This is a genomic window from Arcobacter aquimarinus (assembly GCF_013177635.1).
Classification (GTDB): Bacteria; Campylobacterota; Campylobacteria; order Campylobacterales; family Arcobacteraceae; genus Aliarcobacter; species Aliarcobacter aquimarinus.
Map to the genome: position 1 here is coordinate 691,229 of NZ_CP030944.1, position 57,671 is coordinate 748,899.

Sequence of the window (57,671 nt, forward strand, 5' to 3'; positions counted from 1 at the left end):
CTGTACTAGTTGCAGGTTTGTTATTTACTACTGGTTGTAGTGAAAAAAATGTTGACATGGAAGTTGATAATGGTGCTTCTCAAGCTGAAGTAGCTACTACAACTGATTCAAGTTTAGTTGATGGAAGCTTCTCTGCATTAGAAAAAGCTGGAAATGGTAACTGGTATATGATTAATGGTCAAAAAGTTTTAGTTGAGCACGTATACTTTGGATTTGATAAATATGATTTAACTTCTGATAATAGAGAAAAAGCAACTAATAATGCTTCTAAATTATCAGCTTTAAATTCTGATACAACTGTAAAAGTTTTTGGTAACACTGATGAGTGGGGAACTGATGAGTATAACTATGCATTAGGATTAAAAAGAGCTAATTCTGTAAAAGAAGTTTTAGTTTCTAATGGTGTTACAGCTAACATTTCTTTAGTATCTTTAGGTGAAAGCAATCCTGTTTGTACTGAAAAAACAAAAGATTGTTGGGCGAAAAACAGAAGAGTTGAACACGAATTAAGTAAATAATTCTGATGAATAAGTATCTTCTATCTTTATTAATAGTATCATCATTAACCGTAGCCGAAGAGGTTTCGGTTTATGATGCTGGTAGTTTAAATTCAAATTCTTATGGACTTAGTTCATCAGAAAAGCATATATTAAAAAATCAGTCAAGCATAAGTAATCTATCATCTCAATTAGGTGAAATAGATAGCTTAGTTAAAGCTATTAATAGAAGATTAGAAGGCTTAGAATCTACATATGAAGGCGATTCTGCAAAAATAAATTCAACTTCAAAAAAAGTTGATGAATTGATCCAAAAAATGGACACATCTTCAGATCTAGCTTCTAACAATGCATCGGGAAATTCAGAACAATTAGATTCAGAAATTTCAAATAATTTGAATAGTTTAAAAACAGCCTTAACAAAACTAACTTCTCTTGTAAATAAGATTAATACAGAATACGTATCTTCCACTGAACTTGAAAAAAATATGCAACAATTTATTACAAGAGAGGAATTTGAGGCTTTAAAAAAGTCTATGGGGTTAAAAACAGCACAAGTAACCCCAACAAAAACAAATGAAACTAAATCTTCATCTGCTACTGAAGAGCTTAAAAAGAACTTGACATCAGAGGATAAAGCGAAATTGATGTCAGATGCTAAAAAAGATTATGATGCAAAAAATTTTAATAGTGCTATTCCTAAATATGAAAAATTAGTTGAAGTTAACTATAAGCCAGCAGAAAGTAACTTTTATCTAGGACAGATGTGGTATGTAAGAAAAAAATATGATCTTGCAATAAGTCATTATAAAAAATCTGCTATGTTACATGACAAAGCAGCTTACATGCCAACATTATTATTGCATAGTGCTATTTCGTTTGAGAACACAAAAGATAAAGGTAATGCAAAAAGTTTTTATAGTACTTTAATAGATCTTTATCCAAATTCAAGTGAAGCTAAAGTAGCTAAACAAAATTTATCAAAATTAAAATAATTATTTAAATAAGGAAAATCATGTCAAAAGTAATTGGTATTGAATATACATTAAAAGATGCAAAAACTGGTGAACAATTAGACTCAAATGTTGGACAGGCACCTTTAGAATTCGTTTCTGGAAAAGGACAAATAATTCCAGGTTTAGAATCTAAATTAGTTGAAATGTCAGCAAATGAAGAAGCTGATGTTTTAGTTCAACCTGTTGATGCTTATGGTGAATATAATGAAGAAGCTGTTCAAACATTACCAAAAGAGCAATTTGCAGGTATTGAATTAGTTGAGGGTATGTCTTTATATGGTACAGGTGAACATGGTGAAACAGTTCAAGTTGTAGTTAAATCATTTAATGATGCAGAAGTTACAATAGATTATAATCATCCAATGGCTGGAAGAACTTTAATGTTTACAGTTTCAATTTTATCTTTAAGAGATGCAACTGAAGAAGAGATTCAAACAGGTGTTGTTGGTGGTATGGCTGCTATGGGTGGCGGATGTTGTGGTGGCGGAGGTCACTCTCATGGTGGTTGTGGTACTGAAGATCATGGACACTCACACGGTGGTGGTTCTTGTGGAACTGAAAAAACTCAATCTCATGGTGGATGTGGTTGTCACTAAGACTTTTTTTATTTTAAAAAGTATAAATTTTGCCCAAGTGTATTTTTACATTTGGGCAAAACTATTTTTTAGAGTTATTGTTTTAACTTTAAAAAATAGTTTTAGAGAAATTAATTTATAAATATAAAGAGGTATTTAAAATGAAAAAAGTTGCTTTTATATTCCCTGGTCAAGGTAGTCAAACTATAGGAATGGGTAAGGATTTTTTTGAAAATAGTGATATAGCTAAAGATATGATTTCAAAAGCAAGTGATAGATTAGGTATAGATTTTCAAAAACTATTATTTGAAGAAAATGATAATATAGGAAAAACAGAGTTTACACAGCCTGCAATTTTATTAGTTAGTTCAATTGCAAATGCAATCTTCAAAAATAAATGTAATATTGAGCCAGAATTTGTTTTAGGTCACTCTTTAGGTGAGTTTTCAGCTCTTGTTGCTGCTGGTGCAATTGATTATTTAGATGCTATAGAATTAGTTCATAAAAGAGGTTTGTTTATGACTGAGGCTTGTGCTGGTGGAAATGCTGGTATGATGGCACTAGTTGGAATAGATGATGCAACTGTTGAAAAAGTGTGTGCTGAACAAAGAGAACTTGGTAAAAAAGTATGGCCAGCAAATTACAATATGGATGGACAACTTGTTCTTGCAGGTATTAAAGCAGATTTAGAATCTTTAGTTGATGTATTTAAAGGTGCAGGTGCTAAAAGAGCTATTGTTTTAGATATGTCAGTTGCTTCTCATTGTGAATTATTAAAAAGTGCAGTTGAAAATTTAAAACCATATTTACAAGAATTCTTAAAAGATGAATTTTTACCTGTAATTTCAAATGTTAGTACAGAAGCTTATAGAACAAAAGAGGAAGCTGTTGATTTATTAGCTGCTCAACTCACAAGTCCTGTTAAATATAAACAATCAATTAAGGCTTGTGAAGATAAAGTTGATTTATTTATAGAATTTGGAAATGGAATAGTTTTAAAAGGTTTAAATAAAAAAATCACAGAAAAACCAACTCTGAATGTTTCTGATATGAAAACATTAGAAGCTGTTTTAGGTGAATTAAATGATTAAATTAGCAATTATGGGAGCTATGGAAGAGGAAATCGAACCTCTTTTAGCTCATTTTGAAAATATCAATGTAGTTGAATTTGCAGATAATAAATATTATGAAGTAAAATATAATGGTTTAGAAATTGTAATTGCTTATTCAAAAATCGGAAAAGTATTTGCAAGTTTAACAGCTGCAACAATGATAGAAAAATTTGGTTGTGATACACTTTTATTTTCGGGAGTTGCAGGTGGAATAAATCCTGAACTTAAAATTGGTGATTTAATTATTGCAGATAAATTATGCCAACATGATTTAGATATTACAGCATTTGGTCATCCAAATGGATATGTTCCAGGTGGAAAAGTTTTTGTTGAAACTACAAAAAGCTTAAGAGAAATAGCAATTAAAGTTGCAAATGAAAATAATCTTAAAGTAATTGTTGGAACAATTGCAACTGGTGATCAGTTTGTTCATTCAACTGAAAGAAAAGATTTTATTCAATCTACTTTTAAAGCAGATGCTTTAGAGATGGAAGGTGCAAGTGTTGCTGTTGTTTGTGATGCTTTAAATGTTCCATTTTTTATATTAAGAGCTATCTCTGATACTGCTGATATGGATGCAGGGTTTGATTTTGATGAATTTTTAAAATCAAGCGCTAAAAATTCTGCTGATTATTTAATTAAAATTGTAAAAGAACTTATTAAATAACTTATTGAAAATAAAATTGAAATATATTTCAATTTTATTTTTATTGTATATTTTTTCTCATTAAAAACCCACTTTTATAACTCTTGTAGATGTTAAAGTTTTCATATATATATAAGGAGACAAGATGTTTGCAGAGATTAATACATTTCTAAACGACTTGATTTGGGGAAATATTTTGATTTATTTACTTCCAATTCTTGGAATATTTTTTACAGTTAGTTCTAGATTTGTGCAATTTAGATATTTTTTTAGAATGTTTAATATTTTAAGAGAAAGTGTGCATGATAAACAAGGACATGTTAGTTCATTTCAAGCTTTAATGCTTAGTGTTGCTGGTCGTGTGGGTGGTGGAAATATTGCTGGTGTTGCTGTTGCTATTACACTTGGAGGAGCAGGAGCTGTTTTTTGGATGTGGATAATTGCTCTTGTGGGAATGGCTACAAGTTTTTTTGAGTGTTCATTAGCACAACTTTATAAAGAAAAAGATGGGATTGACTCATGTGTGTATAGAGGTGGACCTGCTTATTATGCTACAAAAGCCTTAAAACAAAAATGGCTTGGTATTGTAATTTCTGTATTACTTTTGATTACTTTTGGATTTGCATTTAATGCAACACAATCTTTTATTATTTCAACTTCTTTTGAAGCTTCATTCAATTTACCAACTTGGATTAGTGGAACTATTATAACAATTGTTTTTGGAATTACTATTTTTGGTGGAATAAAAAGAATTGCTAAAATGTCTGAAGTTATTGTACCTATTATGGCATTGGGATATTTACTTATAGCTTTGGTTGTTATTGTTTTAAATATAGATGAAATTCCAGGTTTGATTATGATGATTATAACTGAAGCATTTAATCCAAGTTCTGCAATTGGTGGTGGAATTGGTGCTGTTATTATTCAAGGTGCAAAAAGGGGAATGTTTTCAAATGAAGCAGGACTTGGAAGTGCACCAAATGTTGCAGCTGTTGCTTATGTAGCACATCCTGTTCAACAAGGAATAGTACAATCTTTTTCAGTATTTATTGATACAATAATTTTATGTTCTTGTACAGCATTTATTATTCTTTTATCAGGAGTTTATACTCCAGGTGTTGAGGGTGTTCAAGGAATTTTATTAACTCAAAATGCCTTAATTGAGCATATTGGTTCATTCGGCGGATATTTTGTTACAGTTGCTTTATTTTTATTTGGCTTTTCTTCAATGATTTATAATTATTATTTAGCTGAAAATAGTTTGAATTTTTTTACTAAAGGAAACGTAACAGCTTTTAATATTTTTAGAATTCTTTGTATTTTACTTGTTATTTGGGGTTCATTCCAAGATTTACGTTCTATTTTTGCATTTGCTGATTTATCTATGGGATTATTAGCAATTATAAATTTAATAGTAATTACAATTTTGTACAAACCAGTATTACAATTAATCAAAGGTTATGAAAGACAACTAAAAGAGGGGAAAACACCTGTTTTAAGATATAACGACTATACAGAATTTAATATTGATAAAGAAACATGGAAAGAGATTGTTGATAATATCAATGATAAAAAAACTAAAGAGTAAGAATTATTCTTACTCTTTAAGCACTATTTTGACATTATATAAGCTTAAGATTATTATAAGAGGTTTATATGTTTAATAAAGAAGGAATTCCATTTTTTACAATTATTATCCCTTTTTTTACTATAATATTTGTCTCTTTTATGGCAACTTCTTATTATTTAAAACTTTCAGAAGAGTCTTTTCAAAAAGATATTATAGAAGCAAAAAAAATTTATCAAGAAGCAAATAAAAATGAAGAACAACTAAATACTTTTATTGAGAAAAAAATAGAAATAAAAACTGAGCAAGATGATTTATTTAAAGATTTTATGTTTGCACTTACTCTTGTTGTGATTGTATTTATGGTACTTTTTACTTTTTTAATGATTTCTATTATAAAAGATGTTATTAAAAAATATAAAAAACAAGTTGAATATAGAGAAAATGAATTAAAAGCTTTAAATGAAAATCTTTTTATAAAAGTAAAACAAGGAATAGAAGAAGCAAAACAAAAAGATAGAAAAATTCTAGAACAAGCAAAACTTGCAAGAATTGGTTCTATGATTAGTATGATTGCACATCAATGGAAACAACCACTTAGTCAATTATCTGGAATTTTAATGGAACTTGAGACTACTACAAGATTTAAAAAAGTTGATGAAAAATATATTTTAAATGCTATTGAAAAAAGTGATAAAATGATAGAATTTATGTCAAATACAATAGATGATTTTAGAAATTTTTATAAACCAGATAAGAAAAAAGAAGATTTTTTAGTTTCAAATGCATGTAAAAAAGCAATAAATATTATAGATGCAACTTTAGAAAACTTAGGAATAGAATTATCTTTGAATATAAAAGAAGATAAAAGTATTTATGGTTATCCAACTGAATTTGCACAAGTTATATTAAATATTATCAGTAACGCAAAAGATGTGTTAGTTGAGAAAAATATTAAAAATCCAAAAATAGGATTAAATATTGAATCAAAAGGCGTATTATCAATAATAACTATAAAAGATAATGCAGGTGGAATAGGGGAAAAAAATTTAGAACTGATTTTTGACCCTTATTATAGTACTAAAGATTCATCAAAAGGAACAGGTCTTGGACTTTATATTTCTAAATTAATAATTGAGCGAAATATGGGAGGAGAATTGAGTGTTTATAATGATGAAGAGGGTGCAGTTTTTAAAATCGTTATAGCAGGATAAAAAATGAAGCTAGAATTAATTGAAGAGTTAAAAAATATCTCTATTTTGTGTGTAGAAGATGAGTTTGGAATTAGACAAACTATTGTTAATACTTTAAAGTATTATTTCAAAGATGTTTATGAAGCAAGTGATGGAATGGAAGGATTTGAGTTATATGAATATTATAAACCTAAAATTATAATAACAGATATTGAAATGAGAAATGGAAATGGTGTTGAATTAGTAAAAAAAATAAGAGAAAATGATTTTGAAACAATGATTATTATGCTTACAGCTTATTCAACAGAAGAGTATTTAATGGATTTAATAAATTTAAATGTCAATCATTATATTTTAAAACCTTTAAATCTAAAAAAATTATCTCAAGCTTTGGAAAAATATCTTTTAAAATCTTCGAAACCAATAGTTTTAGCTGATGAATTATTTTTAGATTTACAAAAAAGAGAATTGATTTATAAAAACAGTGAAATTATACCTTTGAGAAAAAGAGAAAAGGATTTTTTATATTTACTCTATGAAAAGAAAGGTGCCATTTTAAAGTATGAAGAGATAGAATTTGAACTTTGGAATGATAAAGAGATGACAACCCATGCACTAAAATCATTTATAAAAGAATTAAGAAGCAAATTGCCTATTAATGTAATCAAAAACATACCTCAAGAAGGGTATACTTTACAAAAATAATAAAAGACACTTTTTAGATACTTTTATTTATTAACATTTTAAAATTTATTAATCATAAGGATTTCTATGGAAAAGCAATATAGAATTGAAAAAGATTTTTTAGGTGAAAAAGAGATTGAAACAAGTAAGTATTATGGAATTCAAACATTAAGAGCAAAAGAGAATTTTGATATTACAAAAACTAGTTTATCTTTATTTCCAAATTTTATAAAATCCCTTGCAAAAGTTAAAAAAGCTTGTGCTTTAACTAACTATGAATTAGGCGATTTAACTGATATTCAAAAAGATGCAATAATTCAAGCTTGTAATGAAATAATTGATGGAAAATTTAGAGACCAATTTATAGTTGACCCTATTCAAGGGGGAGCTGGAACTTCGACTAATATGAATGCAAATGAAGTAATAGCAAATCGTGCTTTAGAAATTCTTGGAAAACCAAAAAGTTCTTATGACATTATTCATCCAAATAATCATATTAATATGAGTCAATCAACAAATGATGTTTATCCTACAGCTATAAAATTAACTTTACATGAATTGATTTATCGATTAAAAGATAGTTTGAGATTTTTAAGGGATTGTTTTGAAGAAAAAGCTATAGAGTTTAAAGATATTCTAAAAATGGGAAGAACACAGCTTCAAGATGCTGTTCCTATGACTTTAGGACAAGAGTTTAAAACTTTTGCAGTAATGATAGATGAAGATATTTTTAGATTAAGAGATTGTCAAGCACTTTTAAAAGAGGTAAATTTAGGTGCAACTGCAATTGGTACGGGGATTAATACAAAATCAGCATATCAAAGAAAAGTAATCTCAAACTTAAGAGAAGTTACAGGAATTGATTATGTAAGTGCTGGAGATTTAATAGAAGCGACTCAAGATACAGGAGCATTTGTACATATTTCTGGAATTTTAAAACGAGTTGCAATTAAAATCTCAAAAATTTGTAATGATTTAAGATTGTTAAGTTCAGGACCAAGGGCTGGATTTAATGAAATAAATCTTCCAGCACTTCAACCTGGAAGTTCTATAATGCCTGGAAAAGTAAATCCAGTTATTCCAGAAGTTGTAAATCAAGTAGCCTTTGAAGTGATTGGTGCTGATACTACAATTTCAATAGCAAGTGAACATGGACAACTTCAGTTAAATGTATTTGAACCTTTGATTGCTTATAAACTTTTTACTTCAATAAACATCATGAGAAGAGCATTTTACTCTTTGGGTGAAAAGTGCGTAAAAGGAATCACTGCAAATGAAGAGGTTTGTATGAATAATATTTTAAATTCTGTAACACTTGTAACTTGTTTAAATCCAATTTTAGGTTATGAAAAAAGTTCAGCAATTGCAAAAGAAGCATTGAAAACAAATAAAAGAGTTTATGACATCATATTAGAACAAGAGTTATTTACAAAAGAGGAACTTGATGAATTGTTACAACCAAAAAATATGGTTCACAATTATGACAAAGGAATTATTCAGTGAAGATAACAGTTATAAATACAGGTGGGACTTTTAATAAAAGATATAATCCTTTAAAAGGAGAGTTAGAAGTTCCTAAAGATAATATTGCTTTAGATGAGATAATAGAAAGTTGTTTTAATATTGATTTTGAAATTAAAAATATAATTTCAAAAGATAGTTTAGAAATCACAAATGAAGATAGAGAGTTTTTATATGAAACTATAAAAGATAGTTCAAATGAAAATATTATTATAGTTCATGGAACAGATACTGTTGATATAACTTCAAGGTTTTTAGATGATAAAAAATTAAATAAAAAAATAGTATTAACAGGTGCAATGGTGCCTATGAGTATAAAAAAAGTCGAAGCAACTTTGAATTTTGCTCAAGCAATAGGATTTTTGAATGCACAAATAGAAAATGGAGTTTATATCTCTATGCATGGTTGTGTGATAAATCATGAAAAACTTTCAAAAAATAGAGAAATAGGTCAATTTTTAGTTTCAAATTAATTTTTTTATTTAAAAGTAACATAACATCTTTTTAGATAAAATGCCCAAAATTAATATTATTAGGATTTTATATGGCAATTTACACATGTGGTCACACAACTCCTGATTCAGACTCAATCTGTTCAGCGATTTCATTAGCATATTTATTAAATAAAATTGGTCGAGAAGCAATTCCAGCAAGACAAGGTCCTGTAAGCCCAGAGACACAATTTATTTTAGATAGATTTGGTTTTGAAGCACCAGAACTTAAAACAGAATTTGCTGGTTGTGAATTATTTATAACTGATTATTCAGATAGAGGTCAAGCTCCTGCTGATTTAGATAAAGCTACAGTTGTAGGTATTGTTGATCATCATAAATTAGGTGATATTACAACTTCAACTCCTTTAGAGTGTTGGATTAGACCTGTTGGTTGTACAAACACGATTGTAAAAGAAATGTATGATTATCATAAAGTTGAAATTCCTGCGAATATAGCTGGAATTATGTTATGTGCTATTTTATCAGATACTGTAATCTTTAAATCGCCAACTTGTACAGAAGTTGATATTAAAACTGTTAGGGAATTAGCTCAAATTGCTGGTGTAGAAGATTTTGGAGCATTAGGAATGGAAATGTTCAAAGTTAAATCAGCAGTTGAAGGTGTTCCTGTTAGGGATTTAATTTTAAGAGATTATAAGCCATTTGATATGCATGGAACAAAAGTAGGTATTGGACAACTTGAAGTTATTGATTTAGCTATTTTTGATAGTGTAAAAGATGAGTTACAAGCTGACTTAGAAAAACTAAGAATTGAAAATAACTTACATACTACTTGTTTGATTTTAACAGATATTATGAAAGAGGGAAGTGAAGTTTTAGTATCTTCTGTTGATGCATCTATTTTTGAAAAAGCATTTAACTGTAAACTTGTAGATGGAAAAGTTTGGTTAGATGGTTGTTTATCAAGAAAAAAACAAATTATTCCTTTCTTAGAACCTGCATTCGCTTAAATCTTACTGTAAATACAAAGCCTCTTAGGCTTTGTATATTTTTTCAAATATTATTTTTTACTAAGTCAAACAAAATAAAAAAAGTAGTATCCTAGAATTAATGAAATTTTTTTTTAAAAGGATATAAAATGAAACATGAATTAATGACTTTACCTTATTTTATGGACGCATTAGAGCCACTTATGTCAAAAGAGACTTTAGAGTTTCATTATGGAAAACATCACCAAACTTATGTAAATAATTTAAATAATTTAATTGTTGGAACAAAATTTGAGGATTTATCTCTATTTGAAATCATTTTAGAATCAGATGGTGGAATTTTTAATAACTCTGCACAAGTTTATAATCACGACTTTTTTTGGAATGGATTAACTCCAACTCAAGGTGAAATTCCTGCAATTGTTGAAGCATCTTTAACAAAAACTTTTGGTTCGGTTGAGAAATTTAAAGAAGAGTTTACAGCAAAAGCTGTTGGACATTTTGGTTCAGGTTGGGCTTGGTTAGTTCAAGATGAAAATCAGGATTTAAAAATTGTAACAACATCAAATGCACAAACTCCAATAACAGACAATCTAAAACCAATTTTAGTATGTGATGTGTGGGAACATGCTTATTATATAGATGTAAGAAATGCAAGACCTAAGTTTTTAGAAAACTTTTGGAAACTTGTAAATTGGGATTTTGTAGCTAAAAACCTAGGATAAAAAAAGTATGGATTTTCCATACTTTTTTCAGATATCTTTAAAAGTCAAAAACTAAACTTCATAAAATTAGGATATCTAGAAGATATCGAAGATTGTATAAAGATAGATTTACACGAAAAACTTATAATCACTGCAATAAAAAAATAAACATTTATTATTTCTTCGTTACAATTTACGAAAATTTAAAATATTAGAAAAATAATATATAAAAGCAAAGAATTTGATTTTAGGATAGAGTTAAGATTATGATTATAGAAGCAAAAGAAAATGAATATAAAATTCTTACTGAAATCTGGGAAGATTCAGTAAGAGCTACACATACTTTTTTAGAAGAAACAAATATAAACTTCTTTCGACCAAAAATTTTAAATGAATATTTATATGCAGTTAAATTATATGTTTATAAAGATGAGTTTGGAAATATTTTAGGTTTTATTGGAATTGATGAAAATAAGGTCGAGATGCTTTTTATAAAATCAAAATATTTTAAAAAAGGTATTGGGAAAAAACTTTTAGAATATGTTATAAAAAATCATAATATCAATGAATTAGATGTAAATGAACAAAATCCAAATGCAGTAAATTTTTATAAATATTTAGGCTTTGAAGTTATAAATCGAAGTGAAAAAGATGGTTTTGGAAAACCTTTTCCTCTTTTACATATGAAACTAAATATATGAAATCAGATATCTTTAAAAATCCAAAATTAGACTTTATAGAGTTACGATATGTAGAAGATATCGAAGATTGTGTAAAGATGCATTTACACGAAGAACTTACAATCACTGCAATAAAAAAAGGTTCATTAACTCTTATTTTTAATGACACTTCAATAACAGTAAAACCAAATGAAATAGCTATCATAAATAGTCAAATTCCCCATAGTGCAACAACAAATGAAAAATCAAAAGATGGTTATATTTTGTATTTGAAAAAAGATTATTTAAAGAATTTAGATTTTAATTTTTCATCTGCTTTTGAACTAATCAAAAATAAAAATATCTATAAAAGTTTTATAAAACTATGTGATTGTTTACTTGATATTAAAATCTCTTTGATAGAAAAAGAAGAGAATCTTTATCTATTTTGTCTTGCATTTTTCTCTTTTGAACAAACAGAACAAAACTATAAAGAAGAATCAATTTTAGCAATGAATATAAAAAAATATTTAGATGAAAATTATCTTGAAGAGTTTATCTTAGATGAGTTAGCTTTGAAGTTTGATTTAACAGTTGTTCATCTAATAAGAGTATTTAAAAAAGAGTTTGGACTTCCAATTCATTCATATATTTTAAACAAAAAAGTACATCTTGCAAAAGAGTTATTATCTTCAAATATCTCTATTTCACAAATAGCACAAAATAGTGGTTTTTTTGACCAAAGTCACTTAAATAGAAGTTTTAAAAGAATCTTTCAAATTACACCAAAAGAGTATCAAAAAAATATTTTTTCAAAATGTTAATTTTGTACAAGATTTTATTTTTTGTAAAAGTTATAATTTGCAAAATTTAAAAAGGAGTTTATCATGGATGTAAATATTATAAAACAAATTATCTCTTTTTCTCTCCTCTGCCTCAAAACTTTCTAATACTTAAAACATAAAAAAATAAATCAAAAAATAAAAATCATAACGGAGTAAACCATGAGTTTCAAAAAATATCAACAATATCCTATTGTGCAAAATTTTAAAAGAGAGTGGGCAGATAAAACTATAACTCACGCGCCAATTTATTGTAGTGTAGATTTAAGAGATGGAAATCAAGCTTTGATAAATCCTTTAACAGTTGAGCAAAAATTGGAGTATTTTAAAACTTTAGTAAAAATGGGCTTTAAACAAATAGAAGTTAGTTATCCAAGTGCTAGTGATACAGATTTTAACTTTACTAGAAAATTAATCGAAGAGAATTTAGTGCCTGATGATGTGGCTATTCAGATTTTAATTCCTGCAAAAAAAGAGTGGATTAAAAAAAGTGTAGAAGCTATGAAAGATGTAAAAAATGGAATTTTTCATTTATACAATCCAACAAATGAGTTTCAAAGAAGAGTTGTTTTTCAAAAAAGTGATGATGAGATAATTCAAATGGCTATTGAAGCTATGCAATATTTAGTTGAACTAACAAAGGATTTTAAAGGAAAGGTAACTTATCAATATTCACCAGAAAGTTTTTCTCAAACTACTTTAGAGTTTGCTGTAAAAATTTGTAATGAAGTTATAAATGTGGTAAAACCAACAAAAGAAAATAAGATGATAATAAATTTACCAAATACTCTTGAAGCTTGTACAGCGAATGTTTATGCAGATAGAATAGAGTGGATGTGTAAAAATTTACACAATCGAGAAGCTTTGATAATCAGTGTTCATCCACACAATGATAGAGGAACTTCTGTGGCAAGTGCTGAGTTAGCTGTACTTGCAGGGGCAGATAAGGTTGAAGGAACATTGTTTGGAAATGGTGAAAGAGCAGGGAACTTAGACATAATAAATTTTGCTTTTAATATCTATTCACAAGGAATTGACCCAAAACTTGATTTATCAATAATTGATGAGGTAAAAGATATGTATGAAGAAAAAACACAACTTTTTGTACATCCAAGACATCCATTTATTGGTGATATGATATTTACTGCTTTTAGTGGTGGACATCAAGATGCTATCAAAAAAGGAATAGATTTTTATAGACAAACAAATAGCCAAAGTTGGAATGTACCATATTTGCCAATCGACCCAAAAGATATAAAAAGAGGGTATGAAAAAGTAATACGTGTAAACTCTCAATCGGGAAAAGGTGGAACTAGTTTTATAATAAGTGAATTTTTAGGTGTAAATATGAACAAAGATGAAGCTATAAAATTTGGTTTAGTTATAAAAGAAGAATCTGATAAATTAAAAAGAGAGTTAGAAAAAGAAGAAATAATCGAACTATATAAAAAGTTAAATAGTTAAAAGTAAGTTTTAAAACTTACTTTTAATTTTATCTATATTCGATTTTTCCTTGACTTGCAAGTAATGCGCCACATAATTGGTATAAAACACGTGAGCCAACATTTGCATCCCAACCATCAGCACTATCGCCAACTTCACAAAGGTCAAATCCTATGATATTTTTTCCAGCTTTTACAATCATAAAAATAAGATGTTCAAGTTCTCCATATCTCAATCCCCCAGGAACTGGAGTTCCTGTATTTGGACAGTTTAAAGGCTCTAAACCATCAATGTCTATTGATAAATAAACATTTTGTGGAAGTTGATTTATATAAGGAGCAAAAACCTCTTCAAGTGATTTTCCACTAGCAAGTTCTGATTGCATTAAAGTATCATATAAACAGGCACCTTTTGAACCATAGTTAATCATTCTAGTTGCTTCTTCATTACTATAATCTCTAATTCCAATTTGAATTAAGTTTGAAACATTTTGACATTCATTCATCACATTGTAAAAAATTGAAGCGTGAGAGTAAGTAAAACCTTCATAAGCTTCTCTTAAATCGTGGTGAGCATCAACGTGTAAGATTCCAAATGATTCAGTTTGAGTGTCATTTAAAGCTTTGATAAGTCCTAGAGGTGATGAGTGATCTCCTCCAACAACTGCTACAAATTTCCCTTTTTTTATTTGTTCCATTGATTTTTCATAAACTGAAGAGTTTAACGTAGCTGATGCTTCATTTACATATTTTAATGCTTTTTCATTTATGTCACCATTTTCAAGTGCATCAATAACTTTTAAAGCTTTTTTTCTTGCTTTGTTACTAAGCTTATGTAAACTTTTGTCAGTTTCAAGCATAGCAATACCAGCAGTATATGGCTTGATATAATGAAAGTTTTCAACATCTAGTTGATGGCTTGAAGTTCGTATAGCATCAGGAGCATTTGCAGTTCCCTCTCCAAAAGAAACAGTCGCTTCCCAAGGAACAGGAATCAAAACTAAACTAGCTTCTTCTGGGTCTAATCTTCCACCAATAAATCCATCACCTTCTTGTGGAGGTAATCCTAATTCTAATACTTTTATTTCTTCTTCTAAAGTTCTGTAAGACATAATATTTCCTAATATTTTTTTTAATTATAAAATAATTTTGGAAATAGTTAAGTTAATTTGTAGTTTTTACTCTATTTATTATAAGTTTTACTTGTCATGATAGTAATTTTATGAAAATCTTTTTAAGAGACATTATGATAATCTTTATCAAAAAACTTTAGGTAAATAAATGCTTAGATATTATAATGAACTTTTATATTTTGCCCAAAAACAAGTGGGAGATAAAGAAAAAGCAAAAGATATAATCCAAGAAACTTATAGCAAAGTTCTTGAAATTAAAGATAAATATGAGATAAGTAATGAACGAGCCTATCTGTATAAAATAGTAAAAAATATAGTGATAAAAGAAGCTTTAGAAAATCAAAAAATTGAGAGTACAGAATATGAAGAAAATTCTCATATCTCACCAACTTATGAACAACCAGAAGAAGTATTAATAATAGAAGATCAAGAGAAGATTTTTATGCAAATATTAGAAGAACTTTCTCCTAGGGCTAAACAAGCTTTTATTTTATTTACGATTGATGGTTATAGTAGAAAAGAGATAGCTGAGATTTTGAATATAACATCAAATGCAGTTGAAAAGCTCATAAAAAGAGCAACTATAAAAATAGAAGAAGAATTAGCAAAGAGAGGATTTTAAATGAATAGTGAAATTAAAATCAAAGAAGAAGCTATATATTGGATAGCATGTGAAAAAGAGGGATTTGATAAAAATCAAAAAATTGAGTTTGAAAACTGGATAAGAGAAGAACTTCATCAAAAAATATATAATCGTATGAAATTTGTACATCAAATGGCAAAATCATTATCAAAAGAAAATAAAGAAAATCTTAGTGATAATGTGCATTTTGAGATAAGAAAAGAGAGATTTTCAAAAAAAATAAGATATTTTTCAAGTGCAGCAGCTGTTTTATTTGTACTCTGTTTTTCAGCTTTTAAAATCTATGATAATAATTTTAAAGTTCAGTTCTCACAATCTTTGATGACTGATAAAAGAAGTTTAAAAGAGAAGCTTCCTGATGGTTCTACTATTTTTGTTGATGCAAAAACAGCTTTGGATATAGAGTTTTTCAATGGAAAAAGAGAAGTAACTTTGAAAGAAGGAAGAGTTATGTTTGAAGTTGCAAAGGATAAAAATAGAGTATTTATCATAAAAAGTAATGATATAAATATAGAAGTAGTTGGAACAAAATTTGAAGTAATACATAAAAAAGATAATACAACTATAAATGTGGAAGAGGGGATTGTAAAAACATATTTTACAAAATACTTTTTTGATAAACAAAATGAAAAATTGCTTACAAAAGAAAATAGCATAACATATTTAAATGAACAAGGCAATATTACAAACCAAGAAAATATAAATCCAAATAAGATAGCTCTTTGGCGAGAAAATAAAATAGTTTTAGACAAAACAACTCTAAAAGAAGCATTGGAAGAGTTTTCAAAATATAGTGATATAAATATCTCTTTTTTATCAAAAGAGCTTGAAACTTACTATATAACAGGTGAATTTTCTTCAACTCAACTTGATATATTTTTGAAAACAATCACAAAAATATATCCTATCAAAGTAGATAAAAAAGCTGATGAGATAAGTATTTCAAAGAAATTTTAAATTTTCTTTGAAATTTATGTCCGTTTTTTTTATAAAATTTACTCTTATGTAATTAAGAATGATTATTAAAATTGTTTTAGAATACACAAGGAGAAAATTTATATGAATTTATTCAAAAAAAGTTTATTAAGTCCTGCGGTTGCTTTACTTTTATATTCAAGTGCAATGGCAGATGATTTGACTTATTCAATAGAAAAACAATCTTTAAAAGATGCTATTGAAACAATCTCAAAAAAAGCAAATAAACCATATATCGCAAATAGTGCACTTTTTGAAGGAAAAACCTCAAATGCAATAAAAGATATAAAAGGAACAAAAAATGCTTTAGATGAGATACTAAAAAATAGTGGTTTAGAAGCAGTTATCGAAGATGGGGCGATTATTATAAAGAAAAAAGTAGTTGTGGGAAGTGGAACGGTACTTGAAGATATTAATATAAATGAGGTGTATACTTTAGGAAAAAATACTGAAAATACTAATTCCTATACAACAGGAAGTATGAATACAGCAATGAAACTGGATTTATCTATAAAAGAAACTCCACAATCGGTGAGTGTTGTTACTCAACAACAAATAGAAGATATGGGATTATCAAATATAACAGATGTTGTAAATAGTGTTACGGGACTTAGTTCTAATAATTTGGATAGTGAAAGAAATAGTTATTCTGCTAGAGGATTTGGAATAAATAATTATCAAATTGATGGTGTAACAACAACTTATGAAAATGGCTTTATGACAGGTGAAACTTCTCAAGATTTAACTATGTATGATAGAATTGAAGTTGTTAGAGGAGCAACAGGATTATTAACAGGAGCTGGAAATCCAAGTGCTGCTATAAATTTAATAAGAAAACATGCAGATTCAAAAGAATTTAAAGGAGATGTTTCTTTCCAAGGTGGGTCTTGGGACAAATATAAAGGTACTTTAGATGTTCAAACCCCACTTGATGAAAAAGGAAAAGTAAGAGCTAGAATTGCAACAAGCTATGAAGAAAAAAAATCATTTATAGATTATTATGAAAATAAAAAAACAGTTCTATATGGAGTTGTTGATGCAGATATAACAGATAATACAAGAGTTTCTCTTGGTGCAGGTTACCAAAAAAATGATCCAAGAGGAAGTATGTGGGGTGGATTACCTTCAAAATTCAGTGATGGAACGTCTACAAATTGGGATAGATCAAAATCAACTGCTTCTGATTGGACATATTGGTCTTCGGAAAATAAAAACTATTTTACAAATATTGAGCATTATTTTAACAATGATATAAAATTATATGGAGCATATTCATATTCTAATAATAAAGGAGAATCAAAACTTTCTTATATTTCAGGAAAGTTAGATAAAGATACAGGAAGTGGATTGACTGCATCTTCTATTCAAGGTTATGATTCTTCTCAAAAACAATACAATATTGATATGTATGCTTCTATACCTTTTCAAGTAAATAAATTAGATCATGAAATAGTAGCTGGACTTATGTATAGTAAACAAAATTTAGAAGCTTATAATATTCCCCCTATTTCTGGTAGTTTTGATAGAACTATAAGTAATTTTTATACATTTACTGGTATTGTCGAACCCACATGGGGAAGTTCAAATCAAGTTGTTGATTCAAATGTCAAACAAACAGCAGCTTATTTAGTTGGTAGATTTTCTATAACTGATGATTTAAAATTTATTGCTGGAAGTAGAATCACTACTTGGGAGAGAGATTTATATTATTATGGTCAAACTCAAAACTATGATTATAATAATATTTTAACACCTTATGCAGGTTTAGTTTATAACATCAATGATAATTATACTATTTTTACAAGTTACACTGATATTTTTAACCCTCAAAATGCAAGAGATAAAGATGGAAAATATCTAGATGCAATTGAAGGCAAAAACTATGAAACTGGTATAAAAGGATTATTTTTTGAAGATAAATTAAATGCAAGTTTTTCAGTTTTTAGAATTGAACAAGATAATTTAGCCCAAACAGATCCAAGTGGTGCTTTTATTCCAGGTACTACAACACAAGCAAGTATCGCGGCAGAAGGAACAACAAGTAAAGGGTTCGAAATTGATATAAATGGAGAAATTACTGATAATTGGAATTTAAGTGTTGGATATTCTCAATTTGAAGCAAAAGATACTGATGCTAATAACATAAATACTTCATTCCCTAGAAAAACTTTTAATGTTTTTTCAAAATATAATTGGGATAAATTTAGTTTAGGTGCTGGAGCAAATTGGAGAGATAGAACTTATAATAATGGAGTTGAGCAAGAATCATATATTTTAGTAAATGCAATGGCTAAATACAAATTTGATAAAAATTTATCAGTTCAATTAAATGCTAATAATATATTTGATGAAAAATATTATGCAAATATAGGATTTTATAATCAAATCTCTTATGGAGATCCAAGAAATTATACTCTTACTTTAAACTATTCATTTTAAAAATATAAAGGAAGGAATCTTCCTTTATAAACTTAAACTTATAGTGCTGTGGATTAATATTTATGTGTTCGTTTCTTATCCGATAAGAATTATGAAAATTAAACTCTTTCAACTAAAATCCACAGGCTATTATCTAGAATATTTAAAAATTTTTCCTTTATACGGTTCATCTAAATAATCTGTATTTTCAGGTTCAAATGATATACAGTTAAAGCCATATTTTTCCATTTTGCTTGTAAATTTAGCTTGATATCCTCTATTTGGATTTACTAAAATAACCTTACAATTCAAATTTGCATGGGCATTTATAAAACTTGATAATAATTCAGGATGGTTTCTTTCATATAATAAATCACTACCTATGATAAGATCAAATTTTCCTAATTTATCTGAATAGTTATTCTTCCAATCTACTCTTACAAAAGGTATTTCTTCATCTTCATTTAGTTCTGTATTAATATCTAAGAATTTTTCAGCTTCAGGATGATAATCTGTTGCAGTTATGTCAGCGTCGAGATGGTTTAAAATCAGACTTGATAAGCCTATGCCACAACCAACCTCTAAGATTCTTTTATTTTTGAAATCATAGTCATAAATAAAATTAGCTAGAACTTCGCTAGAAGGCCAAAGAACTCCAAAAAGTGACCAAGATGCACTTGAAATACCTAGCTTTTCAGCTATTTTATTTTCATCTTTAAATTGTTGTTTATCTTTCAATGTCCTTAGATGAATATCATCTTCCCCAAACTCAATGGTTTGATATTTAAATCTAATATTTTTCATGACTCTGGTAAAGCTCTAATACTTTTTCTAAATTTAACCATTTCATAGGTTTCATATTTTGTTTTTTCATCGCAATTCCTTAAATTTTTTTGGCTTAATAAAAAGTTTGATTTATATAAAGTAGAGTTTAAATATAGTTATAAATAAAGGTAAACAATATATTTTCAAACCCATATATTGCCTTTGGATTGATTCTATCCAAAAAATTATTTTAAAGCAAATTTATCTAAGTTTTTAATGACAAAAGATGTATTTTCAATAAAAGGAATTTAGAAGAAAATCTTAATACTAATATAATATATGATATTTTTTGATTTTGAATCATAGAATAATTAAGAAAATAATAAAGTTAATTTTAATTATGAAAATAAAATTGTGATAATATTAAAAAATTAAAATAGAAAAAAGTAGAAATATGAGTAAATGTAGTTGTAATGATAGTGATAAATGTATTTTACATTGTGAAAAAGATGATTGGTATGAAATTGATGATAATGGAAATAAAAACTGGGATAAATCAGAAGGAAATATAAACTTATTTTGGAAGATATTCTATGAAAAATATGATTCAATACAAATTTTATTTGTAATAAAAAATGTTGTATTTCCTAAATTTGAATCGCAAGGCTTAGCTAAACAAAGTCCTAGAAAAATAGTATTTGAATATATAAATAATTCTTTAAAATTTGAAAATTGTACTTTTGAAGATGAAATATCTTTATATAAATATATACATAAATTAGAATTTAAAGAATGTAAATTTTTAGCTAATTTTGAATTATCAAAAAATGATATTGAAAAAGGACTTACTTTTATAAATTGTACTTTTAACAAAAACTTAATTTTAAAAAATGTTACATTTAAAATAGGTTCAAAAGTTAGAATTAAAAATTGTTCGATGATTGAAAATGTAAATTTTGAAAATACAACATTTGAAGATTTAGCTGATTTTAATAAAACATGTTTTAATGAGATTAATTTTTATAAGACTACATTTGAAGATATATCAGTTTTTACTGAAACAATATTTAATAAAAAAGTAGATTTTAAACATACTACTTTTGAGAAACTATCTATCTTTAGAAATTCTGAGTTTATAGATTCAATAAATTTAAAAGATGCAATTTTTAAAGAAAAAGCAAATTTTTTAGAAATTAAAACAGATGTTTCAAATCGTGAAACAGCAAGAATAATAAAAGACTCTTTTGAACAACAAAACAATATTATTGAAGCCAATAAATTTTATGCTTTAGAGATGAAATCAAGAGAAAAAGAGTTAGATTTTAAAGAAAATTTTTTTGAATGGTTAGTTTTTAAAATTCATGGTTTAGCTTCAAATCATTCACAAGATTGGATTTTAGCTCTATTTTGGATAATTTCATTTACATTCTCTTTTTTAACAATGGATTTTGTTAATACCCATTATTTAACTCATATTGTAGATTATATTTTAATAGATTTATTGATTTTTATAGGATTTGTTTATGGAAGTTATTTAACTATTGAATATGAAAAAATAAATAAATTTTGCTATATTGGAATATATTATATTTTTTATGCTTTTTTTTCAGGGGATTGGCTTTTAAAATGTTTTAGCAACAAATTAAATCCATTTTCAATAATGACAGGAAATGAAGAATTAACTTTTAGTGGTTTGATTTATAAAATTATCATTGCATATCTAATCTATCAATTAATTATCTCTATTCGTCAAAATACAAGAAGAAAATAGATGATAATAAAATCTTTCAAAATGAAATATATTTTATTTGAAAAACTATTTTACACTATAATAAAATAAATTTTAAAAGGAAAAAAGATGTTCGGAGTAATATTTGAAGTTGAAATAAAAGAAAACAAAAAGAATGAATATTTAAGTATCGCAGCTATTTTAAAAGAACAGTTAGTAAAGGAAGAAGGTTTTATATCAATTGAAAGGTTTCAATCATTGGTAAATGAAAACAAGCTTTTATCTTTATCTTTTTGGGAAGATGAAAAATCAATTTTAAATTGGAAGAAAAATCTTGACCATTTTGCAGCCCAAAAAAAAGGTAGAGAGTCAATTTTTAAAGATTATAGAATACGAGTTGTTGAGGTAAAAAGAGATTACACTTTACAATCAAGTGATTTCCAAGATAGATAGAAAATATGGCAGAACAATTAAAAAATTTATATTCAAAAGAGTTTATTGAAAAACTATCAAATAAACTTTTATCAATTTATTCTGATTTTAAAAAAGAAGATTTTATAAACTCTATTTTTGATAATACTTGGCAAGATTTAGAACTAAAAGCAAGGATGAGATATATCTCTACAACTTTACATAAATTTTTACCTTTTACATATAAAGAGCAACTTGAAATACTAAAAAAAGTAAAAAAGGATTTTGGTGGACTTGAAGCTATGATTTTTCAAGATTTTGTAGAAGTTTTTGGGCTTGATGATTTAGATGAATCACTAAAAGCTTTAGAAATTTTTACTGTAAATTCAAGTAGTGAGTTTGCAATAAGACAGTTTATTTTGAAATATGAAGATAAAACTATGAAGCAAATGAAACTTTGGGCAAAATCACAAAATGAACATATAAGAAGATTAGCTAGTGAAGGGTGTCGTCCAAGACTTCCTTGGGCAGTTGCTTTGCCAAAATTCAAGCAAAATCCTGCAAAAGTTTTAGAAATAATAGAATTCCTAAAAAATGATACTTCAAAATATGTTCAAAAATCTGTAGCAAATAATCTAAATGATATCTCAAAAGATAATCCAGATTTGGTGCGAAAGTTTGTAGAAAAAAATCTAGGTATTTCAAAAGAACTTGATTGGATTTGTAAACATGGTTGTCGTACACTTTTGAAAAAAGGGGATAAAGAAGTATTAGATTTGTTTAATTTTGATAAATCTCATCATATAAATCTCACGAATTTTTGTTATGATAAAACTATATTTTTGAATGAAGATTTTAATTTTTCATTTGAGATAAGTTCAGATGAACTTATTGGAAATATTAGAGTTGAATATGTTATTTATTATTTAAAATCAAATAATAATCATAATAAAAAAGTTTTTATGATTAGTCAAAATCATATAGAATCAACAAAAAAAATATTTCAAAAAAAACAGAGTTTTAAAAATATGACAACGAGAAAACACTATATTGGAACGCATTTCATAGGAATTTTGATAAATGGTGTAGAAGTTTTAAAAAAGGAATTTTTCTTAAATGACCCCCGCAATTAATTTACTTAAAAAAAATAAGTGTGATTTTAAAATTCACAAATATGACCACGACCCTGAGTGTACAAATTTTGGTGATGAAGCTGTAGAAAAATTGGGATTAGATGCTAATCAAGTATATAAAACTTTACTTGTAGAATTAACACCAAAAGAGTTGGTAGTTTGTGTTTTACCTGTTGCAAATCAGCTTTCATTAAAAGAGGTCGCTTCTGTTTTTGATGTTAAAAAAGCTGTGATGGCTGCTAAAGATGAAGCACAAAAAGTAACTGGTTATTTACTTGGAGGAATTTCACCTTTGGGTCAAAAAAAAGTACATCGAACAGTTTTGGATGAAAGTGTAAATACCTTTAAAACGATTTTTATAAGTGGTGGAAAAAGAGGTGTTGATATAGAAGTAAATCCCAATGATTTAAAAAAATTACTAAATGCAAAGATTGGAAAAATAGTTTCTTAAAAATAATAATTATTTAACAAATATTTAAGATTTAAAAGGTAGTATCTATAAAAAACTCTTTTTTAAGGATTTAAATATGGCTACACACGATATTAATGCTATTTGTTCTCAAATTTTAACAACTGAAGATTTAGTTGTTGAAGAAGAACTTTTTCAAGAAGTTATAAACAATAAAATTGTTACAAAAATCTTGGATAATAAAGGCTCAAAATATATAAAAATTTTCTCAAAAGAGCAACTATTTTTATCCCATATAACACCGCTTTTACATAATTTTGGTTTTGAAATAATTGATGAAGTTACATATAATGTTATGGATAAAAAAGATACTATTTTTATTTCGAGATTTAATCTAAGTAATCCAAATCTAGAAAAAATTGAATTAGCAAAAAGTAACATTGAAGATATAATAACTTTTTCTTTAAAAGACACAACAGTAAAACATTCAAAAGCATTTTCATTAGTTTATGAAGAGAATTTTGATTTAAAAAAGATAAATATACTAAGAGCTTTTATAGAGTATATCGGACAAGCTGTACTTACTATAAATACAGCAGCAATATTAAATGCTTTAACTACACATCATGAAATAACAGCTTTATTTATAGAGTATTTCATAACAAAATTTGATCCAAAAATAAAAAATAGAAAAAATCAACTTGAAAATATAGAAGAAAATATAAAAGAAAAAATAAAACTTGTGCCACATATTTTAGATGATAGAATTTTGAATTTGATGTTATCACTTTTAAAATCTCTTTTAAGAACAAACTACTTTTTAAATAGACAAACTATCTCTTTCAAAATTGATACTAAAACATTTGGTAAAGATTTAAAAGGTTTACAGCCAAATTTAGAAAACTTTATTTATCACAGTGATTTTTATGGAGTTCATTTACGAATGACAAAGGTTTCAAGAGGAGGACTAAGATGGTCCGATAGACATGATGATTATAGACAAGAAGTAAAATCATTGATGATTACTCAAGAAGGTAAAAACTCTATTATTATTCCAAATGGAGCTAAAGGTGGGTTTGTAATAAATAAAGATTCAAGTGAAGTTACAAAAGATTATTTTAAAGAGATTTATTCATTTTATATAAATGCAAATCTTGATTTAGTTGATAATATGATTGATGGAGAAGTTGTTAAAAATCCAGATGTTGTTTGTTATGATGAAGATGATGCTTATTTTGTAGTTGCAGCTGATAAGGGAACGGCTTCTATGAGTGATGTTGCAAATGGTATAGCAAAACAGAGAAATTTTTGGTTAGGTGATGCCTTTGCAAGTGGTGGAAGTAATGGTTTTGGACATAAAGAGTTAGGAATAACAGCGCGAGGTGCTATGGTTTCAACTACTAGATTTTTCATAGAAGAGGGAATTGATATTCATAAAGATGAAATTAGTGTTGTTGGAATTGGTTCTATGAGTGGAGATGTTTTTGGAAATGGTATGCTTGAATCTGAAAAATTCAAACTTGTTGGAGCTATTTCTCAAAAAGAGATATTTATTGACCCAAATCCTGATATTAAAAAATCATATCAAGAGAGAAAAAGACTTTTTGAATCACGTGATGGTGGTTGGGCAAATTACGATTTATCATTGATTTCAAAAGGTGGTGGGATTTTTAAAAGAAGTGATAAAGAAATAGAGTTAAGCAGTGAGATTCAAAAGCTTATTAAATGCACAAAAAAGAGTATTTCAGGTGAAGAGTTATGTAGAAAACTTTTAACTTTAGATGTTGATTTATTGTTTAATGGAGGAGTTGGAACTTACGTTAAAGCAAGTGATGAAAATAATCTTGATTTAGGTGATAAACAAAATGAAGCTGTAAGAGTTGATGCCTGTGATTTAAGAGCAAAAATTGTTTGTGAAGGTGGTAATTTAGGATTTACTCAAAAAGCAAGAATGGAGTATGCATTAAATGGCGGAAGAATAAATCAAGATGCAATTGATAATGCAGGTGGAGTTAATACTTCAGACCATGAAGTAAATTTGAAAATTTTACTTAATATCATAAAAAATCAAGGTATTTTAAATGAAAAACAAGCAAATGAAACACTTCATTCATTAAAAGAACAAGTAGTTCAACTTGTTTTAAAAAGCAACTATGACCAAGCTTGTATGATTTCTATTGATGAGCAATTCTCAAGAAAATATCCAAATGATTATATAAAATCAATAGAAGTTTTAGAAAATAATGTAGAAGCTTTTAATAGAAGAGATTTTTATGTTCCTAAAAATGAAAATTTAAGTGATATTATTGATATAAATGGTTCTATCGTTAGACCTGTTTTATCATCTTTATTATCATATAGTAAGATTTTTATGAAGAAAATTTTATTGGATTCTACTTTAGTTGATGAGCCATTTGCATTACAATATTTGTTTAGATATTTCCCTCAATCATTTGTGGGAGCTTATGAACAACAAATTATAAATCATCCATTAAAAAGAGAAATCATTGCTACAATGATGGCTGATATTGTAATAAATCATCAAGGAATAACTTTCTTATCAGATTATGCAAAACTTGGAAATGATAAATTTTTATTGAAAATAAAATCATATCTAGTTGTAAAACTTTTATTTGGTTCAAAAGAAATAAGACAAAAAATATATGACCAAGATACTATTATGAGTGTTGATGTTCAATATAAACTTATAAATAAACTTGAATATATTTTATATGCAAGTACAAAATGGATGGTAAAGTATCTTCAAAAAAATCAATTAGATGCAGCTCATATACTTGACCATAAAACGGAACTTTTTACTTTATTATCAGAAGTTCATAAACAAAAAGTTGAAGTTTTAATAAAAGATGATGATGCTTTCAATAAATTTTATAGTGTTATTGATTATTTAAGATTTGCAATTGCAGCTATTATTATAAAAGAGAATACTCCCCATTCTTTCAAAGATGTAATAGTTTTATTTTATTCATTAATCCATGAATTTAATATTTTAGAAATGATAATGTCATTAAATAAAGTAAAAATAGCAAATTCTGTGGATATGGCACTTAGAAATCAAGTTTTACAATTTATTGAGTATATTGTTGTTCATTACACAAAAAGGGTATTAGATTTTCAAAGGGTAAATGAAGCACCTGATGTTGCTTTTACAAACTTTATAGCAAATGAAAAAGATAAATTTCATAAAATTAGGGAACATTTAGATACATTTATGACAAAAGAGAATAAAGAGTTAAAAGATATTGCTGTAACTGTAAATCAATTGATGGTGTCTTTAATATAAGAAAATTTTATAATTTATATATAAAGTTTTTATTAGATATACTAATGAAAACTTTAAAAAGGAGTTAATTATGAGTAAGTTAAATAATGGTGAACCTAGTTTACATAATATTGATGACTATAATGGAAAAGAGTCAAAAGAGAAAAAGAACACTGTAAGATTAGTAATTATTCTTTGTTTAGTTGTAGCTGCTTTTGTGGTTTACTTCAAATCAACATCAGTTCCAACAGACTATGTGGGAACTCCTGAAAATCCAGGTATAAATACTACTAAAAAATAAAACCCTAATAAGATAAAAGAATTTGAAAATTTTCAAGTTCTTTTATCTAAGGGCACTTCTAATATACTACACATAATTTACAAATATTTTTAAAATAAAAGGAAATTTAAATGAAAAAAACAGATGATAAGTCTTATATTAAATGCAAATGTTAGTTCAATTAAATCAATATCATCAAAATACAAAACACTCTTATTTATCAGTACGAACAAATCCAAATCGTATAGATTGGAATAATCCTCCTAATAGATTTAAAAACTATTCAGAAAGTTTTCAAAGAATCCATTTAGATTCACAAAATTTAAATTACAATTTTTTATATTTAGTTTCAGGAATTACAGCAAAAAAAACTTATCCGGGAATTGAATATTATTTAAGAGTAAATCCTAGTGCAGGAGCTTTATATCCAAATGAAATATATTTTCAAGTAAGAAATGTAGATGGATTTGAAGATGGAATTTATCATCTTGAAGTTTCAACTTCAAGTGCTGTGAAACTTCAAGAAATAGAGAAAGATGAAGGAATAGAAAATATTTTATGTTTTGATTTTTATGTTGAAGGTTTTATATTTTTTATTTCATCTTTATATTTTCGTTCATCATGGAAATATAAAAATAGAGCATTTAGGTATTGTTTATTAGATGCAGGGCATTTAATAGGAAGTATTGAAGCTAGTGCTTATTTATTTGATAAAGAGTTTGAAGTTATTTATGATTTTTCTAAAGAGAATTTAAACAGCTTTTTTTCTTTTGATGAAAAAGAATTTTTTAACTCTATTTGTTTAGTAGGAAAGAAAAAACAAGGGAAGAAAAACTCTTTTAATTTAAATGTTCCTACAATAGATGGAAGCAGTTACGAAGAAGAAAAAATCTCTTTTTTTGTAAAAAATGAGTTGATAGAACAAGCTTATAAAGATAGTTTAAAAGTAAAAGATAAAAGTATAGAGAATAAAAAATCAAATTTTTATTTCCAAAAAGAGAAATTTCAAGATACGATTTTCAAAAGAAGGTCGATTAGAGAGTTCACAAAACAGGCTATTTCTAAACTTGAATTTGAATCAATTTTAAATATTTTAAATGAGCCAATAACAAGTGATTGTGATGAGCAAGTTGATATTTTTTATACTATAAATAGGGTAGAAGGATTACCTTTGGGACTTTATAGAAATGGAAAATTAGTAAAAAATGGAGACTTTATACAAAAAGCAGGATATTTATGTTTAGAGCAAGATTTAGGAAAAGATAGTGCAGTTACATTTTTTCTTACTTCGAAAAGTCAAAATTATCAAGAAGCTTATCAAAAAGCTGGGATTATTGGTCATAGATTATATTTAGCTTCTAATTATTTACAAATATCTTGTAGTGGAATAGGAGCTTATTATGATGATGAAGTTTGTGAACTTTTAGAAGAACAGACGATGGTTTTATATGCTCTTGCAATTGGGAATTAAAAGTTTGTCTATTTAAAACAGACAAACTTTTGAGAAGGTTTTCCTACATGATATCCTTGTGCATAATCAACTTCAAGTTTTTGTAAAACTTTTTCTATTTCTTCATTTTCTACAAATTCAGCAATAGTCTGTACTTCTAATTCTTTTGCTAGAGTAATAATACTGTTTACAAAGGCTTTATCTTTTTCATCTTTATTGATATTTATAATAAAATCTCCATCTATTTTAATATAATCAATAGGGAATTTTTTAATATAGTGAAATGATGAGAACCCAGAACCAAAATCATCAATAGCAAATTTATAACCTTCAGATTTTAAAGTATGAACAAATTTTTCTAGTAATGAGAAGTTTTTAACAGTCTCTCTTTCTGTTATTTCAAATACAATTTTTTCTTTTTCAATTTTGTATTTATCGATAAGTTTATTAACTTTATTTATAAAATCACCCATTATTAAAGATTTTGGAGATAAATTTATAAATAAAATACCTTCATAAGAACTCTCTTGAATTTTTTTGAAGGCTTTTTCAATAACCATTAAATCCATAGTATTTATCAATCCTCTTGCCTCTGCGATTTCTATAAATTCATAGGCTGAAACAACTCTATCATCTTGATGTATTCTCATTAATAGTTCATGAATAACTAATTTATTATTATTTGATAAAGGTTGAATAGGTTGGAAATATGCTTCTATTTGGTCATTTTCAATTGCTTTTATAAGAAGTGAAGACTTCTCTTGTTTTTGTTTTAAAATAGAAGAAACATCCATGTGGTTTGGAATTTTTATAGAATTTTTTCCCTCTTCTTTTACTTGATACATCATAGAATCAGCTATTATAAACATATCTTTTTGAGATAATGAATGAATTGGATATACACAAACTCCAATTGAAATAGTTATTCCTATTTTAGAATCATCAGGAGCGATAAGTTTAGTGCTAGAAATCTTTTTTAGAATTCTATTTGCTACAGCTAAAGTTCCATTTTCATCACATTCAGGAAGAATGATTGTAAATTCATCTCCTCCGTATCTTGCAACAATATCTTCAGGTCTTTTTTCTTCATTTAGAATGTTAGCTATTGTTTGTAAAAATTTATCTCCAAATGCATGACCAAAATTGTCATTAATTAGTTTAAAATTATCACAATCTATAATCATAAGTGCAAATGAGTATTTGTGCTTTTTAGCTCTTTTAATCTCATACGCCATCATGTCATTAAATACTCTTTGATTAAATAAATCAGTAAGTGGATCACGTGCTGCGTAATACTCTAAATCTTGAGTATATTTATGAATAGCTTTAACCGAACCAACTAAATTTGCCATAGTTGTTAAAATAGAATCAATAACAATATATCTAACTGGGTCGTTTGAAAATACAGATTGTAAACCAATACCAACAATTCCTCCAATTTTTGGACTATCTAAAAATAGAGATTTTGTTCTATATTCAAGGGCATTTTCATCCATTTTATTAATACATCTATTTTTGTCTGCAACAATGTGTTTTATTGTAAAATCTGTCATTCCTTCAAAATATTCAGCCTCTTTAACAATTTTTGAAATGTAGTTATTAAACAACTCTTTTTGATTCTCTTTTGGCATTCCTAACCAAAAAATATCTACTTCAAACTGGTCTTCTCCAACTCTAAAAATAGTCATTAAAGTATAAGTTTCCATGATTTTATTTATTTCAATTAATAAATCACAAATATACTCTTTCCAGTCTTTTACAACATCTGAAGTGATAATAAATTTATCTAATAGTTTTATTTCAAATTCTAATAACTCTTTATCAACGGCAACATTTTTTAATCTTTCAGCCATAAAATCAACATTTTTAAGGATTTTATTAAATTCACCAAAATATAAATCAATATTTTTTGAATCAAACTCTTTAAAATCTTGAATAGAGTTTATGTTTTCTACTTTATTATTAAATAGATCTAAGTTTTGTGTTATTTTTCTAGTTGTATATCTTGAAGAGATAAAAGCAATAATATAAAATAAAGGAATAATAATTATAAAAAATGCTATAAATTGGTAAAAAGATTGCGTAAATACAGAGTTTAAATCCTGTTTTACTTCAATCACTCCTAAAACATCACCTACATTTGCATTTGTATGACATGATTTACACTCATTTGTTGCAATAAGTGGATTTAGTCTTCTAATAATATTATTATCAAAATTTTCTAAAGGAATTTGTTTTCCATTTAAAACGTCGACTAACGTTGTATCTTTTTCTTTCTCTTTTATTTTTCCAAAAAGTTCATTTACAATATCTGCTCTATAAATATTTATTTCATAATTACTATCTTCAAAATTATCTTTTAAAGAGTTTGTAAATAGTTCAACATCTTCTTTACTCCAACCTTTTTTCATAACTTGATACATAGAAGAAAAGATTTGGTCTGATATTGCTTTTGAATGGCTTAAAGATTCTTGCTTTGTAATAGTTGTATGTAAGTAAGTGCTAAAAATAAAGCATACAAAGAAAATTAAAGTAGCTAAAATTATATGACGAGAGAAAATATAGTTTTTAAAGCTTTTTTGCATTTGAAATCCTAAAAGAAATTGTAAGATTATAAAATAAGAGTCCAAAAAACATTATTAAAGATGAAAAAATATTGATTTAATGAGAAGATAATAATTATTATTTGAGAAAATGGTGTTTAAACCATTTTCTTCAAATTTCTATTCTTGAGTATTCATCATCCAAATTGAGAAGATATCAAGATAGTTCCAAAAAGATTGTTTTAAATCATCAGGCATATCTAAAGGTTTTAAAACCATCATATAAGATTCAAGCCAAATTCTTCTAGCTTCTGGAGTTATTCTAAATGGTTGATGACGTGCTGCCATCATTGGAGCTCCTCTGTTTTGATTAAAATAATCAGGTCCTCCACAGATTTGAATAAAAAAATCAGCAGAGTGTTGTTTTGCTAGGGCAAATCCTTCATCTGTTGGAGGAAATAATCCTTTTATATTACTTTGTCTTAATAAATCATAGTGGTCTGAAACTAATTTTCTCATTCCTTCTTCACCTAAGAATTTTAAAACTTCTGGACTTGGTTTTACAACAGGAGGTCTTGTTCCTACTAATCCTTGAGTTATAGTAAATTGCATTTTTATTAACCTTTAAAAAAATATTATTATTTGCATAATTGCAAGTTGTATCATACTATATAATAGATTTTAAATTACTATGTTAGAATTGCACCTTTAAAAAATAGGATAAAAATGCATAAAAATCTCAATTTTATAGTTGAATGTTATAGCTGTGGATTATTTGTAAAAAAAGATTTAAACTCAAAACTAACACAAAGATGTCCACGATGTAATAGTAAATTACAAGTACATAAAAGACACTCTAAAGACTCTTTGTATTATGCAATTTCAGCTATTTTATTATTTGGGATTTTAAATGTCTATCCAATAATATCTTTAAATTTAAATGATACTCAATTAAAAACAACACTTATTGGCACTGTTTTGATTCTTTTAGAACAAAACTTTTTTTTGGTTGCATTTTTAGTCTTTTTTACTATTATTCTAGCTCCTATTTTAAACTCTTTAGTGATAATTTTTGCTTTTATTCAATCAAAAACAAAAATAAAACTTTTTACGAAAACTCTACTTCATGATAGTTTTTATTTTTTTAGACATTGGGGATTTATAGAAGTTTTTATAGTAAGTATTATTGTAACTTATATAAAACTAATAGGAATGGTTAGTTCTACTAAATTTGATATTGGATTTTATGTGATGTTGGTTTATGTTTTTTGTTTTTATATGTCAAATAGAAAGTTTGAGGGCAAAAGTGTATTTGGAGAATAGATGGTTTTAATCTCTTGTAAGAATTGTCATAAAGTTTATGAAAAAGAGAATTATGAAGATTTTGTATGTACAAGATGTAAACACAAAGTAACAAGAAGAGTTAAAGACTCTTTACAAATATCTCTAGCTTTAGTAATTTGTGCAATTTTACTTTATATTCCAGCTATGATTTATCCTATGATGGTTGTAACAAAATTTGGAGTAAATATAGAAAGTACAATAATAGAGGGGGTTATTAGCTTTTTAGATATGGAGAGCTATTTTATAGCTTTGGTTATTTTTATTGCAAGTGTTGCTATTCCAATTATAAAATTAATAGGATTACTTTTTATATTTATTACTTTAAAAATAAATGTAAAAATGGAAAATAAAAGAAAAATTACAATTTATAAATTTATAGAAGCTATTGGAAAATGGTCTATGATAGATATTTATGTTGTTGCTATATTAGCTTCAATTGTACAGCTTGATGAACTTTTTAATATAAAAGGAGGAATTGCTGCAACTTCTTTTGCTTTAATGGTTATATTAACAATAATAGCAGCTAATAGATTTGATACAAGGATTATTTGGGATGAGTAAAGAGTTAATAAAAGAAGAATTAAAAGAAACAGTAGTTTATCAGCCAAAAATAGAGAATAAAAAATCAGTATCTTTTGTATGGATATTACCTTTAATAGTCTTAGGTGTTTTAGCTTGGATTGCTTATGAATCTTATGCTAAAAAAGGTACAAATATAACTGTTGTTTTTAAAAGTGCAGAAGGTTTAAAAGAGAATGTTACACCTTTAGAATATAAAGGTTTACAACTTGGAAAAGTTACAAAAATATCTATGCATGAAGATTTGAAAAGTGTAAAAGTTAATATTTTAGTAAATAGTGATGTTGCTAGATATGTGGCAAATGAAGGCTCTGAATTTTGGATAAAAAAACCAACAGTTTCTTTAACAAAAATCTCTGGTCTTAGCACTTTAATAAGTGGTCATAAAATAGAGTTGTCTCCAAAATTTAGAAGTCAAGATGAGTATAATCAAGGAAAATATAAAGATCATTTTGAAGGTTTAGATACTCAACCAAATGATGATTTAGATAGTGATGGTTACTATATTTCATTAATTGCAAATGATAAGGATAATATAGAAATAGGAACGCCAATATTTTATAATAAGTATCAAATAGGAGAAATTGTATCAAAAGAGTTTAGATATGAAAAAGTATTTTTAAGTGCATACATTTATGACAAATTTAACTATTTAGTAAATAAAAGTTCAAAATTTGTAATGAATGATGCTTTAAAAGTAAATTATGGAGCTAGTGGGTTAAATATTGAATTTGGCTCTTTATATTCTGCATTAGTTGGGGGACTTACAGTTTTAACACCAAATAAGGATGATGCAAAAATAGAAAAAGATGAGGTTTTTCAAATCTATGCAAAAAAAGATGATTTAAAGAAAAAAGAGTATTTTTTTATCACTTTTAAAGATGTAAATGGAATTGAGCAAAATACTCCTATTATTTTCAAAGGTGTGGAAATAGGAAAGATAATAGAAGTAGCTTTAAATAAAGATGTTTTAAATACAAAAGCTTATGTGTATGAAGAATATAAATATTTACTTACTAATAAAACAAAATTTTTTGTTGAAGTTCCTACTATCTCTTTTGATGGAGTTAAAAATTTAGGAAATATAATAAAAGGTAACTTTGTATCTTTAGAGTATAAAAAAGGTGAATTTTCAAATAGTTTTAAGGCAATTAATAAAAAAGACTTAAGTAAAAATAGTAATAACATAAAGATTGAATTATTAAGTGAAAATCTAAATTCAATTACTGATAAATCAAAGGTGTATTATAAAAATATAGAGATAGGAAGAGTTGATGAATACGTTTTAACACCTGATTTTAAAAATGTAAAAATTACTATTTTAATAGATGAAAAATATAAAGATTTGGTAAATGACCATAATCTTTTTTATGATATGAGTTCAAAATTACTTGAATTAAAAAATCTAAATTTAAATATCAACTTTAGTGGAATAGAACCTTTATTAAACGGAGCTATAGCTTTAGTTGGAGAAAAAAGAGAAAATAGTAAATTAACAAAAAAAGAGTTTAAATTATATAGTTCATTTAAAGATGTTGAAAAATTAAAAAGAGTTTATAACACAGGTTTTATAGTTCAAGCAAATTTCAACAATAATTTTGAAATAAAACCAGATATGTCAATCGTATATAAAAATCAAGAAATAGGTTTTGTAAAAGATATAAAATTTGATGATAAAAACTCAAAAGTTAATTTATTTATTTATAATGAATTTAAAAAATATATCACAAATAAAAGTAAATTTTATAAAAAAGGTGTTGTGAATTTAAAAGCTAGTCTAAGTGGAGTTTTGTTTGAAGTGGATAATTTTACTTCATTAATTGAAGGCTCTATTCATCTTGATAACTCTTTTGGTATATCTTCATCTCAACATGAAATTTTTGCCAATGAAGATGAGATGAAAAATTCTGTAAATAGTATAACTATTGTTTTTGATGATGTGGAAGGTGTTCAAGAAAACTTTTCACAACTTACATATAAAGGTGTAAATGTAGGGAAAATTACAAATGTTAGATTAAACGAAAAACAAAAAGTTGAAGTAAAAGCTTTAATTTATGATGATTTTGCTTCTTTTGCAAAAGAGGGAACAGTCTTTTATCTAAAAAAACCAAAGATTTCTTTACAAGAAGTATCAAATGTTGGTTCTACGATTATGGCTGTAAATATTGGAGTTATTAAAAGTGAAAGTACAAATTATCAAACGAAATTTCAAGGATTAGAAGAACAACCATCACTTAATAAATCGCATTTTGGAACAGTATTTAAAATAGAAGACCCAACAGCTTCAAGTGTAAATGTTGATGCTCCAGTTTATTATAAAAATGTTCAAATAGGAAAAGTAAATAAAATAGATTTAAGTGATGATGGTTCTAAAGTTATTGTGGATTGTTTAATTGATGATAAATATACAAAATTAATACGAAAAAATTCTGAATTTTATGATATTAGTGGTTTTGAGATGAAATTCTCTATTTTTAGTGGTTCAAAAGTAGAATCAAATACATTTACTAGTCTAGTAAAAGGCGGTTTAGTTGTTGTTACTCCTTATGAATATACAGAAGTAGCAAATCCAAATGATAGATTTACACTAAATAAAACATTAAGAGAAGACTGGAAAAGTATAAGTCCTAGTATTAAGTAGTGGTTAAGGCACACAGTAATAGAATAAAACTAATTAAAAGAAAAATATTATTATTTAAAATATTATGAAATGTTAGGAGTTTGAAGTGCAAACAAAAATAGATGAATTAAATAGATATGAAGAGTTTGAACAAATAGCTTTTAACTGTGCAAGACATGGAAAAACAGAGGATTTGAAGATTATGCTAAATACAGGTATGAATGTTGATTTAAGAGATAATAAAGGAAATACTCTTTTGATGATAGCAGCATATAATGGTAATTTGGAAACAACTAAACTTTTGATTGATTTTGGTGCAAATATTGATAAAAAAAATTTTAAGGGACAAACTCCTTTGGGTGGAGTTTGTTTTAAAGGAGATAAAAACATTGCTGAACTTTTGGTTAAAGAGGGTGCAAATATCTATGAAAACAATGGATTTAAAACTACTCCTTTGATGTTTGCAACAATTTTTGGAAATTATGAAATAGTTAAATTTTTTAGTGAAATAGAAAAAAATTCAAAAATTACATTCTCTTTGTATTTGTCAAAGTTCTTTTATTTTTTCAAAAAATTATTTAAATAACTATTATAATTAAATAATAAAGCTTATATAAGCTATATTTATAAGGTTATTTTAGATAGAGTAAAAGAAAGATATTATTTTATTTTGTCTTTGAAGAATATTTAAGGCATTAAAATGCAACAAAATGAATTTAATAAAAAGATTATTTTAGTAATAGATGACACACCTGATAATCTTTTTTTAGTTACTAATTTACTAAAAGATTTATATACCGTAAAAGTAGCAAATAGTGGAGAAAAAGCTCTACAATTTTTAAATGAAACTCTTATTGCTCCTGATTTAATCCTTCTTGATATTATGATGCCTGTTTTAAATGGTTATGATGTTTTAAAAAAAATCAAAGAAAATCCAAAGTTACAAAATATTCCTGTTGTTTTTTTAACAGCAAAGAGTTCAGTAGAAGATGAAAAATTAGGTTTTGATTTAGGAGCAAATGATTATATTACTAAACCTATTTCTCCTCCTATTTTATTAGCAAGAGTAAAAACACAATTAGAAAATAAAGCTATTTCTGATTTTCTAAGGGATAAAAATGAATTTTTAGAAAAAGAGATAGAAAAAAGAACAAAAGATGTCGTTGCTATTCAAAATGTAACTATTTTTGCTATGGCATCATTAGCAGAAACAAGAGATAATGAAACAGGTAATCACATCAAAAGAACAAGTACTTATGTAAAAATGCTTGCCAAAAAATTACAAAATCATCCAAAATTTAAAGCTTATCTTACTGATGAAATGATAGATACTTTATATAAATCAGCACCATTACATGATATAGGAAAAATTGGAATACCTGATCATATTTTATTAAAGCCTGGAAAATTAACTCCTGAAGAGTTTGAGATTATGAAAACTCACACAACTTTAGGAAAAGAAGCTATTGAACACGCTGAAAAAGAGTTAGGTTATGAAGTTGATTTTTTAAAAACAGCAAAAGAAATAGCTTATTCTCATCAAGAAAAATATGATGGTTCTGGTTATCCTTTAGGATTAAAAGGTGATGAAATACCAATTAGTGCAAGATTAATGAGTATTGCTGATGTTTATGATGCTTTAAGAAGTAAAAGAATTTATAAAAATAGTCTAAATTTAGAAACGACATTAAAGATTATGAAAGAGGGAAGAGGTTCTCATTTTGATCCTGATATGTTAGATGCATTTTTAGAAATATATGATGAAATTGAGGTTGTTGCTAGTAATTTTGTGGATTAAAAAAAGGATTTATTTTGAAAAAAATTATAATTTACTTACTAATACTACCTATTTTTTTAGTTGCAGATTTTAAACAAAAACTAACTTCTGAAGAAAAAAAGTGGCTTGAAAATAAAGAATTTATAATAGTTGGAGCAATGGATAATTGGGCTCCTATAAATTTTGTTAATTATAATAAAGAAGCTTCAGGAATAGGCTCTTCTTTGATTGAGTTATTAAATAAAAAACTTGATAATAAACTAAAAATAGAATCTTCAAATTGGAATAATATTTATGAAAAAGCAAAAAATGCTAAAATAGATTTAATTTTAGATATAACTCCAAAAAAAGATAGAGAAGAGTTTTTCTTTTTTTCAAAACCTTATTTGGAAATTCCTCATGTTATAGTTTCAAAAAGTGAGCAAAAATCTTTTAAATCTTTGGAAGATTTAAAAGGTAAAATAGTTGCTTTAGAAGAGGGTGTTGGAACAGTTAATGATTTAAAAAATAATCATCCACAAATAGTTATAAAAACTTTTGAAAATACTACTTTAGCTTTAGATGCAGTTTCAAGAGGTTTAGCTGATGCTTATATTGGAAATAGAGCTGTTGTAACATATAAATTATCAACTGAATTAATAAATAATTTAAAAATTGACTCAATTGATACTACAAGAATAGCTTCTTTATTGACTATAGGTGTACCAAAAAATTATCCAATTTTATACTCTATTATTCAAAAAGCTATAGATGAAATAACTCCTCAAGAGTTCAATAAAATATACAAAAAATGGTCAAATGAAGATTGGATAGAATTAAAATTAACAAGTCAAGAAAAAGAGTGGCTTAAGAATAATCCTATTATAAAATTTGCAGCAGATCCTAATTATATGCCTTATGAATCTTTTGATTCAAATGGTAATTATGTGGGATTTATTTCAACTTATTTAACTTCTTTAGAAGAGACTTTAGGAATTAAATTTGACATTATCAAAACAGACTCTTGGCAAGAGACTTTAGAGTATGCAAGAACTAATAAAATTGATATGTTTACAAATTACATGGAAGCAGAAGAGTTTGAAAAAACTCATATAACAAAACCTTTAGATATAAAAAGTCCAATAGTTGTGGTTGGGAAAAAAGATATAAATAAAGAGTTTATTATTTCAATTGAACAGTTAAAAAATAAAAAAATAGCTATAATAAAAGATTATTTTTATTTGAATGAAATATATAAACAATTCCCAAATTTTAATTATATTGAAGTTGAAAATGCTTCTATAGCTTTGAATGGAGTCTCTTTAGGACTTTATGATGTTGCACTTTGCTCTTTACCTGTAGCTACTTATAATATTTCTCAATTAGGATTATCAAATTTAGAAATAGTTGGAAAAACTGATACTTTTATGCAGTTAGGTTTTTCAATAAAAAAAGATTATGAAATTTTTTCTAAAATTATAGAAAAAGTTTTAGTTCAATATAAAAATGAAGATTTTAATAAAATTATAAAAGATTGGCAAAAAGTAACAAAAGATTCTGATTTAGATTGGAATTTTATTGTAAAAATCTTGTTTTTAATTATTTTAATACTAATTTTTTTATTACTTTGGAACTATCAACTTAAAAGAAAAGTTGCAAAAAAGACCTATGAACTCTCTAAATTATTGAAATTCTTTGATGAAAATGTAATAGCTTCAAAAACAGATTTACAAGGAAATATTACTTATGTAAGTGAAGCATTTTGTAATATAAGTGGATATAAAAAAGAGTTTTTATTAGGAAAAAATCATAGAATAAACAAACATAGTGATAATCCAAAATATATTTTTGAGCAAATGTGGTCTGAAATAACTCAAGGAAAACTTTGGAGAGGAAGAATAAAAAATAGAAGAAAAGATGGAAGTTATTATTGGGTTGATAGTTTAATTGAACAAGAAAAAGATTTTAATGGAAAAGTTATAGGTTATGTATCAATAAGACATGACGTAACAGCTCAAGTTGAACTTGAAGATTTAAGTAAAAATCTTGAAAATATTGTAAGAGAAAGAACAAATGAATTATATGAACTTCACAGAAAACAAAAAGCTATTTTTGATACTGTAACTATTGGAATTCTTTTATTAAAAGATAGAAAAATTTTAGAGTTAAATAATCAAATTTGTTTAAATTTTGGTTATGAATATGATGAACTTTTAAATCAATGTACAAGAATATTTTATAAAAATGAAGATGATTTTAATTATGTATCACAAGAATATGAATTATTAAAAAGTGGTGAAATTGCAACTTGGGAACAACTTTTTGTAAGAAAAAATTTATCAACTTTTTGGGCTAGAGTAAGTATGCAAGCTATTGATTTTAAAGATTCTTCAAAAGGGATAGTTGCAATCATAAATGATATTACTTTAGAAAAAAAAGCTATAGAGGATATAAAAAAAGCAAAAGAATTAGCTGAAGAATCGACAAAATCAAAAAGTGAGTTTTTAGCAAATATGAGTCATGAAATAAGAACTCCAATGAATGCAATAATTGGTATGTCATATCTTGCACTACAAACCTCTTTGGATGAACAGCAAAAAAACTATATTCAAAAAATTGATACAGCATCAAAAAATCTTTTAGGAATAATCAATGATATTTTAGATTTTTCAAAAATTGAAGCAGGAAAGTTAAATATTGAAACAATAGAATTTTCTTTAAATGATGTTTTATCAAATGTTTCAAATATTTTTATGTTTCAAATAGAAGAAAAAGGCTTGGAATTGCTTTTTGATATAGATATAAATGTTCCTATTTTATTGAAAGGTGATTTATTTAGAATAAATCAGATTTTAATAAATCTTTTAAGTAACGCTATAAAATTTACTTCAAAAGGTGAAATTATTTTATCTATTAAATTAATTGAAAAAAATAAAAAGAGTGTAAAAATAAAATTTGATGTAAAAGATACAGGAATTGGTTTATCAAAAGAACAACAATCAAAACTTTTTAATTCATTTTCTCAAGCTGATAGTTCAACAACTAGAAAATATGGTGGTTCTGGTTTAGGTTTGGCTATTTGTAAACAAATTGTTGAATTGATGAATGGGGAAATAGGTGTAAATAGTGAAATCGGAGTAGGCAGTGATTTTTATTTTGAATTAGAATTAGAATTCCAAGAAGAACAAAAAATAATAGAAATAAACAAAGAGATAAAAGATTTGAAGGTATTGATAGTTGATGATAATGCTTCTTCAAGAGAGATTTTAGAGAATATAATAAAATCCTTAAAACTTGAAGTGAAATCTTTATGTTGTGGAAAAGAGTCTATTGTTGAATTAAAAGAAGCATATTTAAATGGTAATCCTTATGATTTAGTTTTAATGGATTGGATGATGCCTCAAATGGATGGAGTTGATACAATAATAAAAATAAAAGAAGATAAACAAATCAGAAAAACTCCTACTTTTATAATGGTTACAGCTTATAATAAAGATGAATTAATTCAAAAGGTAAAAGATGCAAATGTTGTTGGGGTTTTAGAAAAACCAATAAGTCCTTCTTCTTTATATGATTCTTTATTAAAAGCTTTTGGAAACAATATCATAATCAATGCCCATGAAAATATGAAAAAAGATGGTTTTAAAGAGATAAAAAATTCACTAAAAGGAAATAAGGCACTTTTAGTTGAAGATAATCTTCAAAATCAAGAAATAGCAGTTGCATTTTTAGATAACTTAGGTATAAAAACTGTAGTTAGTAATAATGGAAAAGAGGCTTTAGAAATACTTGAAAAAGATGATGATTTTGATGTTGTTTTAATGGATTGCCAAATGCCTATAATGGATGGATATGAAGCAACTAAACAAATTAGAAAAATTGAGAAATTTAAAGATTTACCAATTATTGCAATGACAGCAAACGCAATGCAAGGAGATAAACAAAAATGTATTGATGCTGGAATGGATGATTATATCTCTAAACCTTTAGATTTTAATAGATTTTATGAAACTCTTGTCCCTTATGTAAAATCAAATAATATTGAAGAAATTAAGGAAAATAAAACTATTTCAAAATCTATATTAGATTTTGAAATAGAAGGATTAGATTTAGAACTTGCTTTAAATAGAATGGCTTTAAATGTGGATTTATTGAAAAATCAGTTGAATAGATTTGTAAAATCTCAAAAAAACTTTCAACAAAAAATTGATATTTTAGTCAATTCAAATCAACTAGAAGAGTTAGTAAGAGAAATTCATACTTTAAAAAGTTTATGTGGAAATATAGCTGCCACAAAGTTATTTGATGAAGCAAAAGATTTAGAAGAGTATTTAAATCTTAATGGGGTTAATGATAACGCCTTGAAATTTATAAAAGAACTCTCTTCAACTCTGAAAACTTTGGTTTTAAATATAGCTAAACAAATGAATATTTCTATAACAAGAAATGAAGAATTTCTAGTTTCAAATCTTTTAAAAAATGATGAAGAAATAAAAAAATTGTTTGAAGAATTGGAAGTTTTACTAAAAGAGTTAGATTCTTCAGCAATCGATAAAATAAATGAGATAAAAATTTTATTAGGAAAAAATAGTATAGAAGAGATTGAAATTTTAGAAAATTATATAAATAGTTTTGATTTTGATAAAGCAATTGAGTTTTTGAAAAATATAAAATAAGAGAAAAAAAGTTCACTATTATTTATGATTTTAAAATATACCCAAGATTTACAATATTTTCTAGATTTAAATTTGAAGCTTTCTTTTTAAGTCTAGATACAGTATCCCTAATAGTTGAATCAGATATATCTTTATTTGTCCAGACTTCTTCTTTTAAAATTTCATATGAAAGATTTTGATTTATGTTTTTACAAAATACATATAATAAATTAGTTTCATTTTTTGTGAGATTTATAGGAATACTATTAACATAAAATGTTTTATTTAGAAAATCAAATTTTTGTCCAAAACCTAGAGATATGACATTTTGTTGTAAATTTATATTCTCTTTCAAAAGACTAGATTTAACTTCTTTTAATTTACTCAAGGTTAATAAAAGTGACGATTGTACTTCATTTACACTAAATGGTTTGACAATATATCCAAAACAGTTAGTATTAATAGCTTCAATCATAGTTTCTTTATCACAGTATGCAGTTGTAAATATAATAGGTAAAAAATAGTGTTTATTTAAAATTTTTGCACAGTTTATTCCATCAATTGAACCACTAATATTTATATCCATAAAAATCAAATCTATCTCTTGTTTTTTTATCTCTTCTAGTGCTTCTTCAAAATTTTCAGCTGTAAAAATATTTTCAAATTCAAGTGAGTATAAAATATTCTTTAAATACTCTGTTGCAATTATTTCATCTTCAACAATCAAAATATTAACATCTTTATTTAGTATCATCTTTTATCCTATTCTTCAAATTCTAATTCAAATTTTGTACCATTTTCAAAACTAAAATCATATTTACTATTTGGAAGTTTTTTACAAAACTGGTTAATAAGTTTTAATCCTAAACCAGTAGGATTTTCTTTATTAAATCCTTTTCCATTGTCTTTAATAACTATACATATTTTGTTTGAAATATTTTTATTTACATAAATTTCAATTAATAAATTTTTTATCTTTTTATTATGTTTTAATGCATTTGACAATACTTCATTTATAATAATTCCCAAAGAAGTGGCAACATCATATTTCACATTTATCTGTTTTATATCAATTTTGATTTTAGAGATATTATATCCAAGCGAAATATTTGAAATAATTTTTTCAAGATATATTTTAAGATTTATATTTTCTAAATTATTAGATTGATGAAGAAATTCGTGAATCATTGCCATAGATTCAATCCTATGAATAAGTAAAGATATATTTTCTTTTGAAAAATCCTCTTTTTTTTGCTCAATCCATAGCATTCCTATTAACATATGAAAGTTATTTTTTACTCTATGATGTAATTCCTTTAAGAGTAATTCTCTTTCTTGTAAAATAACATTTAATTCTTTAGTTCTAGTATTTACTTCTTCTTCCAAATAATTTTGAACTTTTTCTTTTGCTAAAAGATATCTATTTGCTAAAAGATAAGAAAAAAAGAGCATTTCAATGACAATACCCACTATAAAACCATATCGTGTAAGATAGGAATATTCTAAAACACCAATAATCATAAGAGTTAACAATACTATAGATACAAGATAGATAACCATTGCAAGGGTATAGTATTTTGATTGTTTATGCCCTTTAAAATATACAATGGCTGATACTACTATTAATAATACACAAATAAGTCCTAAATAGTTGTTAATATATTTATTCCATGGTTGATAAGAAAAAAGTAGCAATATTCCAAGGATAAAAAACGGAGCGCTTAAAAACACTAAAACTTTATCAAATTTTGGGAGATATTTTTTGGTTTCTAAATATTCCTTTGAAAGTAAAATCATGAAACCTATACAAAAAGCAGCACTTAGATGTAAATCATACATATATTTTTGTAAATCTATAAAAACTAATAAACCAGTGATATTTGAAATATAGATAAATAAAAAAACACTGTATCCTAAATAATATAAATAGATTTTTTCTTTGGTTTTTGTGTATAGAAAAAGGGTAAAAAATATCAGAACAAAAATGACTCCCAAGACAAAGGTAAAAAGGGTATTTATCCCAATGCTTTGGCGAGCATAAAAATAATCTTTTTCAAAAACTTCAACTTTTCCAAAATAGGCATATTTCCCTTCTAATTCTAAATAGATTGTTTTAATCTGCTCTTTTGGTAAATCTATATTAAAAGCTAGAATATTTGACTTTACTTCTCTTTGGTCAATCAAAGTGAATAAAGAATTAGTGAGTTGTTCTATTTTCTCATCTTTTTCATAATACAAATTAGCTTTTTCATAAAAATGCTCATTTAAAGTTAAAATAAAATTCTCAAAATTTGTACTGTTTTTTAAATCAAATTTGAACCAAATAGAACCTTTATGAAAACCTAAATTAAAGTTATTTTTTGTGTTTTCTTTGAACTCTTGATTTACTATTTCATTTATAGATAAATTTGAACTTTCATCTTTTAAATAATTCATCTCAAATTTATTATAAGGATTTGCTTGATTTATCACAAAAATATCTGCAAATAATGAAGTAGAAAAGATAAAAAAAAGAATTGGAATTAGTATGTTTTTTTTCATATATTCATTATATCAAAATTATTTTTCAATTTTCCGTCAGAATTCCGTCATTGATTTGTTAGTATTGAAAAAAATTTATAGGGGGAAGAATATAAATGAATAGGTTAATCGACTTTAGTTCAAGATTTCGTATTTTAAAAGGTGGAAAAATATCACTTGTTGTTTCTGCATTTTTAGGAAGCACAATTATCGCAAATGCAGCTCCTAGTGGTGGAGTTGTGACAAGTGGAAATGCAACTATTTCTCAAAGTGGAAATGTAACAAATATAAATCAAAGTAGTGGAAAAGCTAGTATCAACTGGAATGATTTTTCTGTTAAAGCAAATGAAATAGTAAATTTTAATCAACCAAATGTAAACTCTATTACATTAAATAGAGTAGTAGGAAATGAAAAATCAGTTATTGATGGAGCATTAAATGCAAATGGTCAAGTTTGGATTCTAAACTCAAATGGTATTTTATTTGGTAAAAATGCAAGTATCAATACAGCGGGTTTACTTGCAACTACAGGTGAACTTAGTGATGCTGATTTTCAAAATGGAAACTATGATTTTAAAAACTCTTCTTCAAATTCTGTTATAAACTTAGGAACAATAAAAGTAAATAACTCTTCTTATGTAATTTTAGCTGGAAAAGAAGTGCAAAACGGTGGAAATATTGAAGCTGTAAAAGGAAAAGTTCATTTAGTAGGAGCTGATTCATACTCTGTGAACCTAAATGGAAACTCTTTAGTAAACTTAAAAGTAAATAAAGGGGTTTTAGATGCGATGGTTTCTAACTCTGGAAATATCCTAGCAAACGGTGGAGAGATATTTCTTACTACAAATGCAGTTGATGAACTATTAAAAGGTATGGTTAATAACACTGGAATTATTGAAGCAAACTCACTTGATGGGATACTTGGAAAAGTTGAACTGTTTGCTCATGGTGGGGAAGCTCAAGTTGGTGGTACTATTGAAGCTATTGATGGATTTGTTGAAACATCTGGTAAAGATTTTACTATTGAAAGTACAACAAAAGTAAAAGCCGACAAATGGTTAATTGACCCAACGAATATCAACATAGTTGATGCAACTTCATTTGAGACAGCATTAAATGGTGGAACAGATGTTACTATTCAAACAGATGCAGCAGGAAGTGAAGATGGTGATATAAATATAAATGATGAGATAGAGTGGAGTACAGTAAGAACACTTACATTAATGGCTCATAATAATATTAATATAAACTCTTCTATAACAGCTACACAGGGACGATTAGGGTTACTTTATGGTTTTGCTACACCTGATGGTGGAACAAGTGATTATTATATCAATGCAAAAGTAAACTTAAGTGCAGGAAATAATTTTGCAACAATGAAAGGTTCAGTAGGAGATTTAAACTTATGGACAGTTATTACACATGACAATCTTGCAACTGCTATTGTAAATGGAGGCTTAGGAGGTAACTATGTACTAGGAAGTGACCTTGATTTGAGTGGTATCGCATGGAATCCAATAGGAACAAGCTCCACTAATGCTTTTACAGGAAACTTTGATGGTCTTGGACATGTCATAGATAACTTAAGTATCAACGACAGCAATCTGGCTCCAGCAGGATTATTTGGATACACGACAGATGCTACTATTAAAAATATAGGATTAAAAAATATAAATATACGGGCAAGAGCAAGAACAGGAGGCTTGGTTGGTCAAGCCAATACCACTGTAATTAAAAATGCATTTGCAGAAGGAACTATCATAAGTGATACCAATGATAGAATCGGAGGGTTGGTAGGGTATAGCAACGGATCTAGCATCGATAATTCTTATAGCAAAGGCATTATACGAATATTAGATAACAGCAGCCCCTCTCAAGCAGTAGGTGGTTTAGTAGGGTGGAACTATTCTATGAACAGTAAAATAAAGAACTCTTATTCTTCAGTCAAAATAGCCCTTGCTACAGACGTTGACTCAAGAACTAATATAGGAGGTTTAGTAGGGAAGAATGATGGAACTATAACCAATTCATATTATGACAATGAAACAAACACACAGACTATGGCTGACAGTGCCACTTATGGAAAAACAAAAGCAGAGATTGTTTCAGCGCTCTCAAGCCTGGAGGCGTGGACAGCTGGAGGCGGTGGCGATGGTGCGAGTGTAGAGGGTTATTTAGTTGCTACACCTCTAACACTTCCACAGCTTGTAGCTTTTTATACTTCAAGTGGTGAGATTTTATTTGCAGGTGGTTTTGGTACAGAAGATAATCCATATACTATTACAAACTGGAATCAACTACAAAATATCAACCATAGCAATATCTTGACTCAAGGTTACTATTTTTCATTATTAAATGATTTAGGTTCATCTACAGATGGCTACACCACTCAAGTAAAAAATGGAGATATTTTAGCAAATGGTGGAACAGGATGGACTGCACTTGGAAATGAAAATACAAAATTTACAGGAACTTTTGATGGTCTTGGACATACTATAGATAGTCTGTATATCAATAACTCTTTAAATTATCAAGGACTTTTTGGATATTTAAGTCAAGGTAGTACTATTTCTAATCTTGGCTTGACAAATGCTAACATTTCTGCTGAGGATTGGGTAGGTTCTTTAGTAGGTAAAAATGAAGGAACACTTAGAAATACTTATTCTGCTAAAGCAAATGTTACAGGAGATAGTTCAGTAGGTATATTAGTAGGTGATCATTATGGTTCAATCTATAGTTCGTATTCTTCTGGTGATTTAAAAGCAAGAACTAATGTAGGTGGTATAGCTGGTTATTCAAGAGGGTTAATTCAAGATTCTTATTCTCTAGCGGATATTACGACTATAGGATCAGCTTCTGATATTGGAGGTATAGTTGGAGAAAATAATGCTAATGGTGGTCAAATAATCAACTCTTATGCTTCAAATACTATTATAGGAACAGGATCAAATATAGGAGGACTAGTTGGAAATAATGGAGGAAGTATCTCAAACTCATATTACGATAAAACAGTAAACTCTGCAAATATGATTGATAGTGAAGCCTATGGAAAAACAACTAAAGAGATGCAAACACTAGCAACTTTTGAAAATGCTGGATGGAGTATAGAATTTGATGAAACTCAAAAGAAAATATATCCATACCTAACATTTGATGAAAACGGAGGAGCTATTTGGAAAGTTGGAAAATATGCCACGGCATTAAACTATATTTTAGGAACAGCAAATACTACTTATGATGGAACAAACCAATCATTAACCAACTTCTGGACAAATGCTATCTTTGGAGATGTTGGAAGCTCTCTTGTAGCTGGAATTGATTATAAATTTGTTTATGATAGTGAAAATGCAACTGTATTTAAAAATGCTGGAACATATAATAATATCTCAGTTGTAATTTTAAATGAAGATTATGAACTAGATGAAACAGGTACAAATACTCTAGGGAAATTTGTTATTGCTAAAAAAGATGCAACAGTAACAGCAAATAGTGACACAAAAACTTATAACGGCTTAACCCAAAATGTTTCAGGTTTCACTGCAACTGGATTAGTTGGAAATGAAACTGAATCAGTATTAACTGGAATTACAGGAGCAACTGCTAGTGGGAAAAATGCTGGAGAGTATGTAACTACTTTAAGTGGAACAGATGGAAATTATAATTTAACATTTGTTGATGGAAAATTAACTATTTCAAAAGCAAACGCAACAGTAACAGCTAACTCAAATACAGTAACATATAATGGACAAATACAAAATGTAAATGGATTTACAGCAAGTGGACTTGTAAATGGTGAAACTGAATCAGTATTAACTGGAATTACAGGAGCAACTGCTAGTGGGAAAAATGCTGGAGAGTATGTAACTACTTTAAGTGGAACAGATGGAAATTATAATTTAACATTTGTTGATGGAAAATTAACTATTTCAAAAGCAAACGCAACAGTAACAGCTAACTCAAATACAGTAACATATAATGGACAAACACAAAATGTAAATGGATTTACAGCAAGTGGACTTGTAAATGGTGAAACTGAATCAGTATTAACTGGAATTACAGGAGCAACTGCTAGTGGGAAAAATGCTGGAGAGTATGTAACTACTTTAAGTGGAACAGATGGAAACTATAATTTAACATTTGTTGATGGAAAATTAACTATTTCAAAAGCAAACGCAACAGTAACAGCTAACTCAAATACAGTAACATATAATGGACAAACACAAAATGTAAATGGATTTACAGCAAGTGGACTTGTAAATGGTGAAACTGAATCAGTATTAACTGGAATTACAGGAGCAACTGCTAGTGGGAAAAATGCTGGAGAGTATGTAACTACTTTAAGTGGAACAGATGGAAACTATAATCTAACATTTGTTGATGGAAAATTAGTAATTGAAAAAGCAAAGGATAATCTATCAAATGTGTTAACACCAATTGCAAATACAACAGTTACAACACCAAAAGTAAATGTAGTAATTCTACCACAAGTACCATTTATACAAACTCCAACATTCCTTAATAATGGAACGCCAGTAAATTTAGTTTCAGCACCAATTCAAAATCAACCAATTACAATGGTGAGTATGGGTGAATTAAGATTAAATCAAGATTCTAATATTCTAAGTGCTTCTAATGATATAAGAGTGCCTGTGGGAGATAACTCTAAAATAGAACTTGTAAATGGTGGAGTAAATCTTCCAAATGGTGTGGAACAACAATTCTTTGTTGTAGGAAATGAAGAGAACTAAGAAGAAAAGGGAAAACAAAATGACAAACCAAATACTAAAACTAATAACTATTTCAACATTAACATCAACTCTTCTTCTTGGAGTTAATGTACCAAATATTGGAGATATTGAAAAACAAATTAAACCTCCAAAAATAGAAAAAGAACAACCTAAAATCCCAACTATCAAACAAAAAGAGTATAAAACTCCTATGGTTGATAGTGGTAAAACTATTTTAATAAAAGATTTTAAAATAACAGGAAATGAACATATCTCTTTAAGTGATTTGGAAAAATTCTTTATAGACTCTAAAAATAAAGAGTTAACTTTTAATCAACTTCAAGAAATAGCAAGTGCTATTACAAAATATTATAGAGAAAAAGGATATTTCGTAGCAAGGGCTTATATTCCTGCTCAAAATATAAATGAAAATAATGGTGTACTTGAAATAGCAGTAATTGAAGGAACTTATGGTGAATTTAAATTAAAAAATAATTCTTTAGTAAAAGATAGTGTAGTTCAAGGTATGCTTGATGATGCAAAAGCAAGAGATAATGTAATATCAACTGATACTCTTGAACGGGCTATGTTAATTATTAATGATACACCAGGAGCTGTAGTAACTCAAGCAGATATAATGCCAGGAAAAAATGTTGGTACATCTGATTTTGAAATTACCACACAAGCTTCAAAAAGATTTGATGGATATGTTGTAGTTGATAACTATGGAAGTAGATATACAGGTAAAGATAGATTAATGATTGGTATGGATATTAACTCTCCCTTTGCAATAGGTGATAAAATTTCTATGTTTGGATTGTCTTCAAGTGCAACAAATCTTAAAAATGGGAAAATATCTTATGAAGCACCATTGGCTTCAAATGGTTTAGTAGGAGAATTATCTTATTCTCAAACAAATTACTCTTTGGCAAAAGAGTATGATAATTTAGATGCAACAGGAACTTCTAAAACAGTAGAAGCAAAACTATCTTATCCTCTAATTAAAACAAGAAATGAAAATCTAAATGTATATAATTCTTTTTTATCAAAAGATTTAAAAGATAGAGTACAAAGTGTAAATGATGTAACTAAAAAGAATTCAAAATCAGTAAAAATTGGATTGGATTATTCAAAAAATTATCTAGCATTTAATAAAAACTCAAATTCTTCGATTAATACATATCTAACATATGGAAGATTAAGCTTTGATGATCCAGCTGATAAAATGACAGATGAATTAGGAGCAAATACAAATGGAAACTATTCAAAAATCAATGTAGATTTAACACATAATGTTGCATTCACAAATCAATTAGTTCTTGAATCATCATTGCAATTACAATATGCATTAGGAAATAAAAACCTAGATGGAAGTGAAGATTTTTCAATCGGGGGAAGTAGTGGTGTAAAACTATATCCAGATAGTGAATTAAGTGCTGAAAATGGATATGTGTTCTCAACAGAATTAAAATATCAATTACCTCAAATAAACTCTTTAAATACAACATTTGGAGTATTTTATGATAGAGGGAGAGCATTTATGGCAAATAATACAACTGGATTTGAAGCAAAATCACTACAAGATGTAGGAATTGGATTATATAACTCATATGGTAACTTTTTTTCAAAAGTACAAATAGCATGGAATGTAAATAGTAAAGTTGTAACAAGTGAGCCAGATAGAAATAGTAGATTTTTATTTCAAGGTGGGATGATTTTTTAATAGATTTTTGCACAATTTATTTTACAGACTCAAAAAATAAGAGAAAAATCTCTTATTTTTTAACAGAATCAACATCTATTTCAATAGACATCCAATCTTTATCAACTTCACCATTTATAGTAACAGTATCTTTTGGAGATACTTGAACTCCTCTCCAATCATCATGGTCAATTTCTATTGTGATATCACCTGTTTTGTCTCGAAATAAATATTTGTCTTTTCCTAAGTGTTCTATAATATTTCCCTCTAAAACTACAGGCATATCATCTTTAAATGTTTTTGCTTTTTCTACTGTTGTTTTTGAAATAGTAGGACCTGTAAATCCACCTTGTTGTGTTTGAGTTATTCCTACAAATTCTGCAAAAGCTGATGTTGAAGCAACTAATAAACTTGCTATTAAAATATTTCTTTTCATTTTTTTTCCTTTATTTGTTTTAATAGAGTAATTAAAACAAATAATTATTAGTGAAAAATTAATTTTTTAATGCTTACCAATAAATAGTAATTTTAAATCCATTTGGAATGATATTTTCAAAATTTAAACGTAAATTATGAAGTTTTCCAATTTGTTGAACGATAGAAAATCCAAGTCCACTTCCTATTTGTTTTTCTCCAGCAGGTCGTACAAATCTTTCTCCAATATTTTTTAGAATCAGTGGATTTATACCTTTTCCATTATCTTGAATTATTAAATGATTTTTTTCTAATTCAATTCTTATATTTGTATTATTTTCATTATATTTTATTGCATTATCAAGTAAATTTCTAATAAGTAAAGATAATATAATAGGTTCTCCTTTTATACTTTTTATTTCATTTTTATGTAAAAAATTTATAGATATGTTTTTTTCTTTTGCTTTAAATTCTAATTCTTTCAAATTTGAATTTATTATTTCTGTCCAATTAATCAAAGATAAATTATCAAACTCATTGATTGATTCTATTCTTGAAAGTGCTAAAAGCTGTTCTATTAATCTCGTTGCTCTATTTACTCCAATTTCAATATTATCTAATGATTTTAAAAGAGATTCTTTATCATCAATTGATAGTTTTGCAACTTCAGCTTGGATTTTAAGTGCAGCAAGTGGAGTTTTGAGTTCATGTGCTGCATTTGAAATAAATCGTCTCTCTTTTTCTATCATCGTTTTTATTTTAAAGAATAGAGAGTTTAAGGATTTTACAACAGGTTTTAGCTCCTTTGTAGTATTTTCATCAAGAGTTAAATTATCATTTGCATCTTTTAAAGATAGAGTTTTTGATAACTTATTTAAAGGTTTTAACTCTTTTGTGATTAAAACTAATAAACTAATAATCAAAAAAGGAAGTATAAAAAGCCAAGGATAGATTAAATCTTCTAAAATATCTAATATTAAATCATTAATAAACTCTTTTTCTTGAGCTACTACAACTACAAATTTTTTATCACTACTTAGCATCCAAATTATTCTAAATTTTTTATTTTCTTCAAAGAGAATACCTTCATTACTATTTAAAATTGAATGATTAAATGAGAAATATTTACTATCTTCTCCATCTGTATAAAGAATATCTCCTTTTATGGAAAATATTGAAAAGGTCAGAGCATCATCATCAACTGACATATATTTTTCTACTATTTTTGATTCATCTTTGATAAAATTAGAACTTGAAGAATCAAGTAAAATATCTATATTTGAAGTTGAAACTCTTTGTGCAAAGTAATAAAGTTGAGTGTCAAATAATTCAGTTAAAGATTCTTTTGTTTTATACATACTAATAGAAGTTGTAATAAGTGAAGTGATAATAAATAGACTCAATAAAATAAAACTAAGTCTTAATCTTAAGCTTAGATTTTTCATTTTGACTCTTCTAACTTATAACCAGCACCATAAACTGTTTTTATATATTCATTTCCAATCTTTTTTCTAATTGAGTGTATAAAAACATCAAGAGCATTTGAACTTAGTTCTTTATCAAAATCATAAAGCTTTTCAGCGATAGTTTCTCTACTTAAAACTATTCCTTTATTTAGCATAAAAAGTTCAAGAATTTTTAACTCTTTTGTAGTAAGTTCTAGTTCTATATTATTTTTAAATACTTTTTGTTGAGCTATAAAAAGTTTTAAATTATTAACTTCTATAAATTCTGAAACTTCTCCAAAATTTCGTCTTATTAAAGCACTAACTCTTGCGTGTAATTCAGCTAAAGAAAAGGGCTTGCAAAGATAATCATCAGCACCTTTATTTAATCCTTCAACTCTTTGATTTATAGCATCTCTTGCTGTTAATATAATGATTGGAGTTTTTATGTTTTTTTCTCGCCAGAATTTTAAAATATCTAGTCCATCAATATTTGGAAGGGTTAAATCTAATATTACAGCATCATAATTTATCATCATTAAAGCGTCTTTGCCATCTAGTCCATCTTCAAACCAATCTATACTAAATCCAAGTTTTTTAAACCCAGCAACAATTCCATCACCAATTAGATAATCATCTTCAATAAGTAAAATTTTCATAAAAAGCTTCTTTTTCGTAATTTTAAAATTTGTATCGAAAAAATATTAGTAAAAGATTAAGAGTTAGTTTAATACTAACTCTTATTTTATATAGTTCTCTTTTTTATCAACTGTGTCTAACTCTTGACCGATTTCTTGATATCTTTTGAAATAATATTTTACAAATGAGTTTATAGTTTCATCATTTGGCATAAAATATTTCTCTTTTTTTGTTGCATAGTTATTTAAAAATTTTGTAGCATCAAGTTTGTCTAAATAGTGTTTTGCTAAGGCTGTATAGTTTGTGATATACCAAGATTTTAAGGCTTCAAATTTTGCCTCACTTATATCTATATTTAACTTTTTATTTTCATCATCCCAAGATAAAACAGCACTATCAAAAAGTCCATTTAAGTGGATTAACCCCTCACAATAGTATGGTTGAACTTCATCAACTTCCATCCAACCAATAAGCCCAACACTTCTTTTAACAAGGTCTATTAAAACTTGCTCTTTTAGATGTAGTTCATCTGTATCATCATCTAGTAAATATGAGATTAATCCACCTGTCGTTGCTTTAAACTCTTCAATGTTTTTAAAGTTTCCAGTTTTATTCATAACTGATTCAGTTTCATCATCACACCATAAAATATGTCCATATTCATGTCCTATTGTGCTTATATCATAAACTTGATGCCAAGATATTGTTTCATTAAATAAGAACATTCTATCTCGAGTAAGTAATTCTTGACCGAAGATTTCCCTTGAAAGTTTTAAAAATGGTTTAGCCCTGCTAGTTTGTAAAATCTCATCACTAAATGCAAAGATTTTTTTACCTTCTTCTAAAGATACAACTTCATCATTTGGTACAACTTGTGCTGAAAATAGTCCATTGAACTCTGCTCCAAAGAACAGCGCTGGTCGTCCTACATAAAGTTGAACTTTATCAAGTGATTTGAAAGAAAAATCATAGATCTTTTTATACTCTTCACTTTTTGCATTTGCTTCAAAACTTGAATATATTTTTGAAAATGCTGATTTGATTTTATTTACTCTATGGTCATTTTGTGCAAATTTTGGATTTGTAAGTCTAATATCCCATTCAAGTGCAACTGCTTTTCTAAAATGGTCTTCGTAGTATTCAAGTGGATGTCCGATTTGAATTGGAGTTTTTATTTTCATCCAAGCTCTATCAACATCTGCCCATTTTGAAACTAATTCATTTGTTCTATCTTCACTAAAGGCTTTTATAAGTGCTTGAATATATAAAACATAATCCCATTTTTGATTATAGATTTCATCTTCAAGTTCGATTAGTTTATCTGCAAATTCTTCAAGTGCATCCACAACTTCTGTTGTCTCTTTTTTGAAAGCTTTTATATATGCTAAAGATTTGTATTTGTCACCATCTTTTACTAAAGCTGAGTAACATCTATCAGCAGTAATTCCTCCATGTCCTAAATCAAAAAGTTTTTCATCTTCAAGATATTTCATAATTTTTGCTTCATCACCTTCAAACTTGGCAACTAACTCTTTGTTTATTCCATTTATAATATGAGCTGTCCATGAAGTTTGCCAAGATGACATTTGAAGTCCTACATTATAAACTCCAATAAATACTTCCCTATAAAAAGGTGTTAAAAGTTTGTTTTCAACTATAAAATCAATAAATTTTGTATGAATATCGTGCCAATACTCTTTTACAAATTGATAAGCTTTTTCTTGTAAAGAGATGATTTCTTTCTCATTTTTTTCAAGTTTTTTTAGAACTTGAACTAAACTATCATCTCTTAAATTTACAAGTCTTGTAACAAGTGCAAATCTTAAATCATCTTTCATTTCAAGATTTAAAGATTTTGCAAAATCATCAATAAGGGTTAGTTTACCAAACTCTTTATTTTCTAAAAATTTTATTAGTTCATTTGTTTTTGTTTTTTGGTCATTTAAAAAATCATATATTTTTTGTAAGTCGTTTAAAAATTGTTCTTTTGTCATCATAAAAATCCTTGTTTTTTGTAAGAGAGTATTTTATCGAATTTAGAATTATAAAGATTAAAGAAAGGTATGTAAAAGTCAAATACAGCAGTTAAAAACTGCTATATTTTTTATTTTTGAATATCAAATCTATCAAGATTCATCACTTTTGTCCAAGCATTTACGAAATCTTGTACAAATTTCTCTTTTGAATCTTCTTGTGCGTAAACTTCGGCAACTGCTCTTAATTGTGAATTTGAACCAAATAGTAAATCAACTCTACTTGCAGAGTATTTTATCGAACCACTTTGTCTATCTTTTCCAACAAAACTATCTTCAGATGGTGTTGTTGGATACCAAACATTGTTCATATCAAGTAAATTTACAAAGAAATCATTACTTAAAACTCCAACATTTGAAGTAAATACTCCTAAATCACTATTTTCATGATTTGTTCCTAATACTCTCATTCCACCAACTAATGCTGTCATTTCTGGAATTGTTAAAGTCAATAATTGAGCTTTATCTATTAGTAACTCTTCTGTGCTAACTGTATATTTTGTTTTTTGATAGTTTCTAAAACCATCAGCCATTGGCTCTAAATAACCAAATGATTCAACATCTGTTAGCTCTTGAGTTGCATCAGCTCTACCAGCAGTAAATGGAACTTCTATTTCAAATCCTGCATCAAGTGCAGCTTTTTGAACAGCTGCAGTTCCACCTAAAACTATTAAATCAGCAAGTGAAACTTTTTTACTAGAGTTTGAAGAGTTAAATTCATCTTTAATAGTTTCTAAAACTTTTAAACTCTCATCTAAATCTAAACTACTATTTGATTCCCAACTTCTTTGTGGTTCAAGTGCAATTCTAGCACCATTTGCTCCACCTCTTTTATCTGAATCTCTATATGTACTAGCACTTGCCCACGCAAGAGATACTAATTTTGATACTCCTAAACTTGAAGCTAAAAGTTTATCTTTTAAAGTTTTTATATCATTTTCATCAATCATTTCATAGTTTACAGCTGGAATTGGGTCTTGCCAAATTAGTTCTTCATTTGGAACTTCAGGACCCATATATTTTGATTTTGGTCCTAAATCTCTATGAGTTAATTTAAACCAAGCTCTTGCAAATGCATCAGCAAATTGATCTGGATTTTTATGGAATCTTTTTGAAATCTCTCCATAAATTGGATCCATTTTCATAGCCATATCAGCAGTTGTCATAATAGTAGTTACTTTTTTATTTGGATTATGAGCAGCAGGTGCTAAATGTTCTTCTTTTGGATTTATAGGTTGCCATTGCCAAGCTCCAGCAGGAGATTTTACTAATTCCCACTCATAACCTAATAAAATATCAAAATATTCATTATCCCATCTTGTTGGATTTGCTGTCCATGAACCTTCAATTCCACTTGTGATAGTATCATCACCTTTACCGCTTAAAAATTTGCTAAGCCATCCAAGACCTTGTGCAACTAATCCCTCAGCTTCAGGTTCAGCTCCAACATTTGCAGCATCCCCTGCACCATGACATTTTCCAAAAGTATGACCACCAGCAGTTAGTGCTACTGTTTCTTCATCATCCATAGCCATTCTTTTAAAAGTTTCTCTTATATCAATTCCTGATTTTATAGGATCAGGCTCTCCATCTGGACCTTCTGGATTTACATAAATAAGTCCCATTTGAACTGCTGCAAGTGGATTTTCTAAATCTCTCTCACCTTGATATCTACTATTTTCTTTATCACTAGTAGCTAGCCATTCAGCTTCTTTCCCCCAATAAATATCCTCTTCAGGTTCCCAAACATCAACTCTTCCACCTGAAAAACCAAATGTTTTTAATCCCATAGATTCAATTGCAACATTTCCAGCTAATATCATCAAATCAGCCCAAGATATTTTATTTCCATATTTTTGTTTTATAGGCCATAAAAGTCTTCTTGCTTTATCTAAGTTTGCATTATCAGGCCATGAGTTTAATGGAGCTAGCCTTTGACTTCCTGTACTAGCTCCTCCTCTACCATCAGCTGTTCTATAAGTTCCTGCACTATGCCAAGCCATTCTAATAAATAATGGACCATAATGACCATAATCAGCAGGCCACCATTCCTGAGAATCAGTCATTAAGGCTGTTAAATCAGCTTTTAGAGCATCATAATCAAGCTTTGCAAACTCTTTTGCATAATCAAAATCTTCTCCTAGAGGATTAACTTTATTTGAG

General features: G+C 27.0%; 44 protein-coding genes (2 of these 44 running past the window's edge). 33 read left to right on the forward strand and 11 right to left on the reverse strand.

What is annotated here, in order from left to right; translation table 11 throughout:
• The 15 genes from AAQM_RS03455 to AAQM_RS03525 all read left to right on the forward strand — a co-directional run.
• A protein-coding gene (locus AAQM_RS03455) for an OmpA family protein (protein ID WP_129094829.1) crosses the window boundary here: on the forward strand, window positions 1-518 show its 3' portion. Its footprint begins 22 nt before the window's first position; 518 of the gene's 540 nt are visible here — the last part of the coding sequence; the start codon falls outside the window, past its left edge; it ends in the stop codon at window positions 516-518.
• 5 nt (window positions 519-523) lie between these two features.
• On the forward strand, window positions 524-1,492 hold the full coding sequence (locus AAQM_RS03460) for a tetratricopeptide repeat protein (protein WP_129094828.1): 969 nt from the start codon (window positions 524-526) through the stop codon (window positions 1,490-1,492).
• Between the two features lie 20 nt (window positions 1,493-1,512).
• A complete protein-coding gene (locus tag AAQM_RS03465) occupies window positions 1,513-2,109 on the forward strand; it encodes an FKBP-type peptidyl-prolyl cis-trans isomerase (protein ID WP_228254506.1) in 597 nt (198 codons plus the stop codon).
• A 140-nt stretch (window positions 2,110-2,249) separates the two neighbouring features.
• Window positions 2,250-3,179 (forward strand): ACP S-malonyltransferase, encoded by a 930-nt coding sequence (gene fabD / locus AAQM_RS03470; RefSeq protein ID WP_129094826.1) that lies wholly within the window; start codon window positions 2,250-2,252, stop codon window positions 3,177-3,179.
• Window positions 3,172-3,867: a 5'-methylthioadenosine/adenosylhomocysteine nucleosidase gene (locus tag AAQM_RS03475; RefSeq protein ID WP_129094825.1), complete on the forward strand. Its 696-nt coding sequence runs from the start codon at window positions 3,172-3,174 to the stop codon at window positions 3,865-3,867. The genes fabD and AAQM_RS03475 overlap by 8 nt, the downstream gene beginning before the upstream one ends.
• A gap of 124 nt (window positions 3,868-3,991) precedes the next feature.
• Window positions 3,992-5,434, forward strand: coding sequence for an alanine/glycine:cation symporter family protein (locus AAQM_RS03480; RefSeq protein ID WP_129094824.1), 1,443 nt, complete (start codon window positions 3,992-3,994; stop codon window positions 5,432-5,434).
• A gap of 68 nt (window positions 5,435-5,502) precedes the next feature.
• A complete protein-coding gene (locus tag AAQM_RS03485) occupies window positions 5,503-6,627 on the forward strand; it encodes a sensor histidine kinase (protein ID WP_171920647.1) in 1,125 nt (374 codons plus the stop codon).
• Window positions 6,628-6,630: 3 nt separating this feature from the next.
• Window positions 6,631-7,311 (forward strand): response regulator transcription factor, encoded by a 681-nt coding sequence (locus AAQM_RS03490; RefSeq protein WP_129094822.1) that lies wholly within the window; start codon window positions 6,631-6,633, stop codon window positions 7,309-7,311.
• A gap of 66 nt (window positions 7,312-7,377) precedes the next feature.
• On the forward strand, window positions 7,378-8,793 hold the full coding sequence (gene aspA, locus AAQM_RS03495) for an aspartate ammonia-lyase (RefSeq protein ID WP_129094821.1): 1,416 nt from the start codon (window positions 7,378-7,380) through the stop codon (window positions 8,791-8,793).
• A complete protein-coding gene (locus AAQM_RS03500) occupies window positions 8,790-9,284 on the forward strand; it encodes an asparaginase domain-containing protein (protein ID WP_129094820.1) in 495 nt (164 codons plus the stop codon). The genes aspA and AAQM_RS03500 overlap by 4 nt, the downstream gene beginning before the upstream one ends.
• A gap of 71 nt (window positions 9,285-9,355) precedes the next feature.
• Window positions 9,356-10,276 carry a manganese-dependent inorganic pyrophosphatase gene (locus AAQM_RS03505; RefSeq protein WP_129094819.1) on the forward strand — a complete coding sequence of 307 codons (921 nt, stop codon included), beginning with the start codon at window positions 9,356-9,358 and terminating at the stop codon, window positions 10,274-10,276.
• 128 nt (window positions 10,277-10,404) lie between these two features.
• Complete coding sequence (locus AAQM_RS03510) at window positions 10,405-10,980, forward strand: superoxide dismutase (RefSeq protein WP_129094818.1); 576 nt, start codon at window positions 10,405-10,407, stop codon at window positions 10,978-10,980.
• Window positions 10,981-11,225: 245 nt separating this feature from the next.
• Window positions 11,226-11,660 carry a GNAT family N-acetyltransferase gene (locus AAQM_RS03515; protein ID WP_129094817.1) on the forward strand — a complete coding sequence of 145 codons (435 nt, stop codon included), beginning with the start codon at window positions 11,226-11,228 and terminating at the stop codon, window positions 11,658-11,660.
• Window positions 11,657-12,442 carry an AraC family transcriptional regulator gene (locus tag AAQM_RS03520; RefSeq protein WP_129094816.1) on the forward strand — a complete coding sequence of 262 codons (786 nt, stop codon included), beginning with the start codon at window positions 11,657-11,659 and terminating at the stop codon, window positions 12,440-12,442. The genes AAQM_RS03515 and AAQM_RS03520 overlap by 4 nt, the downstream gene beginning before the upstream one ends.
• A 180-nt stretch (window positions 12,443-12,622) precedes the next feature.
• A complete protein-coding gene (locus AAQM_RS03525; protein ID WP_129094815.1) occupies window positions 12,623-13,924 on the forward strand; it encodes a 2-isopropylmalate synthase in 1,302 nt (433 codons plus the stop codon).
• Between the two features lie 28 nt (window positions 13,925-13,952).
• Here the strand turns inward: AAQM_RS03525 and AAQM_RS03530 are convergent, their stop codons facing one another.
• Complete coding sequence (locus AAQM_RS03530; protein WP_129094814.1) at window positions 13,953-15,014, reverse strand: agmatinase family protein; 1,062 nt, start codon at window positions 15,012-15,014, stop codon at window positions 13,953-13,955.
• Between the two features lie 169 nt (window positions 15,015-15,183).
• Here AAQM_RS03530 and AAQM_RS03535 point away from each other — a divergent pair, with 169 nt between their 5' ends.
• The 3 genes from AAQM_RS03535 to AAQM_RS03545 all read left to right on the forward strand — a co-directional run bounded on the left by AAQM_RS03535 (window position 15,184) and on the right by AAQM_RS03545 (window position 19,092).
• Window positions 15,184-15,657 carry an RNA polymerase sigma factor gene (locus AAQM_RS03535; RefSeq protein WP_129094813.1) on the forward strand — a complete coding sequence of 158 codons (474 nt, stop codon included), beginning with the start codon at window positions 15,184-15,186 and terminating at the stop codon, window positions 15,655-15,657.
• A complete protein-coding gene (locus AAQM_RS03540; protein WP_129094812.1) occupies window positions 15,658-16,635 on the forward strand; it encodes a FecR family protein in 978 nt (325 codons plus the stop codon).
• A 102-nt stretch (window positions 16,636-16,737) separates the two neighbouring features.
• Window positions 16,738-19,092, forward strand: a complete 2,355-nt coding sequence (locus tag AAQM_RS03545; RefSeq protein ID WP_129094811.1) for a TonB-dependent siderophore receptor — start codon at window positions 16,738-16,740, stop codon at window positions 19,090-19,092.
• Window positions 19,093-19,221: 129 nt separating this feature from the next.
• Here the strand turns inward: AAQM_RS03545 and AAQM_RS03550 are convergent, their stop codons facing one another.
• Complete coding sequence (locus AAQM_RS03550) at window positions 19,222-19,875, reverse strand: class I SAM-dependent methyltransferase (protein WP_129094810.1); 654 nt, start codon at window positions 19,873-19,875, stop codon at window positions 19,222-19,224.
• Between the two features lie 415 nt (window positions 19,876-20,290).
• Here AAQM_RS03550 and AAQM_RS03555 point away from each other — a divergent pair, with 415 nt between their 5' ends.
• From AAQM_RS03555 to AAQM_RS03585, 7 genes are all read left to right on the forward strand, one after another.
• On the forward strand, window positions 20,291-21,607 hold the full coding sequence (locus AAQM_RS03555) for a pentapeptide repeat-containing protein (protein ID WP_129094809.1): 1,317 nt from the start codon (window positions 20,291-20,293) through the stop codon (window positions 21,605-21,607).
• An 87-nt stretch (window positions 21,608-21,694) separates the two neighbouring features.
• Window positions 21,695-22,018: an antibiotic biosynthesis monooxygenase family protein gene (locus AAQM_RS03560; protein ID WP_129094808.1), complete on the forward strand. Its 324-nt coding sequence runs from the start codon at window positions 21,695-21,697 to the stop codon at window positions 22,016-22,018.
• 5 nt (window positions 22,019-22,023) lie between these two features.
• Entirely contained in the window at window positions 22,024-23,109 is a 1,086-nt protein-coding gene (locus tag AAQM_RS03565; RefSeq protein ID WP_129094807.1) for a DNA alkylation repair protein, read from the forward strand.
• On the forward strand, window positions 23,093-23,560 hold the full coding sequence (gene ybaK, locus AAQM_RS03570) for a Cys-tRNA(Pro) deacylase (protein ID WP_129094806.1): 468 nt from the start codon (window positions 23,093-23,095) through the stop codon (window positions 23,558-23,560). The genes AAQM_RS03565 and ybaK overlap by 17 nt, the downstream gene beginning before the upstream one ends.
• 76 nt (window positions 23,561-23,636) lie before the next feature.
• Window positions 23,637-26,822 carry an NAD-glutamate dehydrogenase domain-containing protein gene (locus AAQM_RS03575; protein ID WP_129094805.1) on the forward strand — a complete coding sequence of 1,062 codons (3,186 nt, stop codon included), beginning with the start codon at window positions 23,637-23,639 and terminating at the stop codon, window positions 26,820-26,822.
• Window positions 26,823-26,892: 70 nt separating this feature from the next.
• Window positions 26,893-27,102 carry a hypothetical protein gene (locus AAQM_RS03580; protein ID WP_129094804.1) on the forward strand — a complete coding sequence of 70 codons (210 nt, stop codon included), beginning with the start codon at window positions 26,893-26,895 and terminating at the stop codon, window positions 27,100-27,102.
• 148 nt (window positions 27,103-27,250) lie between these two features.
• A complete protein-coding gene (locus tag AAQM_RS03585) occupies window positions 27,251-28,552 on the forward strand; it encodes a SagB family peptide dehydrogenase (protein WP_129094878.1) in 1,302 nt (433 codons plus the stop codon).
• 8 nt (window positions 28,553-28,560) lie between these two features.
• On the opposite strand, the gene AAQM_RS03590 is transcribed toward AAQM_RS03585, so the two are convergent.
• Complete coding sequence (locus tag AAQM_RS03590; RefSeq protein WP_129094803.1) at window positions 28,561-31,116, reverse strand: putative bifunctional diguanylate cyclase/phosphodiesterase; 2,556 nt, start codon at window positions 31,114-31,116, stop codon at window positions 28,561-28,563.
• A gap of 138 nt (window positions 31,117-31,254) precedes the next feature.
• Window positions 31,255-31,686 carry a globin domain-containing protein gene (locus AAQM_RS03595; protein ID WP_129094802.1) on the reverse strand — a complete coding sequence of 144 codons (432 nt, stop codon included), beginning with the start codon at window positions 31,684-31,686 and terminating at the stop codon, window positions 31,255-31,257.
• A gap of 114 nt (window positions 31,687-31,800) precedes the next feature.
• Between AAQM_RS03595 and AAQM_RS03600 the strand changes: the two genes are divergently transcribed.
• The 6 genes from AAQM_RS03600 (at window position 31,801) to AAQM_RS03625 (ending at window position 42,049) form a co-directional block, all read left to right on the forward strand.
• Window positions 31,801-32,397 (forward strand): paraquat-inducible protein A, encoded by a 597-nt coding sequence (locus AAQM_RS03600; RefSeq protein WP_129094801.1) that lies wholly within the window; start codon window positions 31,801-31,803, stop codon window positions 32,395-32,397.
• The gene (locus AAQM_RS03605) at window positions 32,398-32,979 is read left to right on the forward strand and encodes a paraquat-inducible protein A (protein ID WP_129094800.1); all 582 of its coding nucleotides are present in this window, start codon (window positions 32,398-32,400) and stop codon (window positions 32,977-32,979) included.
• Window positions 32,972-35,638 (forward strand): MlaD family protein, encoded by a 2,667-nt coding sequence (locus AAQM_RS03610; protein ID WP_228254504.1) that lies wholly within the window; start codon window positions 32,972-32,974, stop codon window positions 35,636-35,638. Before AAQM_RS03605 ends, AAQM_RS03610 begins: the two co-directional genes overlap by 8 nt.
• Window positions 35,639-35,723: 85 nt before the next feature.
• On the forward strand, window positions 35,724-36,203 hold the full coding sequence (locus AAQM_RS03615; RefSeq protein ID WP_129094799.1) for an ankyrin repeat domain-containing protein: 480 nt from the start codon (window positions 35,724-35,726) through the stop codon (window positions 36,201-36,203).
• 114 nt (window positions 36,204-36,317) lie between these two features.
• Entirely contained in the window at window positions 36,318-37,415 is a 1,098-nt protein-coding gene (locus tag AAQM_RS03620) for an HD-GYP domain-containing protein (RefSeq protein ID WP_129094798.1), read from the forward strand.
• 14 nt (window positions 37,416-37,429) lie between these two features.
• Window positions 37,430-42,049 carry a response regulator gene (locus tag AAQM_RS03625; protein ID WP_129094797.1) on the forward strand — a complete coding sequence of 1,540 codons (4,620 nt, stop codon included), beginning with the start codon at window positions 37,430-37,432 and terminating at the stop codon, window positions 42,047-42,049.
• A gap of 22 nt (window positions 42,050-42,071) precedes the next feature.
• Here AAQM_RS03625 and AAQM_RS03630 read toward each other — a convergent pair whose 3' ends face one another.
• A complete protein-coding gene (locus AAQM_RS03630) occupies window positions 42,072-42,782 on the reverse strand; it encodes a response regulator transcription factor (RefSeq protein ID WP_129094796.1) in 711 nt (236 codons plus the stop codon).
• Between the two features lie 8 nt (window positions 42,783-42,790).
• Window positions 42,791-44,569 (reverse strand): 7TM diverse intracellular signaling domain-containing protein, encoded by a 1,779-nt coding sequence (locus tag AAQM_RS03635; RefSeq protein ID WP_129094795.1) that lies wholly within the window; start codon window positions 44,567-44,569, stop codon window positions 42,791-42,793.
• 95 nt (window positions 44,570-44,664) lie between these two features.
• Here AAQM_RS03635 and AAQM_RS03640 point away from each other — a divergent pair, with 95 nt between their 5' ends.
• Together AAQM_RS03640 and AAQM_RS03645 are read left to right on the forward strand one after the other, a co-directional pair.
• Window positions 44,665-49,296 (forward strand): beta strand repeat-containing protein, encoded by a 4,632-nt coding sequence (locus AAQM_RS03640; RefSeq protein WP_171920648.1) that lies wholly within the window; start codon window positions 44,665-44,667, stop codon window positions 49,294-49,296.
• 19 nt (window positions 49,297-49,315) lie between these two features.
• A complete protein-coding gene (locus AAQM_RS03645; RefSeq protein WP_129096259.1) occupies window positions 49,316-50,998 on the forward strand; it encodes a ShlB/FhaC/HecB family hemolysin secretion/activation protein in 1,683 nt (560 codons plus the stop codon).
• A gap of 52 nt (window positions 50,999-51,050) precedes the next feature.
• Here AAQM_RS03645 and AAQM_RS03650 read toward each other — a convergent pair whose 3' ends face one another.
• The 5 genes from AAQM_RS03650 to katG all read right to left on the reverse strand — a co-directional run.
• The gene (locus AAQM_RS03650) at window positions 51,051-51,413 is read right to left on the reverse strand and encodes a YgiW/YdeI family stress tolerance OB fold protein (protein ID WP_129096260.1); all 363 of its coding nucleotides are present in this window, start codon (window positions 51,411-51,413) and stop codon (window positions 51,051-51,053) included.
• A gap of 73 nt (window positions 51,414-51,486) precedes the next feature.
• Complete coding sequence (locus AAQM_RS03655) at window positions 51,487-52,836, reverse strand: ATP-binding protein (RefSeq protein WP_129096261.1); 1,350 nt, start codon at window positions 52,834-52,836, stop codon at window positions 51,487-51,489.
• The gene (locus tag AAQM_RS03660; RefSeq protein ID WP_129096262.1) at window positions 52,833-53,495 is read right to left on the reverse strand and encodes a response regulator; all 663 of its coding nucleotides are present in this window, start codon (window positions 53,493-53,495) and stop codon (window positions 52,833-52,835) included. The genes AAQM_RS03655 and AAQM_RS03660 overlap by 4 nt, the downstream gene beginning before the upstream one ends.
• An 81-nt stretch (window positions 53,496-53,576) precedes the next feature.
• Complete coding sequence (gene ciaB / locus AAQM_RS03665) at window positions 53,577-55,472, reverse strand: invasion protein CiaB (protein WP_228254550.1); 1,896 nt, start codon at window positions 55,470-55,472, stop codon at window positions 53,577-53,579.
• 107 nt (window positions 55,473-55,579) lie between these two features.
• Window positions 55,580-57,671: the 3' portion of a catalase/peroxidase HPI gene (katG, locus tag AAQM_RS03670; protein ID WP_129096263.1), read on the reverse strand. The gene runs 116 nt beyond the window's last position; the window shows 2,092 of its 2,208 coding nt (coding positions 117-2,208); the start codon falls outside the window, past its right edge — the gene reads right to left on this strand; its stop codon occupies window positions 55,580-55,582.

Coding starts and splice junctions, on each gene's coding strand:
- AAQM_RS03460 (WP_129094828.1), top strand. CDS start 524: ATGAATAAGTATCTTCTATCTTTATTAATAGTATCATCATTAACCGTA.
- AAQM_RS03465 (WP_228254506.1), top strand. CDS start 1,513: ATGTCAAAAGTAATTGGTATTGAATATACATTAAAAGATGCAAAAACT.
- fabD (WP_129094826.1), top strand. CDS start 2,250: ATGAAAAAAGTTGCTTTTATATTCCCTGGTCAAGGTAGTCAAACTATA.
- AAQM_RS03475 (WP_129094825.1), top strand. CDS start 3,172: ATGATTAAATTAGCAATTATGGGAGCTATGGAAGAGGAAATCGAACCT.
- AAQM_RS03480 (WP_129094824.1), top strand. CDS start 3,992: ATGTTTGCAGAGATTAATACATTTCTAAACGACTTGATTTGGGGAAAT.
- AAQM_RS03485 (WP_171920647.1), top strand. CDS start 5,503: ATGTTTAATAAAGAAGGAATTCCATTTTTTACAATTATTATCCCTTTT.
- AAQM_RS03490 (WP_129094822.1), top strand. CDS start 6,631: ATGAAGCTAGAATTAATTGAAGAGTTAAAAAATATCTCTATTTTGTGT.
- aspA (WP_129094821.1), top strand. CDS start 7,378: ATGGAAAAGCAATATAGAATTGAAAAAGATTTTTTAGGTGAAAAAGAG.
- AAQM_RS03505 (WP_129094819.1), top strand. CDS start 9,356: ATGGCAATTTACACATGTGGTCACACAACTCCTGATTCAGACTCAATC.
- AAQM_RS03510 (WP_129094818.1), top strand. CDS start 10,405: ATGAAACATGAATTAATGACTTTACCTTATTTTATGGACGCATTAGAG.
- AAQM_RS03515 (WP_129094817.1), top strand. CDS start 11,226: ATGATTATAGAAGCAAAAGAAAATGAATATAAAATTCTTACTGAAATC.
- AAQM_RS03520 (WP_129094816.1), top strand. CDS start 11,657: ATGAAATCAGATATCTTTAAAAATCCAAAATTAGACTTTATAGAGTTA.
- AAQM_RS03525 (WP_129094815.1), top strand. CDS start 12,623: ATGAGTTTCAAAAAATATCAACAATATCCTATTGTGCAAAATTTTAAA.
- AAQM_RS03530 (WP_129094814.1), bottom strand. CDS start 15,014: ATGTCTTACAGAACTTTAGAAGAAGAAATAAAAGTATTAGAATTAGGA.
- AAQM_RS03535 (WP_129094813.1), top strand. CDS start 15,184: ATGCTTAGATATTATAATGAACTTTTATATTTTGCCCAAAAACAAGTG.
- AAQM_RS03540 (WP_129094812.1), top strand. CDS start 15,658: ATGAATAGTGAAATTAAAATCAAAGAAGAAGCTATATATTGGATAGCA.
- AAQM_RS03545 (WP_129094811.1), top strand. CDS start 16,738: ATGAATTTATTCAAAAAAAGTTTATTAAGTCCTGCGGTTGCTTTACTT.
- AAQM_RS03550 (WP_129094810.1), bottom strand. CDS start 19,875: ATGAAAAATATTAGATTTAAATATCAAACCATTGAGTTTGGGGAAGAT.
- AAQM_RS03555 (WP_129094809.1), top strand. CDS start 20,291: ATGAGTAAATGTAGTTGTAATGATAGTGATAAATGTATTTTACATTGT.
- AAQM_RS03560 (WP_129094808.1), top strand. CDS start 21,695: ATGTTCGGAGTAATATTTGAAGTTGAAATAAAAGAAAACAAAAAGAAT.
- AAQM_RS03565 (WP_129094807.1), top strand. CDS start 22,024: ATGGCAGAACAATTAAAAAATTTATATTCAAAAGAGTTTATTGAAAAA.
- ybaK (WP_129094806.1), top strand. CDS start 23,093: ATGACCCCCGCAATTAATTTACTTAAAAAAAATAAGTGTGATTTTAAA.
- AAQM_RS03575 (WP_129094805.1), top strand. CDS start 23,637: ATGGCTACACACGATATTAATGCTATTTGTTCTCAAATTTTAACAACT.
- AAQM_RS03580 (WP_129094804.1), top strand. CDS start 26,893: ATGAGTAAGTTAAATAATGGTGAACCTAGTTTACATAATATTGATGAC.
- AAQM_RS03585 (WP_129094878.1), top strand. CDS start 27,251: ATGTTAGTTCAATTAAATCAATATCATCAAAATACAAAACACTCTTAT.
- AAQM_RS03590 (WP_129094803.1), bottom strand. CDS start 31,116: ATGCAAAAAAGCTTTAAAAACTATATTTTCTCTCGTCATATAATTTTA.
- AAQM_RS03595 (WP_129094802.1), bottom strand. CDS start 31,686: ATGCAATTTACTATAACTCAAGGATTAGTAGGAACAAGACCTCCTGTT.
- AAQM_RS03600 (WP_129094801.1), top strand. CDS start 31,801: ATGCATAAAAATCTCAATTTTATAGTTGAATGTTATAGCTGTGGATTA.
- AAQM_RS03605 (WP_129094800.1), top strand. CDS start 32,398: ATGGTTTTAATCTCTTGTAAGAATTGTCATAAAGTTTATGAAAAAGAG.
- AAQM_RS03610 (WP_228254504.1), top strand. CDS start 32,972: ATGAGTAAAGAGTTAATAAAAGAAGAATTAAAAGAAACAGTAGTTTAT.
- AAQM_RS03620 (WP_129094798.1), top strand. CDS start 36,318: ATGCAACAAAATGAATTTAATAAAAAGATTATTTTAGTAATAGATGAC.
- AAQM_RS03630 (WP_129094796.1), bottom strand. CDS start 42,782: ATGATACTAAATAAAGATGTTAATATTTTGATTGTTGAAGATGAAATA.
- AAQM_RS03635 (WP_129094795.1), bottom strand. CDS start 44,569: ATGAAAAAAAACATACTAATTCCAATTCTTTTTTTTATCTTTTCTACT.
- AAQM_RS03640 (WP_171920648.1), top strand. CDS start 44,665: ATGAATAGGTTAATCGACTTTAGTTCAAGATTTCGTATTTTAAAAGGT.
- AAQM_RS03645 (WP_129096259.1), top strand. CDS start 49,316: ATGACAAACCAAATACTAAAACTAATAACTATTTCAACATTAACATCA.
- AAQM_RS03650 (WP_129096260.1), bottom strand. CDS start 51,413: ATGAAAAGAAATATTTTAATAGCAAGTTTATTAGTTGCTTCAACATCA.
- AAQM_RS03655 (WP_129096261.1), bottom strand. CDS start 52,836: ATGAAAAATCTAAGCTTAAGATTAAGACTTAGTTTTATTTTATTGAGT.
- AAQM_RS03660 (WP_129096262.1), bottom strand. CDS start 53,495: ATGAAAATTTTACTTATTGAAGATGATTATCTAATTGGTGATGGAATT.
- ciaB (WP_228254550.1), bottom strand. CDS start 55,472: ATGATGACAAAAGAACAATTTTTAAACGACTTACAAAAAATATATGAT.